Origin of the sequence: Flagellimonas aequoris, from assembly GCF_003584165.1 — a bacterium.
GTDB lineage: Bacteria > Bacteroidota > Bacteroidia > Flavobacteriales > Flavobacteriaceae > Flagellimonas > Flagellimonas aequoris.
Window position 1 is genome coordinate 57672 of sequence record NZ_QXFJ01000019.1, and the last position, 54008, is coordinate 111679.

Below are 54008 nucleotides of genomic sequence, written 5' to 3' on the forward strand. Positions count from 1 at the left end.
ATGGATTACCCACGGTTACCATAAATGTTGCTACCGATACCCCATATTATGTTGGGCAGCCTACCCGTTTAAACGGATTGATCTATACACACGTTAAGGAAGCCCTTTTCTCAAGGCCCGCGGAATTGATCATCAATGCCAAGAACCAAGGAAAGGACATTTTCCCGGAGATTGTTTTCACAGCTGCAGAAGGGAACTTCTTGCAAGCTGAGGCCATTGTAAAAGGTTTGGCGGCTGGTGACGCACAGACGTTATACCAAAACGGTATTAGGCAGGCCATGAAGATTTGGGGTGTGGATGATGCCGCCATTGAAACGTTCTTGACCACTGAGGATATGGCCCTTTTAGATGGTTCAGCAGAGGAAAACCTGGAAAAGATAAGCATCCAAAGGTGGATTGCGGCTTATACGGATGGTTCAGAAGCATGGGCTATCGTGAGGGATAGTGGATATCCATCAGAGTTGTCTGCCGGGGTATCCGACTATGATCTGTACAGTGCCGGTACGTTAAATGGTGCGTATCCGCAAAGAATGCGTTACGGTACCGCTGCTTATAATACCAATGGTACAAATACCGAGGCTGCAAACTCTGCACAAGGAGCTGATATGCAGGGGACTGTCCTATGGTTTGCCCAATAAACCAGCGGTAATATGGAACAATCATGTGATCTTTTCATATATTGAGTTAGTTTAATTAGAGTTAAGCAAGTAAAGGGAGATTTATTCTTCCTTTACTTTTTTTATATTGTTTCCATACTAAAACAAATCCCAAAGGATATGCACCGATATTTCCAATTGTTTTTTGCCTTTTTGATTTTGGCTGGAACAGCTTGTAAGGATAAGGGCAAAGTACCCCCTCCTCAGCCATTGGGTCCGTTACCTACCAGTGATCAATTGGCATGGCATCAGATGGAACTCAATGCGTTTGTACATTTTTCCATAAACACCTTCACGGACAGGGAATGGGGTTATGGGGATGAATCCCCGGACCTTTTTGATCCATCTGGATTTAATGCAGACCAATGGATGGCCACTTTAAAGGAAGCGGGTTTTAAGGGCATCATATTAACGGCCAAACATCATGATGGTTTTGCACTTTGGCCAACCGCTTATACCGATCATTCAGTTGCCAACAGTCCATTTAACAAAGGAAATGGTGATGTGGTCAAGGAAGTTTCCGAAGCTGCCGCAAGATATGGGCTTAAGTTTGGGGTCTATCTCTCCCCATGGGACCGTAATGGATCAGATTATGGGCAAGCTTCCTATGTACAGTATTATCGGAACCAGTTAAAAGAGTTGTTTACGGGCTATGGACCCATTTTTGAAATGTGGTTTGATGGGGCCAATGGGGGAGACGGTTTTTACGGTGGCGCGCGTGAAAAACGAGCCATTGACGGAGAACACTATTACGATTGGCCAAACACATTGAAAATAGTGGATTCCATGCAACCCAATGTTCTTTTCTTTAGTGATGCCGGGCCCGATATCAGATGGGTTGGCAATGAACGGGGCATTGCAGGAGAAACCAATTGGAACACCATTACGCCCGACACGCTCTATGCAGGTAAAGCTGGAATAGAAGACCTTTTGCAGCAGGGTACAAAGGGTGGAAGCCACTGGATTCCGGCCGAAGTGGATGTTTCCATTAGACCGGGCTGGTTTTATCATCAGGCACAGGATTCTTTGGTGAGAAGTGCTGAAAACCTTTTTCAACTCTATTTGACGTCGGTAGGTAGAGGTTCCAATCTCTTGTTGAACGTTCCACCGGACAGGAGAGGGTTGTTCCATGAAAAGGATGTTGCTTCCCTTCAAGGATTCAAAAGGATTTTGGACAGTGTTTTCAATAAAAATATTGCAACCGACTCCCGTGTTACGGCTAGTTCATTTCGCGGTAATGATGAAACATATGCACCGACCCGAATGATTGATAACGACGAAGACACCTACTGGTCCACCGATAATGGGGTTACCCAAGCTTCCTTTGAACTTGATTTTGGGTCTCCAAAAGTGTTGAACTATCTTCTACTTCAAGAGTATATCCAATTGGGGCAGAGGGTAGCAGCTTTTGATGTATTTGCATGGGAGCAAGGTTCATGGAATAAGATTGCAAGTGAAACCACCATCGGATATAAAAGAATCTTACCCATGGGGAAAAAGTGGACATCAAGGTTAAAAGTGGTCATTACAGAGTCCCTTGGCTGCCCTGTCCTTTCCAATGTTGAAGTTTATTGACCTAAAATTAGGTATCAAAACCTTATCCCAGTACCCTTTTCTGTGAAGGTAGTCCCCAAATCGGTTGAAAGTTTGGTTCAATGCTTTTATGGATTCTTGGAAAAAGAGCGCATCTTGCAACCTTGCCAGTCGGTTCTGGGAACCATACCTTTACGGTAAAATAAGACTCTTATGTTCAGATTGATATACCTATGCATTTTAGGGGCTATCTTTTTAAACTCATGTTCCCCAGATAGGGACTCAATTACTACAACAGATTTGAGGGTTGAGCATGTGGACGCTCCCTTGGGATTGGATACTCCAGAGCCCAGGTTTTCGTGGAGGGTTGATTCAAGAAAATCTGTTCGGGAACAAAGAGGATACCACATTTCTGTGGATACCGATTCAATGGCGGTTGCCAAAGGAAAGGGGATCTATTGGAATGAGCAAAGGGAATCGGACACTACATTGCTGGTATATGATGGTAAACCACTACAACCTTTTACTAAATATTATTGGGGGGTTCAGGTTTCATCCGATGACGATAGCGTGAGTGGTGTGAGTGTCTCATCCTTTGAGACCGGGACGATGGATGTTACCAATTGGGAAGGAAGTTGGATTACCGATGTGGAAGATGTGGACCTAAAACCTGCCCCTTATTTCCGAAGGGAATTTATTCCCAAAAAAAGGGTGGTAAAGGCAAGGGCTTATGTTACAGCGGCTGGATTGTATGAGCTATATATGAACGGACAAAAGGTAGGCAACCACTGGTTGGAACCCATTTACACCAGATTTGACAGGCGAAATCTTTATGTGACCCATGATGTAACTGCCTTTTTTAAAGAGGATAAGGTTGCTATTGGAGTGCTTTTGGGAAATGGTTGGTATAACCACCAGTCTACCGCAGTATGGAACTTTCATCAAGCAGGATGGCGTAACCGCCCACGTTTTTTGATGAACATTCGGATATGGTATGCAGATGGTACCAACGAGGTATTCGGGACCGATGGATCATGGAAGACCAAATTGTCCCCAGTGGTGTTCAACAGCATCTACACCGCTGAGCACTATGATGCCCGTCTTGAAATTGAAGGATGGAACCAAAGCGGTTATGATGCTGCTGGTTGGAATTCGGCCCTGGAAGTAAAAGCACCTTCGGGAAAGATTACGGCAGAGGTAATGCCCCCCATCACCGGAGAGAAAATGGAATTTGTAAAAATGGAAAAGCGAAGCAATCGGCACTATATTTTTGATCTGGGCAGAAATATTGCCGGGGTTACGGAACTCAGGATAAAAGGCGAAAAAGGAACCCGGATCAAGGTCACTCACGCAGAACAATTGGATAGTTTGGGAAATCTGGACCTATCCAACATCATTGTTCATTATAGGCCGAAGGACACACTGGATCCATTTCAAACGGATATTTATACTCTTAAAGGCGGTGAAGAGGAAATTTTCAGACCGCGGTTTAATTACAAAGGATTTCAATATGTGGCTGTGAAAAGTGATAGGCCCATCAACATGGAATTGGAGAATATTGCAGCTTATTTTATGCACAGTGATGTTGAACCCATTGGGAAGATCCATACCTCCAACGAGACCATCAACAAAATTTGGGAGGCCACTAATGCCAGTTACCTATCCAATCTTTTTGGGTATCCCACGGATTGTCCGCAGAGGGAAAAGAACGGCTGGACGGGTGATGCGCATATCAATATCGAAACAGGACTGTATAACTATGATGCCATTTCAGTGTACGAAAAATGGATGGATGATCATAGAGATGAGCAGCAGGCCAATGGGGTGCTCCCCTCCATAATCCCCACTTGGGGTGGATGGGGGTATGATTGGGGCAATGGCCCTGATTGGACCAGTACCATTGCCATTATTCCTTGGGAGCTGTACCAATTTTATGGAGATGACCACGCCTTGGAAAAAATGTACGACCCACTCAAGAAATATGTGGACCACATCACATCCATCAGCTATGATGGAGGTCTTACCGATTGGGGACTAGGGGATTGGGTCCCTGTAAAATCGGTTACCCCCAAGGAATTCACTTCGTCCATCTATTATTATGTGGATGCGACCATCTTGGCTAAAGCTGCCCAACATTTTGGAAAAGAAAAGGATCATGAAACTTATACCCAGTTGGCCAAAAACATAAAAAATGCCATCAATACAAAGTATTTGAACACAGAAACTGGTTTATATGGTGATGGTTTTCAAACAGAATTGAGCGCTCCCCTGTATTGGGGCATCGTACCCGATTCGCTCATACAAAAGGTAGCGGACAATTTGGCCAAAGAAGTCCAAAAGACAAACCATATCGATGTTGGCCTCCTCGGCACCAAAACCATTCTGGGAGCACTTAGCCAAAACGGCTACGCAGATTTGGCCTTTTTGGTAGCATCCCAAGAAACCTATCCTTCATGGGGATGGTGGATTCAGAATGGGGCCACTACCTTGTATGAAAACTGGGACATAGACGCTTCTTCGGATTTGTCACGGAACCATATTATGTTTGGTGCCATTAGTGCGTGGTTCTATAAAGGTATCGGGGGCATTTTACCAGACGAGAGTTCTCCAGGGTTCAAAAAAATTATACTCAAACCTAATTTCGTGAATGGACTGACCCATTTTGAAGCTGAATTTAGGAGCAGGTACGGTTTGATTGTTTCGAAATGGGAAAAAGTGGGTAACCTTGTGACCTATCATTGCGAAGTTCCTTCCAATAGTAGTGCCAAGCTGTATCTTCAAGGGGATAAAATACAATTGAACAGCAAAGAGATTTCAACTATGGAAGTCAAAACGAATGGAATAGACCTTACAGCCGGTTCCTATACCTTTTCCATTGAAAAATATTGATCAAAGTACTTTGTATGTGTCTTGTTATAAGAATTTTTCTTGTATACATGTAAAGATAAGTGTTCAATTGATGCTGTTGACTCCTTAAATAAAACACCCCCTAGGAAAGGGGGCGCTTTACTGTCACAGATTAAGCTGGTCCATAACATTGCTTAGAAATAGTTTCTTGGAATTATAGGGATGCTTTGCATGTAGCAACCCTAAAATGAGATTGACTTATTGTCCGGCTCTTTCTTGTTTTTGCTTGTTTACCATGGCTTCAACATCGCTCAATAGTTTTTTGGCATCATAAATAATACCATCTTTTATGGTGTACTCAATACCGCCAACCCTTTCTACTTTAGCCGTTTCGTCATTCAGTCTAACAGCTCCGGTTCCATAAAGTACCTTCAGGTTCTGTAACGGGTTTTCGTCAACAATGATCATGTCGGCCAAAAGACCGGGTCTTATCACTCCATATTCGATAGGTTTCTTTAAAGGTTTGAAAATTTCCTCGGCACTGTGCATGGTGGCTGCCCTGATGACCTCAAGTGGGTGAAAACCGGCTTCCTGGAACATTTCAAGTTCCAAAATGGTTCCGAAACCATATAATTGGTAGATGAAGCCAGAATCGGACCCTAGGGTGACTTTTCCTCCCATGTTCTTGTATTCGTTCAGGAACTGCATCCAAACCTGATAATATTTTTTCCACGCCACTTCATCCTCCGTGGTCCAATCGAACCAATACGCACCATGGCTTGTTCGGCTTGGGGAAAAGAAGTCCATCAATGATGGCAGCGTATATTTTTCATGCCAATCTGCGTTCCTTGCCCGCATTACATCCCTACCTGCAGAATAAATGGTCATGGTCGGGTTGATATAGAAATCCAACTTCAAAAACTCCTCAAGCAAGGCATTCCATTTTTCACCACCAGGTTTTACCAAGTTCCACTGACGGGCCACTTGACCAAAACGATGTTGCTCATCCCCATAGTTGATGTCCACGGGCCAAGGTTGCACATCATTGTTTTCATACATGGACTCAAATAGGCCATAAAAATGGGTCATACTGGTCAGTCCCAATCTGGCGGCATCTACGGCATTCATTTGTGCAACCCCGCTTTGTGCAAGGTGGGCCGTACTTCCCATGCCAAGGGCATTTGCCTCATCCAATACGGCTTTCATGATTTCAGGACGATGTGATCCCAATTTTAGGCCATCCACTCCTTTTTTATGGGCATATCGAACCCATTCCTTGGCTTCCTCTGGGGTTAAAATCTTCCTGCCCTTCCATTCTTTTCCAGTTCCAATTCTGTGGAAGGAAATCATTCTTGGTGCCACAATTTCATTTTTGGCACTCCTTTCTTTTTCATTCAACGACCACTCTAGGTCACCAAAAGGTACACCTCTAATGGTAGTGATACCATTGGCCATCCAAAGCTTATAGACATATTCTGCCTCTGGGGCCTTTGGTGCCCCCCCGGTATGCACGTGAAGATCGATCAGTCCGGGCATTACATATTTTCCCGTTGCATCGATCTCTTTGGTCTTTCCTTTTCCCAAAGTTGGGCGTTTTGATTCATCAATGGCCACCTTGGGTACGCCTACCCTTGCAATATCAACGATTGTGTTGTTTTCCACTACGATATCCACAGGACCCGAAGCAGGCCCCCCTGTTCCATCTATCAATATTGCCCCACGAATAATAAGCCTGTCGAACGGCCCTTCACCTTCGCCTGGTTTTCTGTCTGGCGCACCAATGGTTTGGGCACTTAACAGCATGGGAAGTACAAAAAATACGGTCAGTAAAAAATGTTTCATAAAGTTTAGGTTTAAAATGTTGGTTATTTAAAAAAATTGGTCCTACGTTATTTGTAATGTTGATTGGTTCCTTCAATGGCTGCTGTTTTTATCCTCTTGAGGTACCATAAATTGAGAAGGGATTTGGATGATCCCTTAGTATAGTGTTGGAAAAAAGTACAATAGGGGTGACAAAAGATTATTTTTTATTGTATAGCATAGGTTCTCCAATTGATAAGATAATAGGAGCCTCGGGTAATATTCAGCTTCTAGCTGAAGAAGTAAATGTATGTTTGGTCAATGAGGATGGTAGGTCAAATAAAATCCTCCTTTTTGTGAGACCTTAGGAAGGCATATGCCCGTTTCATTTGGGTTTTAACGGTATTCTTGGAGACGCCTTTGGATTCGGCAATTTCGGAATAGCTTTTTCCGTCCACCACAAAAGATATGAAGATTTCCTTTCGCTTATCGGGCATCTGATTCAAAAGGTCATATAACTTATTGTTCTTGGATGATTTTTCTGAAGCGGGTTGTGTACTGAAGTTGTCCGAATCCAAATCGTTACGGACCCTTTTTTCCTTTTTTTCTTTTTCAAGATAGAGCAGGCTCAAATTTTTCACCGACTTCCTTGCATAGGATGCAAAAGATGTTGTAATGGATATGGATTCCCTCTTGTTCCAGAACGAAACAAAAAAATCCTGGACAATATCCTTAGCAACATCCCTATCCTTTACGATAGCGAAAGAGACAAGACATAAGAAAGTATAGTTATCCTTAAATAACTTCTCCACCCTACTTGTCATAATTTTCCTGGTTTGGGGGTTATTAGGAAACTTAAAGTTAATGAAATAATAAAATAATTTTTACCAAATTACATTTTATGCCTTAAAAATTAGGGATTTAAAAAAAAATAAAAAATTGTCACCCTGAATGAAAAAAAAAACAACTATAGATTAGAAAACCATTTTCATGTCCAGTAAGGAACAAATACAGTCATACTTAAAATTGATAAAGAAATCGGGGAACCTGAGTGGGATTCCCGAAAGCGAGCTATCTGTGGAAGACAGGGAACTGTTGGAGCAATTGTGGTCCCAAGGCTTGGTTGATGAATCCCTTGACGTGCTAGAGGGCATGGATGTCGACGAAGATTGGTCCAAGCTACAAACACGTCTCCATGGTAGCAAGGTGAGGAGATTGACAATGCCACGTATCATGAAATACGCCGCCATATTTATTGGGGTAGTGTGTCTGTCCTTGTTCTTCAAATATATGATCGATTCACCCAAGGATATTGGGCTGCCTGCAGGGAATGTGATTACCTTGAATACAGGTAAGGACATAAGGGCTATTCTCGCAAATAAGAAGCAGACCATTTCATTGCCCTCGGGCGAGGTGGTAGCGGTACAGGAAGATAACCTTCTTAGATACATTGGAGAATCTACATCAGAGGACTTGGTATATAATGAACTACAAATTCCTTATGGAAAAACGTTCACCTTGTTGCTTTCTGATGGGACACGGGTGGAACTAAACTCGGGTACCAAGATCAAGTTTCCCGCAAAGTTTCCAAAAGCAGGCAAGCGTGAGGTGTTCATGGAAGGCGAGGCCTATTTTAAGGTCTCAAAGGACAGGGAGCATCCTTTTATTGTAAACTCCGATGATGTGGCCGTTGAGGTATTGGGAACGGAGTTCAATGTATCCGCCTATGCGGAGCAGAACGATATCAGTACCGTTTTGGTGGAGGGCTCGGTAAGCCTCAGCCATTCTGCCAACCCCGGTGATACTTTATTGCTGAAACCGGGTAACAAGGGTACATGGAGCAAATCCAAAGCGGAAATGGAAATTTCACAGGTGAACACTTCGCTGTATACCAGTTGGTTGACCGGTGAAATCGTGTTCAGGGACACCCCTTTTAGTGACCTCCTGTTGAAGCTCGAAAGAACATATAATGTATCGATTGTCAACCATAACCAGGATTTAGCGGAACTCACATTCAATGCCCGTTATAATAGAAATGTTGAAACGATTGCTGATGTTTTGGAGGCCTTAAAGGTCATAGTTCCCTTTGAATACAACATGAAAGAGGGGGATACGGGAACACACCAACTTATTGTAATTAATTGAACCTGAATATGAACAACTAAAAGCTTTGCCTATGATATAAGTATTTTTTTAAAAAATACACAAAAGAAAAGGGAATGTTGGCCCATTCCCTCTCAAACTGTGTAATAAAATTCGATTCAAACTAATTTAAATCACTCAAAATTATGAAAAAAAAACCATCCAGATTTCTTTTTATAAAGAGATTCTTGAAGAATGGTTTACCAACCAAACTGACCATTTTTCTAATAATCGCTTCAATCATCCAGATTCAAGCAGGGCCTGGTTCCCAAGGGGACAAGCTATCTCTTGAACTGGAAGGGGTTACCCTTGAAAAGGCATTGGGGGAGATAGAGTCCCGCTCCGAGTACCGTTTTATGTACGAGTACAGCCAAATCCCCTTGCAAAAAAAGGTGACCTTAAAGGCCAGCAATCAAAATTTGGACGACGTTCTTGCCCAATTGTTCAAGAACATGCCCATAGTGTATAAGGTTAGGGGGCGCCAGATCATATTGATGAAGTCCACTAAAATTATGTCCACACAAGGGGCTTCCGCTTTGGAACCCAACAAGGCTCCTGTGCCCCAGGCCACTGTTACAGGTACGGTGGTTGATTTTAATGGAATGCCTTTGCTCGGTGCCAATATCTTGGTTAAAGGGACTACAAATGGAGCCCAAACTGACTTTGATGGAAATTTTTCCATTGTGGCCGAGGTAGGGGACATATTGGTCGTTTCCTATATCGGTTTTAGGACTACCGAGGTTGAGGTTACAAGTAGCGCCCCAATGACCATAGAACTACAGGAAGATTCTGCCCAATTGGATGAAGTGGTGGTAACGGCCCTAGGAATTTCTAGGGAGAAAAAGTCTTTGGGATATGCCACCCAAGAAATAGACGGTGAGGACGTGAACCGAACCCCAACAGATAACGTGACCAACGCACTTTCAGGTAAGATCGCAGGGGTCCAGATCAAAAGGAATACCAACCTTGGTGGGTCCACCAACGTGGTTATAAGGGGTAGCACATCCTTGACCGGTAACAACCAGGCACTTTTTGTTGTGGACGGGGTACCGGTGAGCAACTCCAACTTTAATAGCTCGGACCAGCAGAGTGGTTCAGGTGGTTTCGATTACGGGAACATGGCTTCGGACATTAACCCGAACGACATCAAATCCATCAATGTACTGAAAGGTGCAGCCGCAACCGCGCTTTATGGATCTAGGGCCACCAATGGAGCGGTCATTATTACCACAAAATCAGGAGCCGGGGCCAAACAAAAACCAACGGTGACCATTAACTCCAGTGTTACCACTGGATGGATTGACAAATCCACCTGGCCCGATTTTCAATATGAATACGGTACCGGTTACGGTGCAGTATATGGAAGTGGCGGGGACAGTTTTTTTGTGGATACGGATGCCAACGGCGATGGTACCGTTGATTTGGTAACCCCTGCAACAGCCTATGGTTCCTATGGTGCTCCGTTCGATTCCAATCTAATGGTATACCAATGGGATTCCTTTTATGAAGGATCTCCTTATTACTTGCAGCCCACTCCTTGGGTAGCACCAAAAGACAAGCTGATTACGTTCTTTGATACACCTGTGACCACTACCAATAGTGTGGCCGTTGCCGGTGCGGGAACAGGATCTCAATATCGTATAGCCTATACTAGGTTTGAACAATCTGGTATTATGCCCAACAGTAACCTTACTAGGCACAATGTGTCCATAAACACTTCTTTTGATATTACTGAAAAGCTTTCTGTGTCCGGTAGCGCAAACTACATTCTTACAGATGCCTTGGGAAGAAACAGAACAGGTAACGAAACGGGTGCCAACGCCCAGAACGTTATTTCATCCATGAGAAAATACTGGGCCATGAACGTAGGGGTCCAAGAACTGAAGGATGCCTATTTCAACACGGGCACCAATGTGGATCCTTTTATGGGAGGTACCATCGACAACCCTTATTGGGTGGTTTATGAAAACTACCAGAATGATTCGCGTAGCAGGGTATTCGGTAATGTTTCCGTAAAATATAAGTTTACGGATTGGTTGAACATTGAGGGAAGGGTTTCTTTAGATACCTATTCCTTTATCCAAGAAGAAAGGAACAATGAAGGCACTGCAGGAGCTGTGGGAAGATATTCCAGAAGGAACATCAACTACAGTGAGGAGAACTATGACCTTATGTTGAACTTCAACAAATATGTTACGGATAAGCTGAACATCAGTGGAGTACTTGGTACCAATATTAGAAGGACCGATTTAAGTTCCATATATGCAGAGACCAATGGTGGTTTGGTACTTGCGGGATTGTACTCGCTATCAAACTCATTGAATTTACCTGCCGCACCCATAGAGAGTGTTCAAAAAGTGGGTGTTGATGGATTCTATGGCCTTGCATCATTTGGGTATGACAACCTCATTTATGTTGATTTGACAGGAAGGTTCGACCACTCTTCGACCTTGCCTTCTGAAAACAGTACTTATTTCTATCCATCCATTTCATCCAGTTTTGTGTTCTCCAATTTAATGGACAAATCTTGGTTGAGCTTTGGCAAGTTCCGTTTGAACTATGCCGAGGTAGGTAGTTCGGCACCGGCCAATAGCTTGGTGGATGTCCTCAACAAGCCCACCCCGTTCGGTTCGGTTCCATTGTATGGTACAAACTCAACAAAAAACAACGAAAATCTTCTACCGGAAAAAACAGTAAGTGTGGAAGCTGGTCTTGAAATGAGGTTTTTGAACAGCCGGATCGGAATGGATCTTTCCCTGTATAAGACCAACTCCAAGGATCAGATCATTCCCGTGGCCATTTCTACGGCCACAGGATATTCTTCCAAATACGTAAATGCTGGGGAAATAGAGAACAAGGGTATTGAAGTGGCACTTAACGGGTCTATCATTCCTACGGGAGATTTCCAATGGAGGGCCAATGTAAACTGGTCCAAGAACCAAAGTAAGGTATTGTCCCTGTTTGAAGGAGGTAGTAACCTACAATTGGGTAGTGTTTCCGGGGTAAGCATAAATGCGACCGTAGGAGAACCTTACGGAACTATTCAAGGTACGGATTACATCTATGTGGATGGCAAGCCTGTGGTAAACCAGACAACTGGAGCCTATGAGCGCACTACTACTTCCAACAACGTGATAGGAAACATTACACCAGACTGGAACGCGGGTATCACTAACTCGTTCAAGTATAAGAATTTTGATCTGAGCTTTTTGATCGATATCCAAAAAGGAGGGGATGTTTATTCCAATGATATTGCTACAGGTAATAGATCAGGTTTGTACAAATGGTCTGTGGGATTGAACGATTTGGGTAACCCGATCCGAAACTCCCTTGCAGATGGTGGAGGTATCATTCTTGACGGGGTTGCACCAGATGGTTCGCCCAACACCGTGAGGACAGCCATGGACAATTATAGGAATGCAACCGGAAGCGTTATGGCTCCAAGGGCATATTTCATCTACGACGCCTCTTATGTGAAACTAAGGGAAGTGGCTTTTAACTATAGTTTTCCAAAAATGAGTTTTATGGAAAAGCTAAAGATACAATCCCTTAAATTGGGAGTTGTAGGCTCTAACCTATGGATTATCCATAAAAATCTTCCTTTTGCAGATCCGGAGGCCGGCCTAAGTTCGGGTAACCTTCAGGGATCTCAAAATGGTGTGCTTCCTACAACCAAAAACATTGGTGTCAACCTTCAAGTTCAATTCTAAACCAGAAAAAAAACAACAATGAAAAACTATTTTATCATATTTCTAATAGCCCTGTTTTTTTCGTGCTCTGGAGATTTGGAGGATATGAACGTGGACATAAAAAATGCCACTGAAGCTCCAGCGGAGACCTTCTTCAACAATGCCGTTAAAAACATGTCGGACCTTATGAGCGGTATTACCTATGGTGCCAATGGTAACCCATGGAACACCACAAGGTTGCTCGTACAGCAAATATCTTCGGTAACTTATAACGAAGGTACCACCTATTATTCCAACTTTACTTGGGATGCTGTCTATATGGGAGTACTTATAAATTTGGAACAGAGCGCCAAGGTAATAGAGGAGAACCCTCCTGCCAATGCAACGGTTGCTTCCAATCAATTGGCGATCATTGAGATCATGCAGGTGTTTACCTTTGCCAAGCTTGTGGAATCTTTTGGGGATATCCCTTATTCACAAGCATTGGATTATGACAACATTTCACCAGGATATGATGAGGATAATACCATTTATCCAGATCTCATTTCCCGTTTGACGGCTGCCATCAGTACCTTGGATGAATCCCAGGGTTCCTGGGGGCAGGACATCCTATATGGAGGTGATGTTGCAGGTTGGAAAAAGTTTGGAGGTTCCCTTTTGCTACAGATGGGAATGCGCGTGATCGATGCTGATGCAACTTTGGGCACACAGGCCATAACCGCCGCCCTGCCCAACATTTTTACATCCAATGATGATTTGGCTCAGGTAGAACATTTGGAATCTCAGCCCAACACCGCGGAACTTTGGACCGACCTTGCCGTGGGTAACAGACGTGATTTTGTGGGCTGTGAACCCTTTGTGGATTATATGAACTCATTGAATGACCCAAGGATAGCAGTGTTCTTTCAAGAAGTTGATGGTATGGATGGGGTCTATCTTGGTTCTCCATCTGGTTTGGTTGTAGCCTATGCAGACTACTCCAAATTTGGCACTTTGTTCTATCAACCAGCCACCCCGGTGATATTCATGGATTATTCGACTGTGGAGTTTTTATTGGCAGAGGCTGCTGAGCGAAGCATAGCAGGTGTGACCGATGCGGCTGGACATTACACGGAGGCTATTCGTGCCTCTTTCGAATACTACGGTCTTGGTGATAGTGCAGATGCTTATTTGGCAGATCCCAATGTGGATTATGCCACTGCAACCGGAACTTGGCAAGAGAAAATAGGAATGCAGAAATGGGTTGCTTTGTTCAACCAAGGTTTGGAAGCTTGGACCGAATATAGAAGATTGGATTACCCGCAGCTTGCAGCTCCAGACCAATCCTTTGTACCAACGGTGCCCGTTAGGCTTACCTATCCAATCTCTGAACAGACTTTGAACAGGGCCAATTATGAAAGTGCGGCATCTTCGGTTGGAGGTGACCTGTTGACCACAAAACTTTTTTGGGATGTGAATTGATGAAAAATTGGCCGGGATCTAGGTCTTGGCCAATCCAACATATCTACCCTCCGTTTGATTAGCTATGAAAGGGCAGAACATCTCATATTCTCTACTGTTGCTCAAAAATGAGACTCTGCCCTTTTTTCTAACGGATGCTGTGGTAAGTACTGAAAAGTGCACATGCGTTTTTGAAGATCATGCCCAAAAACATTAATAACAAAAAGATGAGTAGAAAATTAAGCGTCCTGATTTTAGGATTGTTCTTGGTGGGGCTATCGGTATCGGCCCAACAATTGAATACCCAAATGGATTCCACCGTTACCACCTTTGGTGAGGTAACCATAAAGGGGAAATCTGTAAAATATAAAGCCCTTGCCGGTAAACAACCGGTATGGGACAAAAAAGGAAATATCATAGCGGGACTCTATTTTACCTATTACGAACGCACGGATATAAAGGACCGCAGCAAGAGACCATTGTTCATTTCCTTTAATGGTGGTCCGGGGGCCGCTTCGGTTTGGATGCATTTGGGGTATACTGGACCATACAGGGTCATTGTTGACGATGAGGGTTATCCGGTACAACCTTATGGGGTGGAGGAAAACCATTATTCCATCCTAGATGTAGCAGATATCGTTTATGTAGAACCCGTGAATACAGGTTTTTCAAGACCCGTGAATACCATGGAAGATAGTGAAGTGGCAAAGCGGTTTTTTGGGGTGAACCAGGATATAGCATACCTGGCAACTTGGATCAATACATTTGTGACCCGTCAAAACCGTTGGGATTCCCCTAAATATCTTATCGGGGAAAGTTATGGGACACCCCGTGTTTCCGGACTTTCCTTGGAATTACAAAACTCCCATTGGATGTACTTGAACGGGGTAATCTTGGTATCGCCTACGGATTTAGGTATAGAAAGAGGAACTGCGGTTGGGGCTGCCAATCAACTTCCCTACTATGCGGCTGCTGCTTGGTTCCACAAAAAATTGCCAGCCGATTTACAGTCCAAGGATTTGACCGATATGCTTCCCGAGGTTGAACGATACACGGTAGATGAACTGATTCCCATTATGGCAAAAGGAGGTTCCATCTCAGGTGCGGAAAGAAAGGAAGCGGCAAAACGCATTGCAAGGTATTCGGGTTTGTCGGAAAAAGTGGTCTTGGAGCATAACTTGAGAATCCCAGAGAGCTTTTTCTGGAAAGAATTGCTACGCGACGAAGGCTATACCATCGGAAGATTGGATTCCAGATATCTGGGATTGGATAAAAACGATTCCGGTGAGCGTCCGGATTATGCCGCTGAGATCAGGTCATGGCAACATTCTTTCACGCCTGCCATCAATTATTATTTCAAAAATTATTTGAATTACAATACAGATTTGGATTATTACATTGGAGGTCATACGCGGCCTTGGGATAGGAGTGGCAACACAACAGGGGATGATCTGCGCCAGGCCATGTCCCAAAACCCATACCTTCATGTAATGGTTCAGTCCGGTTATTATGATGGGGCCACGGACTATTTCAATGCCAAATACAATCTATGGCAAATGGATGTTGGCGGAAACCTACAGGATAGGATGAGTTGGAAGGGGTATCGCAGTGGTCATATGATGTACCTACGGACAGAGGACCTTGAATCGGCCACGGACCATATTCGGGAATTTATAAAGCAGTCAACCCCCAAAGAAGGCCAACCTGCCCAATATCTAAGAAAAACCAAAGGATAAATATTATGAAAATGAACAGATTTTTTGCAATCGCCATGGTATGCTTTGTCTTTGCCCTGCCATTGCATGCACAACAATTGAACACCGATATGGACTCCACCGTGACCACTACAGGGCAAGTGACCATAAAGGGAGTTCCGGTCAAGTATAGGGCCACCACGGGTAAGCAACCTGTTTGGGACGAGAAAGGAAAAATTATAGCGGGACTTTTCTTTACATACTATGAAAGGACCGGTATCAGTGATAGGTCTAAAAGACCATTGGTCATTTCATTTAACGGAGGACCTGGTTCGGCTTCGGTATGGATGCATATCGCCTACACGGGTCCCAAGATTCTTTCCATTGATGATGAAGGCTATCCTGTTCAACCTTATGGTATTAAGGATAACCCGTACTCCATTTTGGACGTGGCGGACATTGTCTATGTCAACCCGGTCAATACAGCTTATTCTAGGGCAGTGGACACCATGGATGATAAGGAAGTGGCCAAGCGCTTTTTTGGAGTAAATCCAGATATTGAGTATTTGGCCACCTGGATCAATACATTTGTGACCCGTCAAAACCGTTGGGAGTCCCCTAAATATCTTATTGGGGAAAGTTATGGGACACCCCGTGTTTCTGGGCTTTCCTTGGAATTACAGAACTCCCATTGGATGTACCTGAACGGAGTGATCTTGGTATCGCCCACTGGCTTGGGCATAGAAAGGGGAACAGCAGTGGGGGACGCCAACTTCTTACCCTATTATGCAGCAGCGGCTTGGTATCATAAAAAACTGCCAGTGGACCTTCAGAACAAGGATCTGACGGACATGTTGCCAGAAGTTGAACAATATACGGTGAATGAACTCATTCCCATTATGGCCAAGGGAGGTTCCATCTCGGATGCTGAAAGGAAAGAAGCTGCCAAGCGCATTGCTCGATATTCCGGATTGTCTGAAAAGGTGGTTATGGAACACAATCTGAGGATTCCGAAGAACTTTTTTTGGAAAGAATTGCTCAGGGACGAAGGCTATACCATTGGCAGGTTAGACTCCAGATATTTGGGATTGGACAAGAACAATTCCGGGGAACGTCCGGATTATGCACCGGAACTTACCACTTGGCTACACTCATTTACCCCTGCCATCAATTATTACATAAAGAATGTTTTAAAGTACGATACGGATTTGCATTACAATATGTTCGGTCCGGTTCGTCCTTGGGATAGAAGTGGGAATACCACAGGGGACGACCTAAGACAGGCCATGTCCCAGAATCCATACCTGCATGTCATGGTGCAATCGGGCTATTATGATGGCGGTACGGATTATTTCAATGCCAAGTACAACCTATGGCAAATGGATTTGAGCGGAAGACTTAAAGATAGAATGAGTTGGAGAGGATACCGAAGCGGGCATATGATGTACCTGAGAAAGGAAGATCTGCAAAATGCCAACGAACATATTCGGGAATTCATAAAACAGACCACTCCCAAGGAAGGACAGCCAGCGCAATACAAAAGATAAACCAACCCAACTTGAGCCAATGGGCACACATGCAGATGCCCATTGGCTTTTAAAGCAAGAAAAATGAAGGTATCAATAAGAAGTAAAAAGAAAGCTTTAAAGCAAATCCTCCTGTTGAGTATTTGCCTTATAGTTGCACAAAATAGTTTTGGGCAGATTGCAAAAGCTCCTGAAAGAGCAGAGGGAGAAGGCCCATGGAACCAGCTGATCATTAGGGGAGCCACCATGATCAATGGTACTCTTGCACCTCCCCAAGGACCGGTGGACATTGTTGTGGAAAACAATGTGATAACCGATGTGCGGGTAGTGGGCTACCCAGGTGTTCCCATTGACCCAAAAAGACGTCCTGTGTTAAAACCAGGAGGGAAGGAACTGGATGCTGAGGGAATGTACATTTTACCAGGATTTGTGGACACCCATGCGCATATAGGGGGCAATTCCCAGGGCACCACTGCCGAGTATGTGTTCAAATTGTGGATGGGACATGGGGTTACCACTATAGCAGATCCTGGCTGTGGCAATGGGCTGGATTGGGTATTGGATGAAAAGAAAAAAAGTGCGGCCAACAAGATTACCGCCCCACGGATCAGGGCTTTTACCCGTTTTGGAGCCAATTCCAGTACGACCATTGCAACTCCTGAGCAAGCGAGGGAATGGGTGAGACAGAACGCCAAGAATGGAGCGGATGGAATCAAATTTTTTGGATCTCCGCCAGAGATTATGCAGGCTGCATTAGAAGAGAACAAAAAGTTGGGATTGCGCTCCAAAATGCACCATTCCCAAACCTATGTGGGAGGATGGAATGTGTTGAACAGTGCCAGGGCAGGACTTACCTCCATGGAGCACTGGTATGGTCTTCCAGAGGCCTTGTTCGATGACAGGACCGTACAAAACTATTCCTTGGACTATAACTACCAGAATGAGCAAGACCGATTTGGGGAAGCAGGGCTTTTATGGGAACAGGCAGCAAAACCATATTCAAAAAAGTGGAACGAGGTAATGGACGAATTACTTTCCCTGGATTTTTCTCTTTCCCCTACCATGGTCATATACGAGGCCAACAGGGATTTGGATAGGGCCAGAAGGGCCGAATGGCATGAGGAATATACATTGCCTACCCTTTGGGAGTTCTACTCGCCAAGTAGGCAATCCCATGGCTCTTATTGGCATTATTGGGGTACAGAACAGGAGATCAATTGGAAAAAGAACTATGAGCTTTGGATGACCTTCCTCAATGAATATAAGAACCGTGGCGGTAGGGTCACTGTGGGGACCGATGCAGGTTTTATATATGAACTCTACGGATTTGCCTACCCCCGTGAAATGGAACTGTTGCGCGAGGCAGGGTTCCACCCACTTGAAGTCATCAAGGCGGCCACTTTGAATGGTGCAGAATCATTGGGTATGGAGGACAAGATTGGAACCATTAACGTTGGAAAATTGGCCGATTTTGTGATTCTTGAAGAGAATCCATTGGAAAACTTCAAGACGCTCTACGGCACTGGGGCCATCAAACTTCAGGAAGACAATACCGTAACCCGTGTGGGCGGGGTAAAATATACCATCAAGGATGGGATAATTTATGACGCCAAAAAATTGTTGGAAGATGTAAGGGAAATGGTGAAAAAGGAGAAAGAAAAAACGAATTACAAATTTTTGCAACCAGGAATAAAGGGCTAATTAGATAGTTGTTTACAAGCAGTTGTTTTTATTATAGGTTAGTGTGCCCTTTTATGTGCCGCGGCGAAGTCATTTGCCGCGGTACTTTATTCATGGTAGTATCAACCCTTGATTTTGCTTGGTTATCAATAGGCGTTTTCAAGGTTTTTTCAAAAATAAATGACCATGTCAAAAACCATAGATTTTAATAATACCCAAATAGCCTTCCAATCCAAGACAACGGAACAATTGGGCAAGGCGAAGTTTTTGTTCAGCTTGTTGGGATACGGTTGGCTGACCCGAGTAGGCAAAGTATTGATGCAAATTGCCTTTAAAATAAGATTGCCCATAGAACCTATTATGAAAAAGACCATATTTTTTCAATTCTGTGGAGGCGAAACCTTGGAGGAATGCAAGTCGAATATCGATGTGCTGTATGCCGAAGGGGGAGTAATGTCCATTTTGGACTATTCGGTCGAAGGAGCTGATAACGAAGCAAATTTTGACCGTACACTTGCTGCCTTGTTGGACATATGTAACTTCTCGGAGCTTCAAGAGCAAATACCATTTTTGGTCTTTAAACCAACCGGCTTGGGAAGATTGGAATTGTTTCAAAAAGTCTCTGAAGACCTGCCTTTGGAACTTTCTGAGATGGAAGAATGGGCCAAGGTTAAGAAGAGATTTGAAAGTATTTGCATGGCTGTTGCCGAAACCGCTGACCTGAAGCTCATGGTCGATGCCGAGGAATCATGGAGCCATAAGGCAATAGATCAATTGACCGAAGAAATGATGGTAAGGTTCAATACAAAAAGAACGGTGGTATATACGACCGTACAATTGTACCTATGGAACAAGATGAGATATTTGGAACAGTCGAAGGAGCTTGCCAAAAAGCACCACATTAGGGTAGGTGTAAAACTGGTTAGGGGCGCCTACATGGAAAAGGAGCGGGACAGGGCCTTGGCCAAAGGCTATGAGAGTCCTGTTTGTGTAGATAAGTCAACAACGGATAAGAACTTTAACCACGGAATGAGTTTTGTTCTGGAGAATTTGGAAGTTTTCGATCTTTTTTTGGGAACACACAATGAGGTAAGTTGTATGCAATTGGTTCAAAAAATGGAAGAAAAAAAATTACTCAATGACGATGCCAGGATATGGTTTGGACAATTGTTCGGAATGAGTGACAACATCAGTTTCAATTTGGCCGAAAACGGTTACAATGTGGTCAAGTATGTGCCATTTGGGCCTATTCGCGATGTAATGCCCTATTTGATCAGAAGGGCCGAAGAAAATTCATCTGTGGGTTCACAATCCTCAAGGGAGCTGCAATTGCTAAAGAAAGAGCTAAAAAGGAGAAAGGAAGTACAGGGGGATATTGATTAAGAATTCTTTTTAAATTAGGAGATTCTATATCCGAAATGACCATACCATGAATCGTAACATCCTAAGTATTTTTCTTTTTTTTACCTGTACCTTACTGCTTATCCACCCTTTGAATGCCCAAAGCCTTGTGGAGCAAACCCAGGTAATTCCGGGAGAACTTCCGGACCCTTCCATCATTGAAGTTGATGGTGTTTATTATGCTACTGGGACTTCCGGGGATTGGGCCCCCATTTATCCCATCTATACATCCATCGATTTAAAAAATTGGGAGCTTTTGGGGCATGTGTTTCAAGAGACGCCGGATTGGGCCATGTCCAGTTTTTGGGCTCCAGAGCTTTTTTATAAGGACGGTACATTCTACTGCTATTATACGGCAAGGGCAAAGGATGGTATTTCAAAAATAGGTGTCGCCACAACCAAGGATATTTCAAAAGGGTTTGAGGATAAAGGGGTCATAATAGAATGGGGTAATGAAGCTATTGATGCTTTTGTTTATGAAGATAGGGGCACACCTTATATTACATGGAAAGCGTATGGCTTGGAGCCCAGTAAACCAGTTACCCTGTTGGGTTCAAAGTTATCGGACGATGGTTTATCCCTCATGGGTGAGGAATTTGTCACCATCACTGCAGATGATTCCGCATTTGAAGAGAATATGATCGAAGGGCAGTGTATTGTAAAAAGGAATGGCTATCTATATATGATATACTCGGGTAACGGATGTTGTGGTCCGCAATGCAACTATCAAGTTGGAGTTGCACGGGCTAAAAGTATGGAAGGCCCTTGGGAAAAAGCTCCCAATAATCCACTGATCATAGGAAACAGTTCGTGGAAATGTCCTGGGCATGGTACGGTAATCCATACAAAAGACAAGTGGTACTACCTTTATCATGCATACAATACCAAAGGTTTTCCCACACTTGGAAGGGCAGCTGTATTCAGTGAAATGTATTGGGATGAAAATAGTGGATGGCCCTATTTTAAAGTGGAAGAAGAAACCTCTGATAAGGATAGGCTTCTAAAAAATTTTACCGATAACTTTGAACATGCTCTACTGAACAAATCTTGGCGTAAAAATTTACGGGCCACCGATTTTGATATTGAACTAGCCAACGGCGAATTAAAATTGATCGAGACACATCCCGATCCCAATAATAAAACGGGAGCCGTTTTATGTGTGATTCCCGATGACTCTGATTTTGAGTTTTCTGTAAAAGTTAAAAATACCAACCATGCGCTCAAGGGCCTTGTGTTCTATACTACAAAGGATAAAAGTTTAGGACTAGGTGTAAAGGGGGAAAAGCTACTATTGTGGAAGATAGCCGATGGAACCTACGAAGAAATGGCCAGTGTAACATTGAAAAATGCAAGGAATGTTTGGCTTAAGGCCAAAGTAACCGATTCCAAAAAAATTGATTTCAGTTATCAAACTGCCAATGAAAAATGGAAATCATTGAATGCATTGGAGGGGGATAACCTCGTATGGTGGTCTTCCGGTATGAAAGTGGGAATACAGATTAAAAAAGACAGCATTTCTGGGGATGCAGAAGCCAAGTTCGATGATTTTAGTATAAAATATTAGAAAAGACAAACGGCCCCATCAAAGATTGGTAAACTCTGTCTTTGGATTTCTATTGACTCGGAATGGTCTATCCTCACGACCACTTCTGCCGATTTGCTTCAAAAAGTGTTTGCAATTCAACCGATTTGTTATTTTCTATTTATTTCAAGGATAAATTGCAGAAAAGCAAAATTGACTGGTTGATAAATAGAAATTCGATAAAGGTTTCTTTACATTTAAGAATCAGAAAATAATGATGAAGATGGAAAACCAATTTGATGCCATTGTAATTGGATCGGGTATATCGGGAGGTTGGGCAGCCAAAGAACTTTGCGAAAAAGGATTGAAAACCTTGGTGTTGGAAAGGGGAAGGGATGTCAGGCACATAAAGGATTACCCGACCATGACCATGAACCCTTGGGATTTTGAACACAGGGGAAGGATGACCAAAGCATTTTACCAAGAAAACCCCTTGATTACAAAGGCCTCTGGCTATGGAGAGGACACGACACATTTTTTTATAAAGGATGCCGACCATCCCTATGTCCAGGAAAAACCGTTCGATTGGATTCGGGGCTATCAAGTGGGCGGAAAGTCCTTGATCTGGGGTAGGGCCTGCCAGCGTTGGAGCGATTACGAGTTCAAGGCACCAAAAAAATATGGTTATGGCATAGAATGGCCCATTGGTTATGATGATGTTGCCTCTTGGTATTCCCATGTAGAAAAATTCATCGGTGTTTGTGGCAATGATGATGGCATTGAAGCTATGCCCGACGGTGAATTTTTACCCCCTTTTGAATTGAATTGTGTTGAGGAACATATGCAAGCCACACTCAAAGAACATTTTCCAGGTAGACATTTGGTACAAGGAAGATGGGCCCATTTGAGTGAACCCGAACAAGTCCATTTAGATCAGGGTAGGGGAAAGTGTCAATGTAGGAACTTGTGCATGCGTGGTTGCCCGTTTGGTGGATATTTTAGTTCCAATTCATCTACATTGCCTTGGGCAGAAAAAACAGGAAACCTCACCATAAGACCATTTTCAGTGGTCCATTCCATCGTATATGATGAAGCGTCAGGGAAAGCATCCGGGGTAAAGGTAATTGATACGAATACAAAAGAAGAGATAGTCTATAATGCCCGGATCATATTCGTAAATGCATCGGCACTAAACTCAAACCTGATTCTACTCAATTCAAAATCGGAACGCTTTCCGAATGGTTTGGGCAATGACCATGACGTATTGGGGAGGTATGTCAGTTTTCATAACTATAGGGCAGGGGCCGGTGGAGCGATTAAAGGCTTTGAGGACCACTATTATTATGGTTCACGACCTTCGGAATGCATCATAGCCAACTATCGTAATTTAAAAGAACAGGACACTGATTTTGTGGGAGGGTATACCATTTTTACCGGAGCTTATCGCAATAGAGCAGAGGAAGTTCCTGAAGATGCCCCTCAACTTGGGGCGGACTTCAAGCACAGGCTCAGCAAGCCGGGCGACTGGCGAATCTATATGTACATGCAAGGAGAAACCATTCCGAAACCTTCGAATAGGGTATATCTAAGCGAAGACAAAACCGATGATTGGGGTATTCCTTTGTTGGTGACCGATGTGGGGTACGATGAAAATGATGAAAAAATGGTCGTCGATTTTCTGGAGGAAAGCCAGAAAATGCTTGAACAAATGGGCTGTACCGACCTGTATTCCTATGACAGCAAACAGGCACCTGGTCTGGACATCCACGAAATGGGCGGTGTACGAATGGGCAAAGACCCCAAAACTTCATTGTTGAACGAGTTCAACCAAATGCACCAGTGCAAGAATGTGTTTGTAACCGATGGAGCCTGCATGACCAGTACGGGCAATCAAAGTCCTTCCATTCTCTACATGGCACTCACGGCACGTGCGGCCAACTATGCAGCGGAACAGTTCAAAAATAACGTATTGTAATAAAGAAAACATCTGAATATGGACAAGAAAGTGGGCGTTGGATTAATCGGTTCACAATTTATTTCTAGTATACATGCCGATGCATTGAGTAGGGTGGCCGATGCGGAAATCCTTGCTGTGATGTCACCTACAAAAGGGCATGCCAAAAGTTTTGCGGAAAGGTTCCATATCCCCAATCATTTTACGGATCTGGATGATATGCTAGCCATGCCCGGTATTGATATGGTCGTGGTCGGCGCTCCCAATTACCTACATTGCGAGATAACACTGAAGATAGCCAAGGCAGGTAAACATGTGGTCGTAGAAAAACCGTTGTGCATGAATTTGGAAGAGGCGGATTTAATGATCGAAGCCTGCAAACAGGCCAACGTAAAGCTCATGTATGCCGAGGAGTTGTGCTTCGCCCCAAAATATGTTCGCATGAAGGCCCTGCTGGATGAGGGGGCTTTGGGAAAACCAACGCTCTTCAAACAATCGGAAAAACATGATGGTCCCCATGCCGATCACTTTTGGGATGTTGAACGATCAGGTGGCGGAGTGACCATGGATATGGGATGCCACGCCATTCAATTTTTTAGATGGTTGCATCCGGGAAGGGCCATCAAATCGGTGTATGCACAAATGATGACCAGTGTACATACCGATAAAACCATAGGAGAGGATAATTCCATTGTGATCATGGAATTTGATGACGGTGTTGTGGGGATAATGGAAGAAAGTTGGACCAAGCTGGGAGGTATGGACGACAAGGCCGAAATTCATGGAACGGGGGGCGTGGCTTATGCCGATCTATTACAAGGCAATTCCATACAAACCTATAGCACAAAGGGCGTTGGATATGCCGTAGAGAAAGCCGGGAATACTATCGGGTGGAGCTATACCATGTACGAGGAAAGCTGGAATTATGGTTTTCCCCAAGAGTTTGAACATTTTGTGGATTGTGTCAAAAATGACAAACAACCTTTGGTGACGGGCGAGGACGGAAAGGCAGTTCTGGAGGTGATTTATGCAGCCTATGAATCGGCAGGTACTGGAAGAAAAGTAATGTTACCTTTCAAACCCAATGTGGATAAACCCTATAAATTATGGAAGAAGTAAAAAAGGCCATCATAAGTTAAACGAATCAAAAATGGAAAGAAGAGAAGCGTTAAAACTAACAGCCACTGTCTTGGGAGGCAGTATCATAGGATCCCAATTATTTTTATCGGGCTGTGCCGCCCCGCCCAAGAAAAGATCGGAATTGATCGTTGATACCGATGTGCCCTTACTTGATGAAATTGGTGAGACCATTCTACCCGATACCGATATATCGCCCGGGGCAAAGGCCGCCCATATTGGAAATTTCATGCAAACCATGGTCAATGACTGTTATGACCAAGAAGAGGCTACTCTCTTTATTAATGGATTGGAAACCATAGAAGAGCAGTCCATCGAAGCATACGGTCATGGGTTTGTTGACCTTTCAAAGGAACAAAGACTGGAACTTTTGACCAAGTTTGATCAAGAGGCACAACAACATAAACTATTGGAAAAACCGCATTTCTTCGGGATGATGAAAGAGTTGACCATTTGGGGCTATTTCACTTCTAAACCGGGAGCCACTCAGGCTCTTCGGTATAATCCCGTTCCTGGCCGATATGAGGGCTGCATTCCCTATAACGGTGAAAAAGCTTGGGCATAATGGATATACAGATTTTTGGGGACTATGAACAAATGAGTGCCTTTGCGGCCGATATTGTTCTTGGGGAACTGGAAAAGAAGGGAACCCTTACAATCTGTGCCGCTACCGGTAATTCACCTACAGGAATGTATGGACTATTGGCTCAAGCCTACAAAGACCGACCTGAAATTTTCAATGGTCTACACATTCTAAAACTGGATGAATGGGGTGGACTTGCGGCAGATCGTCCCGGTTCTTGTGAGTACTATCTACGTCAACATCTTCTTGAACCCCTTAAAATCCCGAATGGGAGATATACGGGATTCACGCCCAATCCCAAAAATCCCGAGAATGAATGTGAAAGAATTCAGCATATCATGGAAAGCGGGGAGCCTATCGATTTATGTGTTTTGGGTTTGGGTAAAAATGGACATATTGGATTCAACGAACCTGCCGAAATGCTTCAACCCTTTTGCCATGTGGCCCAACTTTCCGAAGCATCCAAAGGGCATGGTATGGTGGAAAATATGGACCAAAAACCGGAGTATGGTATGACCCTGGGGATGCAAAATATCCTCACTGCCAAACGGATTCTTTTATTGATTTGTGGTGCTGGAAAGGATGATGCCATTGCAATGCTGAAGAAAAAAATGATCACGCCACAATTCCCAGTTACTTTTCTGTGGCTTCATCCCCATGTTGATTGTTTATTGGTGGAGAATGTCCGTTGAATTATTGATCATTCACAGATTGTAATGGGGCTGCTTGTCAATGTAACTTTTGAACTACTTCGACGGATTTGAGTCAATAAATTTTAAATAGGGAAGTGCCAATTATCTGCAATAGGTGCTGATATACTGGTCTGTGAAAATATAGGACTTATTGTAATCCACGAGAAACCTTCCTGTCTTGAACTGGCAATCAAAACTGAGCACATCGCCTTCCTTGATCTGGTTAAAATCCAAATTTGGCGTCTCGGTAGGGTTACAGGTAATGGGTTTCGAAAAATCTTCCAGTAAGTTTTTGGCAATGGTATTGGTCTCGCTTTTCAGTTCGTTCAAAAAATCCGATGATATGGATTGCTTTTCAAGAATCTCCCGGGAAACAAATTCAATATCACGACCAATGGCCTTTCCGGAACGGTAGATCAATCCATCCTCTATATTGAACTCCGTTTTAAAAAAGGTATGCACGTAGGCAATTTTCACAAAGTTCGGATCATCTTCAAAATTGGACTCCATATAAGAGGCACTTAATTTTGGCTCGGCACCTTTGGTCAAAAACGAATCAATGGGAACTTCACGCTTATCATACCAGATTTCGTGCTTCTGGTACTCGTACCCCTCGAACGATTCGCCGCGATCATCACGTTCGTCCATGCAACGAGCATACATGACCACTTCTTTTGCAACATAGTGAAAGCCATTTCGTTCCCTAAAAAAAGGTATTTTGTACTCATCTTTCAAAATCCACTTGCCTTGGTATTTGTAGCAGGGGTAGTAGCAGTCTTCGGGTAGTTCCTTTAGCTTGACATAAGGTTTTATATAATTGTTCTCAAAGCCCCAACGAAGCATTTCATAGCGCGTTTGTTCTGAAAGATCATCATCAGTTTCAACCTCATCGGTTTGTTTGGTGAATAGATATAGGGTTATCGCCAGACTGACCAATAAAACCCCGGATATCCACATAAACACCCGCTTGTCAAAAATGGAATTACCAGTACCGCTTGCTTGCTTCGATACTTTGCGACGAAGTTCATGAACATCCAAAAGCCTTTGCACATTTCGTAATGCCCGGGTCAGTTCACCTTCAGATGCCGTATTGTTGATCAATCTGGAAAATTGCGAATCACTATAGAATAAATCCCGTGCAATTTTGGAATTGCTCGTGGATTCAAAACTATTGTTCTCGGCATTGTAGCGTCCATAATGATGTTCAAGCTTTGAGATAAATTCTGCATGAATTTTATTTATCTCCTCTTCTTTACTCATTCAAGTCGGTTGAAAATTGGTAAAAATCGATAAAAATTATTGAAATATCAATAATATGATTGATTATTTATATAATTGTTAATCAAGCAAGCATAATAATATCAAAACAACAATCCTTGTTTTTTTGGTAGTTTTTACTCTAACTAATCAAACTTAAAACATTTAAAATGAAAATTAGACTTAAGCATGCATTTTTGCTACTTGCAGTCCTTTCCATTCAGTTTGCAATTTCTCAGAAAACAGTATCAGGAACCGTGACCGACGAAAATGGTATGCCATTGGTGGGGGTTTCCATTATTGAGAAAGGAACGACCAATGGAATTTCTACGGATTTTGATGGCAAGTATTCCATTACCGTTAAAGATGGGTCTTCTGAACTTATGTTCAGTTATATTGGTTTTACTCCAGTGACCAAGCTGGTGGGGACGGCAAGTACGTTGGACATTACTATGGTAGAGAGCGCAGAGGCGTTGGATGAGGTGGTCATTACTTCCCTAGGCTTTAAGGAGCGTAAGGATGACCTTGGGTATGCCAGTTCCACCGTTGGGGGAAACAAGATCAGTGAGGCCGGGGAGACCAATGTCCTGAACAGTCTTTCTGGAAAATCCTCCGGAGTACGCATCAGCAGAAATTCAAGTGATCCTGGTGCGGGTTCCTATATTCAAATTAGGGGATTGTCTTCCATAACAAGGAACAGCCAGCCCCTAATCATTGTGGATGGCGTTCCCATCAGTAATGATGTACGTGGAAACAGCGATAGTGGTGGCGTGAACCAAGAATCGAGGCTTAATGACATCAACCCCAATGACATTGAATCGATCACCATTCTTAAAGGTGCTTCGGCCGCAGCTTTGTGGGGTACACAGGCCTTGGGAGGGGTGATCAACATTACCACCAAAAGTGGCAAGTTCAACAGTAAACTTTCCGTAAGTTTAAAAAGTACGTATTCATATGATGAAATAAACAGAAAATACCCGTTGCAAGATAAATTTGGGCAAGGCGATAATGGCGTTTATGACCAAAGGGCCCGGGATTCTTGGGGAGATAAACTAGCTGACAGGTCAGGAGGATTGGACGAATTGGATACTTCCGGGGAGTTTTATATCGACCAGGCTGGCAATGTGTACTATCCGATTCTGACCAAAAATTCTAGGGAGACTTTCCATGATTCCAATTTTGATAAAATATTCAGCAATGGACATTTTTTTGAAAATAACCTTAGTTTGAGTGGAGGGAACCAAAAGAGTTCCATGTTCTTCAGTTTGGGGGATTTGAACCAACAGGGAATCATTAGGAACAATTCCGATTACAGAAGGACCACGGTACGGTTCAATGCAAGACAAAATTTTACCGATGCCATAAGTTTGAAGATCAGTTCTTCCTACTCCCGGACCAAATCCAATAGAATTGAAAAAGGGGCTAATAGTTCAGGACTCTACTTGGGCTTGTTGAGAAACCCGGTCGATTTTGATATCACAGGATATCGGGGGGATTATTTTGCCAACAATGATGCCACTCCCGTTTCCAATCGGCACCGATCGTATCGGGAGCCTTTGGGTGCAGATGGAACCGCTACGTATAACAATCCACTTTGGACCATCAATGAGCAGGAGAATTTGGCCAAGGTGGACCGTTTTATCACCAACGTGGAATTGACGGCGACCCCGAGCTCTTGGCTGACCTTGATTGCTAGAGTAGGGTTGGATCACTACAGCGAAAAAAGAAATGAATTTTTCACCCCTGGTTCTGCTTCGGGAGCGTTCAGCACGGGATACATCAGTCAAGAATTGGCAACCAATTCTATCTTCAACATGGATTATATTGCCAAGACCGCATTCAATTTCACTGATGACCTAAATGGGGATTTTCTTTTAGGTTTCAATTTTAATGATAAGTCAAGGGCCGTAAACGGTTACACAGGAACCAACTTTATACAGTTTTTGGATGTGGACAGTGGTATTCGTGATGTGGACAACATTTTGCCAGAGAACATTATTACCACCAGTACCCAAGGACATGAGCGGACAGTGGGCGTTTATTCATCTGCCTCCTTTTCCCTTTATGATATGCTCTTTTTGAATGCTACGGTTCGGGCGGAAACAGCCTCCACTTTTGGGGACGAGAACAACAAAGCCTTTATTTTTCCATCAACCTCCATAGCTTGGCAGTTTTCCCAACTGGAACCGTTTAAGGACAATAATACCTTTTCCTTTGGAAAATTAAGGGTCTCCTATGGTGAAGTAGGGGTACAGCCCGCGAGATACAATACCTCCAATGTATATGTTTCCCCCACCTTTGGGGATGCCTACGGAGGTGGACTCAATCTTGGATTGTTCGGAAATGGGGCCTTTGTGCCAAGTTCCAGTCGAGGGAATACCAATTTAAAACCGGAACGAAAAAAGGAAATCGAGTTGGGTGCGGACCTCCGTTTTTTCAGGGATAGATTGTCCTTGAGCGGCACCTACTTTTCCAACGTTACGGAAGATGTGTTGTTGGAATTCCCCCAAGCCAATTCCACTGGGTATACTTCCGTGTATACCAATGGGGCCGAAATAGAGAATAAGGGGTATGAATTGGATTTGGGATACCGCATCATCCAAACCAAGGATTTTACATGGTCTTTGGATGCCAACTTTACCCAGGTCAGGAACAAGGTAACAGATTTGGCAGGGATAGAATCCTTGAATCTGGGAGGGTTATCGGCCGTAAGCTCAAGAGCGGTGGAAGGGCAACCTTTGGGTGTGCTTTGGGGATCAAGAACACTCCGAAACGAAGATGGGTCCATTGTGTATGATGAATATGGTTTTCCGGAGCAGGACCAGCTAGAAGGTGTGATCGGCGACCCCAACCCAGATTGGCAGGGTTCCATTTCATCCACTTTTTCATATAAAAAGCTACGCTTGTCCGTATTGTTCGAAACCTATCAAGGAGCCGATATCTACGCAGGAACAAAATCGGTCATGCGTGACTTGGGAACATGGTCAGACACGGCGAACGAGATAACGGCTACCCGAAATTATTTTACTTGGGATGGGAACATCATCAACATTGGCGATACGTTCCGTGGAAATGTGGCCGATTTCGGAGCTGGCCCGGTAGCCCTCACGGAAGCATGGTATAATGGGGATGGAGGATTTTTCAGCAATGGAAATGATGAATTGTACATTGAAGATGGTTCTTGGACCCGTTTAAGGGAGCTGAGCCTCTCCTATCTTTTGGACAATCCCTGGTTGAAGAATTCCATTGGGCTTCAATCGGCGGAGTTCTCACTTACAGGGCGTAACCTTTTTCTTTGGACAAAATTTGAGGGCAACGATCCCGATACCAACCTTTCCGGTATCAGTGCGGCTAGGGGGATTGAGTATTTCAACAACCCCAGTACCAAATCCTATTTGTTTAGCCTAACCCTAAACTTCTAATCAAAAAAATAAGACAATGAAAAGCTATATCTCCATTTTTATACTCTTTGCCTTATTGGCATCTTGTAGCAAATTGGTCGATGACCTTAATAATGACCCGAACAATCTCACAGAAAGTTCCTATGGAACTGTTTTAACGGGAACTGAAGTGGGCAACATTCTATTGCAAACCGGCGAAACGGCCCGAAGGGCGTCCATTTTTGCTGGTCAGTATACCGGAATCGATAGACAACACCTCGGGTTTTCCCAATACTCGGTGACCACCAGTGATTTTGATGCCCTTTGGAACGATGCCTACGTAAATGCCTTTAGAAATGCACTAATCGCCGAAGAAACGGCATTGAACGATGACATTGGCCCTGTAGCACAGGGGATATCCTTGGTGCTCCAGGCACAGATAGCTGGGACGATTGCTTCGCTTTATGGGGATATGCCCTTTGACGAAGCGGGGAATGTGGCCATAACCGATCCTATTTTTGAAGGACAGAAAACAGTCTACGGAAAAATCCAAAACACGTTGGATACTGCTATAACATTATTGGCGGAGGGTACCGGAAAACCAAGTGCTGGTTCAGATATTTATTTGGATGGCGATGCCAATGCGTGGATTGAGGTGGCCTATACCTTGAAGGCACGTTTTTATCTGCACACCAAAAATTATCAAAGTGCACTTGCCGCGGCCTCCAATGGCATCAGTTCCATGGACAACAGTTTGTATGGTCCTCATGGGACTGCTGCTGAAAACTCCAATTTAAACTATCAGTTTTTTGCTATCGAAGTACGTCAGGCAGATGTTGTGGTTTCAGATTTCATGGCCAGTCTGGTAGACCCGAATGTGGGGAATCCGATTCCATCCAATTACAGGGGAAATGCGAAAACGGATGAAACTGGCCGATATAACTTTTTGTTCACTACGAACAGTACGGGCATTCAGCCTAATATTTCCAATGGCTTTGCGGCACAGGACGCGCCTGCACCTCTGGTGACCTATGAAGAGAACCTGCTCATATTGGCAGAGGCAGGATTCAGGGTCAATGGGTTTGATACTGGTCTTTCCTATCTGAATGATTTTAGGGCATTCATGAACACAGGGGGATATCTTAGAAATATAGATCCGGCGCAAGTGCTTTATGAGCCCTATGTTTCCGCTGATTTTGAAACCGGTGGAATGGAAAATCCGGATAATATCAGTCAGAACAATGCCTTATTACGCGAAATTTTGGAAGAGCGCTATGTGACTCTTTTTGGACTGATTGAACCTTTCAACGACACCCGTAGAACATTGGGGGAAACAGTGGTAAGGGTTCCGATAACCCCAAATACCGGCAGCCAGTTGCCACAGCGATTTCTGTATCCGCAATCCGAAATAGATAGGAACACCAATGTTCCCGATCCCATTCCCAACTTTTTTGATAAAACCCCTGTTAACCAATAGTTACTACTTAGAACATGAAAATAAAACACATTAAAAGCATCTGTTTTTGGTTACTGGCATTGACTGTATTGGTGCCGACCAACCTCAATGCGCAAGAAGAAAAAGCCCCCGTTAAAATATTGTTTGTGGGGAACAGCTTCACCTATTTTTGGAACATGCCCCAGTTGGTAAGCGCCATGGCGGAAACACAAGGGGTCTCTATCCAAACATACCAATCAACTGTTGGGGGGAGCAATCTGGAACAACATTGGAAAGGGGAGAAGGGGACAAAGACCCGTGAATTACTTGAAAATAAAAAGTGGGACTATGTGGTTTTTGGAGACCATAGTTTGAGTACCATTGAAGCCCCGGAACGTTTTAAGGAGTATGGGACCAAGTTTGCGGAATTGGTCCGTTCCCAAGGAGCGGAGCCCATCTTTTATATGACATGGGCCTATAAATCCAATCCCTTGATGCAGGAAACCATTACCAAAGGTTATATGGACCTTGCTACAGAGCTCAACGCCAAAGTACTTCCGGTCGGCCCTGTATATATGAAAGCAAGAACTTTAAGGCCTGATTTAGAGTTCTATTTTGATGACAAACACCCATCGCCGGACGGGTCCTATTTAATAGCCCTTACCATAACAAAATTGCTTACCGGCAAATCTGTGGGTACTATCCCAGATCGTTTGACCACGGTAGACGGGAACGGTGAAAATCTGTACCTGTGCTTTGTATTGCCACCCACGGGGGATTTTTTGAGACAATTGGTAGAGGAAATGAATTTTGAATCCTTTAAAACCCAAAAATGAACTTTTTAAAAAAGCATATCTTTTTAGTGGCGGGACCCTTGGCTTTTCTGATACTGCAAGGCTTTAATCCCCCGACCGGGATGTCCGACAGTGCTTTCAGTATGTTGGGCATTACCTTATGGATGGCCATCTGGTGGGTTACCGAGGCCATTCCAATTGGGGTTACGGCCCTTTTACCGATCATATTGTTTCCGCTGACCGGGGCCGTCGAACTTTCGGAAACCACTGCCTCCTACGGGCATAAGTATATTTTTCTATACATGGGAGGATTTCTATTGGCTATTGCCATCGAGAAATGGAACCTACACAAGCGGATTGCCCTACATGTGATCCGGCTTATCGGAACCAACGTATCAAAGATTATTTTGGGCTTTATGGTAGCCACTGCTTTTCTGTCTATGTGGATATCCAATACGGCTACCTCGGTAATGATGCTACCCATAGGAATGTCCATTGTGGCACAATTGAAGGATAACCCTGCTACCATAGAGGATGAGAACTTGATTTTTGGTAAGGCATTGATGCTCGGTATTGCCTATAGTGCATCTATCGGAGGTATTGCCACCTTGATAGGAACCCCGCCAAATCTGGTTTTCGCTGGTTATGTGGAAGAGGTTTATGGCATAGAGATCACATTTTGGCAATGGGCCAAATGGGGACTTCCCATCGCCATTCCACTTTTGTTGATGGCTTGGATCTACCTTACCCGTTTCGCTTTCAAATTCAAGCAGAAAGAATTTCCTGGGGGAAGGGAGGAAATCAATCAATTGGTGAGGCAATTGGGACCTATGAAGAAAGAAGAAAAAATAGTTTTGGGCATCTTCATCCTTACTGCTTTTGCATGGATCGGCCGCTCGTTCATCCTACAACCATTGTTGCCAGCCATAGATGACACCATAATAGCCATGTGTGCGGGTATTTTGCTGTTCACCATTCAGGGAAGTGATAAAGAAGAACCCTTGATTACATGGGATGATGCAGTGAAATTACCATGGGGTATCATCCTATTGTTTGGTGGGGGTATGGCCCTGGCCTCAGGTTTTGAAACCACTGGCTTGGCGGCATGGCTGGGAAGCCAAATGAATCTTTTACAGGGACTGGCACTCATTGTGCTGGTTGTGGTCATCATTACCTCGGTGAATTTTATAACCGAAGTGACCTCCAATTTGGCAACCACAGCAATGTTGCTCCCCATTTTGGCACCTATTGCAGTAGGTTTGAACATCAACCCTTATATACTTATGGTAGCCACTACGGTTGCGGCATCCTGTGCCTTTATGCTACCAGTGGCAACTCCGCCCAATGCAGTGGTGTTCGGGTCGGGGTACCTAAAAATATCGGATATGGCCAAGAGCGGTATTTGGATGAACATTTTTTCCATAGTGTTCCTCACCCTCATGGTGTACTATTTGCTGCCCCTTATCTGGGATTTTCACCCAAGGGAGTTCAGCGCCTTTATCGTGAATAAAATTACCAAATGACAAACTAAAAATTAACGAACATGAAAAATCGTAAGAACCCAATATGGAACATAGCCGTTTTACTGTTGGTCCTATTTATTGGATGTAATGACGATGACGAAGGTAACGTACTGGATGATGGTACCTTGGTAATCCTTACGACCAATATCACCGAAACAAATTTTGAAACAACTGTGGAGGATGTTCCTGTGGATACTTCCATTGAGATTATTTTTTCACACAGTCTGGACACGGATGCCATTACATCTGCTTTGGATTTTGCATCGGGTTCCACAACTGTTGATTATGAGATAGGGTTTTCCAATACCAATTCAACCGTTACCTTGGTGCCAAGCATGTTGGATTATCAAACCAGTTACACCTTGTCATTGCCTGAAGGCATATATGGGGCCAATGGAGAGACATTGCAAAGTCCTTTTTCCATAAGTTTTACCACGGCAGCATTTGTACCACCTACTTTGACATTGTCCAGCGATGTTTCTGAATTGGAAGAAGATGGCCAAACAGCGACCATTATGGCAACTTTGAGCAAAGTGGCCAATAGCGATGTGACCGCCACCTTTGTTTTTGATGGAACGGCCACCAAAGATGATGACTATAGTATTTCGGGTGAAGAAAGCATCACCATCCCTCAAGGTAGTCTATCGGCTTCCATTTCCGTCACCACCATTTTGGATGGGGAAAATGAGGGTAATGAAATCATAGATGTTTCTTTGGATAATGTAACCAATGCTAGCGCCGGTTCCGAAGGCATATCCATAGCCATCATAGAACAATTACCAGCCCTTTCCTTAAAAGGGATTCTCGCACTCACCTGGGATGGTTCCGGAACCAATGATGGTAAGGCCATCCACTTAGTAGCCAATCAAGATATTGCAGATTTGAGCTTGTATGGCCTGGGGACTGCCAATAATGGTGGAGGAACCGATGGTAACGAGTTTGTATTGCCCGCCATTTCCGTCTCTGCTGGGGACGACATCCTTGTAGCTAGGGAAATAGAATTGATTTCTACATACTTTGGTGGATGCATCGGTGAGTTCGAACATGTGCTTCAGGCCGAATCGGCCATCAACCAAAACGGGGATGATGCCATTGAGCTTTTCCAAGGAGATGTTGTGATAGAAACCTATGGGGATATTGATGTGGATGGTACCGGACAGTCCTGGGAATATACAGGTTCATGGGCCTATAAGATTGATGGGGTCTGGACCACGGGAGGACTCGATTGTTCCATTGGCTCTAGCACATTGGACACTTCTGGTTGTCCATACCCCATTTGTTCCGAGGCACTCACCTTGCAAGGGGTGTTGGCATTGACATGGGATGGCAGTGGAACCAACGGGGGCAAGGCCCTTCATTTGAAAGCGAACAAGAATATCCCCGATTTGAGTATTTATGGTATTGGGGTGGCCAATAATGGCGGAGGTACCGATGGCATTGAGTTTACCTTTCCGGCCATTGCCGTTGAGGAAGGGGACGATAACCTACTTGCCCGGGAGCAAGCTACCATTGCGGCTTATTTTGGAGGCTGTATGGATTCTTTCGAACACATCATAGAAACCGAATCCATGAACCAAAATGGGGATGATGCCATTGAACTGTTCAATGGCGATACCGTGGTGGAGACCTATGGAGATGCCAATGTGGATGGAACAGGAGTAAGCTGGGAATACACGGGCAGTTGGGCCTATAAACTAGGTGGAACTTGGGTCGTGGGTGGATTGGATTGCGCTGCCGGCTCAACCACCACACAAGGATCAGCCTGCGTGTATCCGGTCTGTAATTAATGATGTTTAATAGATTATTCTCTAAAAGATGAACAAAAAGAATTTAATAAAGAGCATTCAACTGTTGCTTTTGAGCAGTATCGTCCTATGGTTTACCGCATGCACCAATGATGATGATGCTTCTGGGAACTTAAGTGTGATTTCCGTAAAACTGAACGATGCCCCTTTTGTGGATGATATGCAGGATGTTCCCGTGAACAGCACTTTTGAGATGGTTTTTTCCGCTATTTTGGACCCGGACAAATTTGAAAATGTATTTTTCATAACAGCAGGCTCGGAGAATGTACCCTATACATTGGAGTATCTGAATCAATCCACCAAGGTTTTGATCCATCTTGAGGATATGGCTGCCGCTACAGAACATATGATCGGTGTGGACTCTGGAAGCATTGGCATGGATGGGAAGGCATTGGTAAACAGTGTGACCTATTCTTTTACTACTGAAGATGGGAATACCAGTTCCAAAACCCCGTGTTTGAGTGCATCCGAAGATTGCATTCAGCAGCTAAGCTTTTTGGACAACGCGAGCGAACCATTATCCTTTGAGGTGTATGCCAATTATGATTTTGTGGACGACCCTGAATTTGTATATGACTTCATTGATAAAGTGGTGGTAGTGGTCCATGGTGCAGAGCGCAATGCCGATGAGTACTATGGTTACATGCTCAATTCCTTGAAAAGTATGGACAAGGAAAAGACCACACTGGTCATCGCACCTCATTTTCAGGATAATCTGACTGCTCCTACCGATGGTTTGGTCTGGAACGATTCTGGATGGAGAGAAGGAGCGGATGCCAGCAACACCAATTCATCCATCAGTTCTTTCACAGTTTTGGATACTTTGGTGAACCGTTTTTCCAATCTGGACAAGTTTCCAAACCTTAAGACCGTCCTTATCGCAGGTCACTCCTCGGGAGCTGCCTTTTCACAGCACTATGCCGTGGCGAATAAGGTTGAAGGTTCGCATCCGACCATTGATTTTCAACATGTAGTGGCCAATAACCAATATTTCTACTATCCGGATGGCCAACGGTATGATGAGGGTACGGGAACTTTTTATGAACCAACGGATTGTGTAGGATATACCTATTGGCCCTACGGAAGTGAATTTGCGGTTTCCTATCTCGATGGGGTGGATACCACTACTTTAACGGAGCAGCAGGTGTCCAGAAATACCATTTATTTTTTGGGGAGCGATGATACCTCCACCACAGGAACATTGAACACCACGGATTGTCAGGCAACCTTGTTGGGGTCCAATCGATTCAATAGGGGAGAGAACATGTTCCATTATATGGAAACCTTTTATTCCGGAAGCCATAACCATAGGAAAATTATCGTACCTAATGTGGCACATGATGCCAATGGCATTTTCAATTCACAAGAGTTTAAACAATTCATCATGGAATTTGATTAGGCATAACAAGCTTTCATAAAGCAATTCATTGGTTTGAGTTAGTTTAATTCAAAAAAGGCGCAACATTACCCAGTTGCGCCTTTTTACATTTCACCATAATGGGTTTCGGATAAGGCTTCCATATGTACATTAAGACAAACCAAAGATTATTTTGCCACCAGAGGTCAACAACCGCAGCAAAACGTAACGGTTAACCTTAAGTTAATTCTCTTTTTGCATTTTGATGACATTGTGATCTAGGGGTAATTCTACCTTTTCACCCTCCTATGTATAAAAGACATACTATGGATATATCCAAGGAGGATATCAAATGTGCTCGAAAGCTTTCTGGAGAGATGAACACGGATCAAGAGAGGTCGATGTTCGAGGTAAACTTACTGCTGGATGATGGTCTACGGGACCGCTTTCATGATTATAAGTTATTGTGGGAGTGCTATCCTAAACCCGATCTACCACTGAAAAAAAAACAATCCGGAAATCGGATAAGAGAAGCCATTTCCCCAAAACCATCGGGAAAAAGAATGTTTCTCCAAGACAGGATGAAAGTCATCTTGGCAGCAGCAGCGGTAGTCCTGATCGGTTTTTCCCTATACCTGTTTTCAATGGGTGATGCTTCCCGGTACACCAATCATATCATAGCCCAACAAGGGGAACGGAAACAGATCATATTGCCTGATGGCTCATCGATAACGATCAATTCCGGGTCTGAACTAAAATTTCCTGAAGTCTTTTCCAAGAACAGCAGGGAAGTTTGGTTGGAAGGGGAAGCGTATTTTGATATTTCCAAGGATGTTGACAGGCCCTTTCATGTAAACACCGATGGATTGACGGTCCAAGTTTTGGGAACAAAGTTCAATGTCAATACCAAAGGGAAAACAAAAACCGTGTCCTTGGAAAGCGGCAAGGTACAGGTCACTTTGAAGGATTCCGGCGATGAAATACGGTTGAGCCCCAATGAGGAACTGCAGCTGAATACAGAAACAGGTGAAGTGGTAAAACGCAATTTTGATGTATCCAAGACCACGGCCTGGAAAGACAATATTCTTCTGTTGGATGATATGCCCTTGGGCGATGCATTGATTCCCATCAATCAATTTTATGGAGTAGAGTTTACCATCTCGGATGATTTGGTCGCCAGCAAAAAAATCAGTGCCGCGTTCGAAGACCAAGACCTTGATCAGTTTATACAAACATTGGAGTTCATTGCCGATGTGAAGATTACCGCAATATCCCCAAAAAAATTTTCAATAGCCCCCCGCGATGAGAACTAAACATTCCCCAGAGTTGATGGATTTTAACAACATGACAGATGTAGAGCTGTTCCGCTTGATTCAGGAAAGGAACAAGGAGGCTTTGGAGACAGTTTTCAACAGGTACTATGAAAGCCTTTGTCGGTTTGGGCTTACCTACGAGTCAAAACTGGACATTGTTGAGGAGAAGGTGGCCGATGTTTTCATTCAATTATGGAACGGTTATGAGCGCATCCATGAGATTAGAAATCCCAAGCCATACCTCTATGTGGTGGCAAAGAACAAGTTGTTGGAGCCCGTGGCATACTCCCATCTTAAACAACCCTTGGAGTTTGGCCAGGAAAACCAACAAGCTTCAAGCCCGAGTATAGAACAGGAAATCATAGATCAGGAGCAAAGGGAATTCTATATAAAACGGATCAAGGATGTGCTGGACCAAATACCCAAAAAATCCCGGCAAATCTTTGAAATGAGCCGATTGGATGAGCTCAAATACAAGGAAATCTCAGAGATCTTGGGAGTTTCCATCAAGACGGTCGAAAACCATATGGCCATAGCCCTCAAGACCATTAGAAAGATGGTCATCAAGAACAAACAATATTAACCTCACAGCAAAATCTATGAAAAACTGAACAACAAACTTAGTAGAACCTTAAAAAATATCGAGAACCAATAATTAAACTACTCTTTAAGAAATGAAAAAATTAAACTTGTTAGCATTGCTACTGTGTCTTCCATTATTGGGTAGGGGAAGTAATGTCCCCATATCCGTATCCAATGTGGTGAATACACAAAACTTCGACATGATCAATCTTAACCTTAAAAGTGTTGCTCTGGAAAAGGTGTTCGACCTTATAGAGAAGCAAACCGGCCAAAGATTCATCTACGCTGCGGATGCCCAATCCTTGGATCAACGCATCAGTATAGACGTGAACAAAGGGAACCTGGAAAGTGTCCTGGAAGTCCTTAAAAACAAAGCCAACGTGGATTTCCGGGTTACGGAGCAAGGTGTTTTGGTGAAGTTCATCCAAGAAAAGCGAAAAATTTCAGGATCTGTAATCGATGAAGCGGGCAGTCCCATTCCAGGGGCCAACGTATTTGTTGAAGGAACCGATTACGGTACAGTGTCCGATTTTGATGGAAAGTTCACGATGGAAATCCCTTCCAATTTCAAGACACTTTCCATAACCTATATCGGATACAGAAGGCAGGACGTGAACATTGAAAATATGGACAACGTAACGGTCACCCTCATTGAAAGTGCGTCACAACTGGATGAAATCGTGGTGGTAGGGTATGGCACCGAGGCCAGAAGGAACATTACGGGTGCCATTGCTTCGGTTTCCCCCGAGGAAATCAATACCCAGCCTAAGGCCAATGTGGTGGAAATGTTGGATGGTCGTTTGCCCGGTGTACAGATCATGAGCGACAATTCTCCTGGTGGAGGAACCTCCATTCGTGTTAGGGGCTTTAGTACCATCAACAGTAACGACCCTTTGGTGATCGTGGATGGAATCCCTGCATCCAACGGTCTTAATGGGATCAATCCTTCAGATATTGAAACCATACAGGTCTTGAAGGATGCTGCCTCAGCTTCCATCTATGGGTCCCGTGCTGCCAATGGTGTTGTGATCATTACTACCAAAAAGGGATCGGACACCGGTGGGGAATATGTAGTGTCCTTTGACAGTTATGCAGGTCTTCAATCTTCCTACAATCTCCCAAGAATGCTCAATGCCCAGCAATATGGGGATCTATTGTGGCAAGCGACGATCAATGATGGGGGAACTCCTTCCCACGATATTTATGGGGACAATCCCGCACAGGCCACAATTCCACAATGGCTCAATGACGAACAGACCATCCCTAGCGCTGATGTAGATTGGGTAAAACAGATTTTGCAAACTGCTACTGTTCAATCTTATAACGTATCATTGGCAAAAGGGGATTCCAAAGGTCAGCACATGTTTTCGTTGGGGTATTACAATCAGGAAGGTTTGATCAAATACACAGGCTTTGAAAGGTATTCGGCAAGGTTCAATTCTTCCTATAACATTGGCGATTTCTTGACCATTGGTGAAAACTTTACGGCCAATTATAAGGAGCAGGTTTCCATAGGTACCAATAGTGCTTTGGGGAGTATTGTCTTGAGTGCCATGCAGTTTCCATCCATTGTCCCAGTGAAGGACATCAATGGGGAATATGCCGGTAACCCACTCAACGATACCCAAAACCCCATGGGCCAGTTGTATCGTAACAAGGACAACAAGCAGAAACGGGTTCAGGCTTTGGGGAATGTATATGCCAATCTTTACATCAAGGATTTCACGTTTAAGACTTCTTTTGGTTTGGATTACCAGAATTATAACATCAGGAGTTTTTCACCTACGTTTAATGAAATTCTTTCCACCAACAACACCAACTCGTTATCCACTTCCAATAGCTTCAACTACCAATTCTCCTTTACCAATACACTAAACTATAAAAAACAGTTTGGAGCCCACAATGTGGATGTGTTAGTAGGACAAGAGGCCATCGAATACAATTATGAAGGTTTTGGTGCTTCGGTAAGCGAATTCCTGTACGAGGATGAAAACTTTAGGTACTTGAGTTTTGGAACCGAGAACATGCTCAATTCCGGTAACGCATCCGGATGGTCACTTAACTCTTACTTCGGAAGGTTGAACTACAACTATGATGAAAAGTATCTTTTTACGGCAACCGTTAGACGTGATGGTAGCTCAAGGTTCAATGAAGATAACCGTTGGGGAACATTCCCTGCATTCTCTTTGGGATGGAGGTTGGACCGCGAGGACTTTTTTAATCCAGATGGAATTGTCTCTTCTCTGCTTTTGAGAGGAAGCTGGGGGCAAACGGGTAACCAGGATATTTCCAATTATGCCACTGTGGATAGTTACCGGAACAACAATGCGAATTCCAACTACGCCATCGATGGTGCCCAAGAGTCTGTCTACATTGGACTTACCCAATCCAGGATTCCAAATCCCGATTTGAAATGGGAGACCACGACCCAGACCTCCATTGGGGTGGATATGGGACTTTTAAAAGATCACCTGAACATTACTGCTGACTACTACATCAAGAAAACCGATGACATCTTGGTGTACAACACTGTTCCATTGACCTATGGGGGTACCAATGACGGGCAGTGGGTGAACGATGGAAAAATGAAGAACAACGGATTTGAATTGAACGTCAACTATAATGACAAAGTGGGTGATTTGGGATATCAGATCGGTCTTAACCTTACCGGATCCAAAAACGAGTTGACGGAGTTGAACACTTCCGATTATTTGGGCATTCCAAGTTCATCCTTGCACAGTGTAAACTTTGACCAGGAAATATCAAGGAGTGCGGTAGGCCAGCCTATTGCCTCGTTCTATGGCTATGTGGCCGAAGGATTGTTCCAAAGTCAGGCTGAGGTGGATAGTTATGGACTGCAGCCCAATGCCCAACCCGGTGATATCAAGTTCAAGGATGTGGATGGCGATGGTGATGTGGATGCCGACGACAGGACGTTTATTGGTTCCCCTCACCCCGATGTCATGTTGGGTCTTAATCTACAGTTCAACTATAAGAATTTTGATTTAGGCCTTTTCTTTAATGGAAGCTTTGGCAATGACACCTATAATTTTACCAAGTACAAGAACCATTTCTTCAACCAAGCAGCTTACAACAAGGAGAATGTTTTATTGGATGCTTGGTCCGAAAACAACACCGATTCCAGCATTCCACGTCTATCCCTGGACGACCCTAACAACAACATTAGACCTTCCAGCTATTATGTGGAGAATGGATCATATGTTCGGTTGACCAATGCGCAATTGGGATACAACGTTAGCCCAGAATTGCTTGGTGGCCTCAAATTGAGAATATATGCCCAAGCAAGCAACTTGTTCACCATAACCGATTATAGTGGGATGAACCCCCAAGTGGGCCTTCAAAACTACTCGGGTAGCAATAGAAACCTCGACATTGGAATCGATCGTGGATTGTATCCTCCGAGCAGGACTTTTGTGATCGGATGTAACCTTAAACTCTAAAAAAAGCCATGAAAAACATGTTGAAAATAAAATCAAAATATATGATGGTAGGTGCTACCGTGGCACTTACGCTCTTGGGATCTTGTTCCAAGGATTATTTGGAGGAGGTCACCTTTGGTGAAGTTTCCCCTTCGGAAATGACCAAAGCCGAAAACGTTGAAAAAGCCATTATTTCGGCCTATAGCGTACTTAATGGACAAATCGATGGGGCCAGCAATGCCTACAATTCCCCAGCTTCCAATTGGAGCTTCGGCGATGTGGTTTCGGATGATTGTTACAAAGGTGGAGGCGGAACCGGGGACCAAAACCAGATTCATCAAATGGAACTTTACAACACTTCCCCGACCACCTATGATGTGCAACGAAAGTGGATGGCCTTGTACGAAGGAGTGAAAAGGACCAATGAGGCTATGAAACTGTTGAATGCCTCCGAGGACTTTGATGCATCCCTAAAGACCCAAAGAACTGCGGAACTTAGATTTTTACGAGGTCATTATTACTTTGAACTCAAGAAGATCTACAACCAGATTCCGTACATCGATGAGACGGCCGAAACGGTTTCCGATTATGCCCGTTCCAACACCGAGTTCACTTCGGAACAACTATGGGGCAAGATAGAGGATGACTTCCAAGCGGCCTATGACGTGTTGCCCAATACCCAAGAAGAAGTGGGAAGACCTACCAAATTGGCCGCCATGGCGTATTTAGCAAAGACGTATCTGTTCCAGGATAAATGGCAACAGGCCTATGATGCCACCACCTTGGTAATGGGAGGAAGTTATGGACTTATGGATGATTTCCAATCGGTGTTTTTGCCTGAAAATGATAACGGACAAGAAGTGATCTTTGCGGTACAATACTCTGTAAATGATGGACAATCCAGTAATTATAATGGAAGTATAGGTGACCGATTGACAGCTCCCGGGGGACCGTTTTACTCCCAATATGGTTTTCACCGTCCCTCCCAAAATTTGGTAAATGCGTTCAAGACCGATGCCAGTGGATTGCCAATGGAAGACAATGTTGATGTTACCGACACCGATTCTGTAGATCCAAGATTGGATATCACTGTGGGCCGACCAGGCATTCCCTACAAGGATTTGGATATTCTTTACGAGGATACTTGGGCCCGTGATTTGGCCACTTACGGACCATTTGGTCCTAAAAAGCGAATTCTGTCTGCAAATTCCCCTTACCATGTAACGGTTTGGCCTTATGTGGATGCGTTGAACTACTATATCATACGATATGCTGAAGTGTTGTTATGGAGGGCCGAGGCAGCTGTGGAACTGGGTAGTCTGGAGGAAGCACGTGGCTTGGTGAACCAAATCCGTGAACGTGCTGCCAATTCCCAATACGTTCAAACCTTGGACGGTGCCACAGATGCGGCCAATTACAATATCGGCACCTATGATACTACTTGGACCGATCCTGCCGATGCCAGGGACAAAGTACGTATGGAAACCCGTCTGGAACTGGCCATGGAAGGACACCGCTTCTTCAATTTGGTACGTTGGGGGATTGCCAAGGATGTGATCGATGATTACCTCTCGGTTGAAAAAACAAGGAGGAGCCATTTGACCAATGCCGCTTTCACCGCTGGCAAAAATGAGTACTGGCCCATTCCACAGGAATATATTGACAGTGTGGATGATGGTTTGGTGACCCAGAACAACGGTTATTAATCAGGAAATTAAATACAGGGCAACTCCAACACATACCGGAGTTGCCCTTTTTTATTCAAGATGATGAAAAAACTTCTCCTCTTTTCATTGGTTTTTGGCCTTTCAATAATTTCAATGGCCCAGACCAAGCAGCAAGACCAAAAATATCCGAACAAGACCTTGAAAGGATTGCAGGATAAGAACTTCTATTTGTTTTCCGCTATCATGGATGACCAAAAAGTCAGTCAGCTTTTACGGGAAGATAAAATTTTAAAAGATTTTGCCCTGGGAAGACAAACCACTGTACAGGATGTACCTCCAAAAAGTGTTACCGAGGTTGTTACACCTTTTTTATGGAGCGAACAAAAAATCCAAACCGTTGGGAAACGACTGGTGGAAGTGTCCAAGGACAATGCAGCATTTTCAAGTTTTATTCAGAAGCTAAGAAAGTCCCATAGCTATGCCCATTTTGAAGATTATCCCGATGATAAATTTCTTTACAAAGCTTGGGAGTTGTGCGCCAAAGGACTGGATACGGTTCTAGAAGTTTATGGAACCGGTAAAAAGCCTTTTTACAAGAATATTGATTCTGTATCCTTTGATGTAAGATCCAAGCAATATGTTTATGCCGTTTCCATTTTGGGACAACAGGCAGAGCAAGATGCAAGAGAAACAAACTTGTTTTTCCAACCTAGCTTGAATCTTTCCCTTTCACTATTGTATGCCAACCACAAGGATGAAGCCGTACGCTATGACCCCTTGGACCAAAAAGAAAATGCCAAGGCCATACAAGCTATCAAAACAATCGATTTTGGGGCTTATGACTATGCTTCCATTGTTGTTTTAGGCGGTGGGCCTGAAAACTATAGGGACAAACTCTCCATTGCAGGGAAAATCAATCTTCAATTGGCCATAAAGGAATACCGAGAAAATAAGGCCCCGTTCATTATAGTATCCGGTGGTCATGTTCATCCCTATATGACCCCTTATTGTGAGGCGGTGGAAATGAAGAGGGAATTGATGGAGGAATATGCGGTGCCAGAAGAACGCATCATTATTGAACCCTATGCCAGGCATACCACCACCAATATGCGGAATGCCACACGGTTGATGATTGAATACGGTATTCCTATCGATAAAAAGAGTCTGATGGTAACCAATCCCGCACATAGTGCCTATGTTGAAGGAGATTATTTCAAGGAACGATGCGAAAAAGAACTGGGATACCAACCTGTGGAGCTACACTCTAGATTGTCTCCATCCACCTTGGAATTTACGGGAAACAAAGTTTCCACACATCAAAATCCCTATCAACCTTTAGACCCTTGATGGGATTTGGAAATAGAGCATTTTAGTTGGAATGAATCAAAGTTGAGTGAGTTTGTTTGTTTAATTGGAAAGGGCGCAGTGATTTTTTGATACTGCGCCTTTTATGTGGTCGGAAATTATGATGCCAGAATATTGTGTCTTCCCAAACATCCTTTGATCGCTTATAAATTGACATTTGTCAAGTTCATCAAAATTACCGCACTGCCGGAAGTGGTTAATCACTTCAAAATGCTATTTTTGGGAAACGCTTTACTCCTCGTCAGAAATTTCATTTAAAGCATGATTGCCAAACCAAACCCCGAAAAAAACCTTTTCGTCCTTTTTTATCTCAATTCCATTTATCCACTCGGACCTGGTATAAAATCATATCTGTCCGGCAAAATCAAGAGCTGTTCTTTTGGTAAGAATGAGATGATCAGCAAAAAAGGGGAAGTATGTGATAAATTGTACTTTATCAAAACCGGTATGGTGAGGGGATATTTTAAAAGCGACTCCACAGAGATCACCACATGGATCGATAGCGAGAATGAAGTTTTTACCTCCATAACCGGTTTTTTCAGGAACGTGCCTACCAAAGAATACATTCAAAGCCTTGAGGAAACCCACTGTGATTACTTGGAGTATGAGGACTACAAATATTGCCTCAATAATTTCTCCGAAATGCGGCAAATCTACAGAATACTACTCGAAGAATATTATATATTGGCGGAACATAGGGTGTACTTGGCCAGAATTCCCAATGCCAAGAAACGCTTGAACTTTTTTATAGAAAATCTCAATCCGCACATCATCAATAGGATACCTAAGAAATACTTGGCTTCTTACTTGGCAATGAGACCGGAAACCCTATCCCGGTTACTGGCGGAAAAGAAAATTACTTCTTAGTTTTTCTTTTATATCAAAGGCAGTTTTGCCCTAAATGTCTTACCCAAAAGAAAGACCATACTGTACTGATTGACATAGATTTATTGGTTGAATTACTTTCTTTTTTGTAAGAAAATGACCTAAAATTGATTTTTGTCAATTCCCCGAAAGATTTCTTGAAATAAGACGAATACACCTCCGTTTCTTAGACAAAGGATAGGAAAAATGCTACATTTTTTTATTTAAAAAGTAGGAGAAAAATTATCCAAGTAAAACGAAACTATTAAAAAGGTCCCCTTGTCATGAAAGAAATTTACTAAACACTCCTGAGTAAACTATCACAGGCTTATTGATCGGATTCCCAGTCAGAAATGAGATTTAGGGCATCCATGAAAATGGCTACCCCATGGGTGGCCTGACCTTCCCATGCCTTTTTTCGGCGGAAGTTGAATACGAAAAGAATCACTTACAAACAATAAATCAAAATCAACAAAACAATGAAAAATCAAGTTAACCGGAAATCTTCCTCCTTCTTTTTGATGCTGATCATCCTTTTTGTTACGAGATCCATGGCACAATCCAATGAATTGGTTGTCATCGATTCCAACTATTTCCAAAAACAGCAAGTGCTCGATCATTTGGGATCGGGCATACCTGTTGTTGAAGTTGATGCATCCAAAAATCCTTGGGAATCCATCCGCCAGTATCTGGAGCAGAACAGGTCTGCACAGGTGGTCCATCTGTTTGCCAACGCTAGCTACAACGCCATGGAGCTTGGGGGCAAAACCTATGATGCCAACGGGGTAGACCAGGAATTTGAGCTTTCCATGCTGGAGGGGCTTTATCAAGGAACCAACCTACAGCTCCTTATTTACGATTGCAATCTAGGTTCCAGTCCAGAAGGACTGGCCTTACTGAGAAAAATTAGTGACAAGGCTTATTTCAACATTGCAGTTCCTACAAATTGCAGCTCCATTTTTGGGGCCGATTTGGAGTTTGATCATACCACAATGAACCAACCAGTCAATAATTCAATATTTAAATAGAGCTACCAGCCATGAAACAAACCATAACGAATACCTTATCATTCTTTTTGTTATTTCTTCTGTTTGGAGCCGTGAAGGCACAAACCGTGGATATGACCGTAAAACAGGGGCCCAATGTGGATGTCATGGTAACTGTTGGTTCGGCCAATGTGGACCTCTCCACGTTTGAGGCCGATCTTGAACAGGCCATGCACCTTAAGGGAATCCCTCTGGGAAAACTCCGTGTGGAAGCTTTTCAAAGAAGTTCCATTTCTTCCGATCAAGCAGATGCCAGCGATATTTTCAATAGCTGGAACATTATGGATTTTAATGGAGCCGAACCCCCTAATGCACATAACTATTTAAGTAGTGCTGGAGGTGGTGCCTATTCGGGTCCTTACTTTTCCTTTGACTCGGGAACAAACCAGATCCTGGCAGATCCAGTGGCCCGAAATTCGGGTAATTATGGTGTGGCCATGTATGACCCTACGGGAGATGTTTCCGATGGGACCATTTCTGCTACCTTCGGACTTTCTGGGGCACCCTACACACATGCTGAAGTTGGTTTCATTTTCAAGAAAGAGGATAACAACAATTTTTACGCTTATATCATCGATAACCATACCGCGTGTGGTAACCTGATGAATTATGCGCCAGGCGATGGTTATCCTGCCGAGGCGATTCTTAAACGTGAAAATGGGGTGACCACCATTTTGGCCGTGAACACCAACAGTGGTACAACAGGTACGGCAACCTATGGCTGGAATCCCAGTAGAACTGATATGTTTTCTGCATTCTATAATGGCCAAGAGATTGAATTTAAAATTGAAATGTCTGGGGATGACATCAAAATTTCTCGAAGAGGTGGCGGAGGTAATGCAGGCACCGATTGGGTTGAAGCCTTTGATATTACCGACTCAACCTTTTCTTCAGGTAGCTATGGGTTTTATGTGCATGAGCAACAGAATGCCTACTTCAAGGACATCAACATTGAAAAATTGGAATTGCGTGCCTTTAAAGATGTACTTAGGGAGCCTCAATGGCGAAACAGTGCCTTGCGTTTCAACGTAAACCTGGATGATATAGAAGTTGCCGATTTTGATGTGGACACTGATCTTTCCGAAATCTTGATGCGTACCATCAATGAGGATATCCATTACATCGGTTGGGGAACCAATGCCAATGAGGCACAGTTTGAACGGTTTATTACCCAAAACAACAATCAAGGAACCTTTATCAATAGGGATGCTGGAAGTTGGTCCACTTGGATCGATGATATGGCCCAATACATTTATGAACAATATCAATTTGGCACCGTAAGTGCCGGTGAGTTCTTTATTGCAGGTACTTCGGTAGAAATCGATGTAGATCCGGCACAGCTGAAAAACAATACCGCCAATGCCAGTTACCCAAGTGGGCGTTGGAAAATTACCCATGATGAGACCTATTTTGAAAACAACACGGGGCGTGTTTCTTGGAGTGGACTGTACTTGGAAGATGTACCTGAGTATTATGAAAAACCCGGTAAGTATACCTTCACGTTTGAAGAAATGCCTACGGCGCCGACTACCTTGTATTTCCATCGTAGACCCGTGGCGAGTTTTACCTATAGCAATGATACTGGGTTCATCAACAATACCTCCTACGATTTGGATGGTGGTTCCAATAATGGAATTAACCAATCCGAATGGAAATGGAAAGCTGTTGACGCTGCTTCCACCAACGATTGGGTGGATGGCCAATTTGATAAGAACGCTGTTTCCGATGGTCAATATTTGGTAATGCTACGGGTCCAAGATCATCAAGGTACCTGGAGTAGTCCTACCAGTATCTATGTGGAAAAGACATCAGGTTCTGGGGGCAGTACAGATCTGCCCATTGCCCAGTTCAACATCCAACCGGATTTGATCAATACCTATACCGGGAACATGACCATTGCCATTGAGGACAACTCGGTTGATCCTTATGGCAGGACGTTGTCAACCCAAGAATGGATTGTGACCCAACGGACCTATGATGGTAACGGGGATCCAACCGACACCCAGATTTATAATGCTTCTACTCCATTGACTGATTTTTCGGCCTATAACAACCTTTCTGCCGACTACATCATCAGTTTGCGAACCCAAACGGATACCGGGGTATGGTCAGAACCGTTCTATCGAACGCTTACCATTGTGGACGATAATACCTTGCCGACCATTACGGCAAATCCATCCAGTGGAAGCTTGGATACCAATACCGATATCCAACTGGTTTTTCAGGATGAGAATGGAGGTAGTGGTTTTGATGTACAGCGTTTTGCAAAAGTACAAAGTGCCACGCCACCGGCAACGGACAATGCGGCTTGGACCTCATGGAGCAACAGCCAATCCAAAACAACCTCATTCAATTCTGGAGGTTCAGGATGGTATATCCATGCTGAGGTAATGGACAATGCAGGCAATGTGGGGACGGCCACTTTTGGGCCTTATGATATTACCTTGGTGGTAAGCGCCGATGACGACTTGGCCATTTTGGATGAAGATACCGTATCGGACCCCATTGACGTGTTGTACAACGACGTATACGATACCGGTGTTACCCCAACGGTGACCATCACGGTACAAGGAACAAAGGGTACTGCCGTGGTCAATGGAAGCAATCAAGTAGTGTATACTCCCGATGCCAACAAAAATGGCACCGATACCGTTACCTATGAATTGGACGATCAAGGCCAAAAGGTGACGGCCAATATCACGCTTTCCATTCTTCCTGCTGATGATGAACCTGTGGCAAATGCGGATAGCTTCAATTTGGATGAAAATGCAACATTGAACGAGGATGTTTCCACCAATGATGTGGAGATCGACGGGGATGATTTGGTATATCACATCATCACTAATCCGTCCCATGCGGCATCGTTTACATTCAATGCGGATGGTACTTTTTCCTATGAGCATGATGGTGACGAATCAGGAACAGATAGTTTCACATACAACTTTGAAGACGCTGTTTCTTTCTCTGAAACAGTAACCGTTTCCTTTAGCATCAACAATGTGAACGATACCCCCGAAGGAGGGAATATCACAGTGGATGTAATTCAGGATTTGGGATATGCGTTTGTTGCAAGCGATTTCACTTTTGCTGATGATGATCCGAGTGATGCATTCAACGGCATTCAGGTAGTATCTCTTCCCTCAAAAGGAACATTGACGTATAACGGCAACCCCGTATCCATCAATGATATGATTGATGATGTGACCTTGTTGGTATACACCACGGAGAGCGGTGAATTTGGAGAAAGCTACGCTTCCTTTTCATTTAAAGTGAAGGATGGGGATGATGCATTGAGTAGTACTACCTATAATGCAAATATTACAGCGGCCCAAGATACCGATGGCGATGGAATCCCTGACGATTCTGACGACGACGATGATAATGACGGTACTTTGGACATCAATGACGATTTCCCAAAAGATCCTACCGAGGACACCGATACCGATGGTGATGGAACCGGGGACAATGCCGATGATGACGATGATGGTGACGGTACCTTGGACATCAACGACGCTTTTCCAAAAGATCCAACGGAGGACACCGATACCGATGGTGACGGGACAGGGGACAATGCCGACGATGACGATGACGGCGACGGCACCCTTGACATCAACGACGCCTTCCCGAAAGACCCAACGGAGGATACCGATACCGATGGTGATGGAACCGGGGACAATGCCGATGACGACGATGACGGTGATGGCACTTTGGACATCAATGACGATTTTCCAAAAGACCCTACCGAGGATACCGATACCGATGGTGACGGGACAGGTGACAATGCCGATGACGACGATGACGGTGACGGAACCTTGGACATCAACGATGCTTTCCCAAAAGATCCTATGGAGGACACCGATACGGATGGTGACGGAACGGGCGACAATGCCGATGATGACGATGACGGCGACGGAACCTTGGATATCAACGACGCCTTTCCAAAAGATCCTACGGAGGACACCGATACCGATGGTGATGGAACAGGGGACAATGCCGATGATGACGATGATGGTGACGGTACCTTGGACATCAATGATGCTTTCCCGAAAGATCCTACTGAGGACACCGATACCGATGGCGATGGAACTGGCGATAATGCCGATGATGACGATGACAACGATGGTACTCTGGATATCAACGATGCTTTCCCAAAAGACCCAACAGAGGACACCGATACCGACGGTGACGGGACAGGGGACAATGCCGATGATGACGATGACGGCGACGGGACCCTTGACATCAACGATGCTTTCCCGAAAGACCCAACGGAGGATACCGATACCGATGGTGACGGAACAGGTGACAACGCTGATAATGATGCGGATAACGATGGTGTACCCGATGATGAGGATGCCTTCCCAACAGATCCGAATGAAAGTTCAGATGTTGATGGTGACGGAATTGGCGACAATGCCGATAATGATGATGACAATGACGGAGTGGAAGACGTGGACAACGATGGTGACGGTCTTGGTGATAATGTGGACAATGATGACGATAATGATGGCATACCTGATAATGAAGATGCCTTCCCAACAGACGCCAATGAGGATACCGACACGGATGGCGATGGTATTGGAGATAATGCCGATACCGATGATGATGGGGACGGATATTCCGATGAAGTCGAGTTGAACGAGGGTACTGACCCAACAGATGCTTCGAGTACTCCTTTGGATACGGACGGTGATGGTATTCCTGATAGTCTGGACGATGACGATGACAATGACGGTGTTGCGGATTGGGATGATGCCTTCCCGACCAGTGAGGAGCCCACTTTGGTACCTGCCCAGGCCTTCACACCCAATGGTGACGGCAACAACGATACTTGGATCATTCCAGGAATCGACAATTATCCCAACAATGTGGTGAAGGTGTACAACCGATGGGGACACGAGGTGTTCGCCGCAAGATCCTATCGTAACGATTGGGGAGGTTTCTACAAGAGCAGGAACGAAAAACTCCCTGCGGGATCCTATCTGTACATTCTTGATCTTGGCAATGGCAGTGCTCCGTTACAGGGCTGGATCTTTATCAACTATTAAAAATCAACAAAACAAAAAACACAGCTTAAAATCATGAATACAACAAATAGAATAGCAATACTGATCATGGCCTTGGTCCTTTCGGTGGCCGTAAAGGCCCAACAGGACCCGAACTATACCTTTTACCGGTACAATATGAACATCTATAACCCCGCTTTTGCGGGAAGTTCGGAGTCGGCAGAACTCTCGTTGGGCATCAGGAGCCAATGGGCGGGCATCCAAGGGGCACCGGAGAGCCAAAGTGCGATCTTCGGGATGCCGATGGGCAGGAACCTTGGCCTCGGGGTCTCCATCCTGAACGACAAGACCTTTATAGAGCACCAGACCTGGGTGGCCATCGATGTGTCCTATCACATACAGTTGGATGGGGACCATACATTGTACTTTGGTATCAAGGGGAGCGCGAATTCCTACGATGCCAATACCGATGGATTGATCACCTACGGAGTGGGGCAGGACGGGGCACTTGTGGGCTACGAGAGCCGTTTCACGCCCAATGTGGGCGCCGGGGTGTTCTTGAAGCACGACAGGTATTTTGTTTCGGTGTCGGCACCGAAGCTGTTGACCCCTGACCGTCTCCAGGAGCGTGATGGCAATGCCTACCTGGGTGTGGACCGTATGCACGCCTATCTGAGCGGGGGGTACACCTTTCTCCTCGGCAAGACCCTGGATCTGAAGACCATGGGGATGTTCCGTTACGCGGATGCCTCGCCCATGTCCCTGGAACTTACGGGGATCTTGGATTTCGGGGAGCGTTTTGAATTCGGTGCCTCCTACCGTTTCGATGAGAGTGTCAGTGGCCTGGTGCTGTTCAATATCAGCAACGGGCTGAACATAGG

General features: G+C 44.1%; 33 protein-coding genes (1 of these 33 only partly in view). 30 read left to right on the forward strand and 3 right to left on the reverse strand.

What is annotated here, in order from left to right; genetic code table 11:
• From D2U88_RS08555 to D2U88_RS08565, 3 genes are all read left to right on the forward strand, one after another.
• A protein-coding gene (locus D2U88_RS08555; protein WP_119639972.1) for a SusD/RagB family nutrient-binding outer membrane lipoprotein crosses the window boundary here: on the forward strand, positions 1-638 show its final stretch. The gene continues 1072 nt to the left of window position 1, outside the view; only the last 638 of its 1710 coding nucleotides appear in the window; its start codon lies beyond the left edge, outside the window; the stop codon is at positions 636-638.
• A 138-nt stretch (positions 639-776) separates the two neighbouring features.
• On the forward strand, positions 777-2231 hold the full coding sequence (locus D2U88_RS08560; protein ID WP_119639946.1) for an alpha-L-fucosidase: 1455 nt from the start codon (positions 777-779) through the stop codon (positions 2229-2231).
• Between the two features lie 171 nt (positions 2232-2402).
• Complete coding sequence (locus D2U88_RS08565) at positions 2403-5078, forward strand: alpha-L-rhamnosidase (RefSeq protein ID WP_119639947.1); 2676 nt, start codon at positions 2403-2405, stop codon at positions 5076-5078.
• 216 nt (positions 5079-5294) lie between these two features.
• Here the strand turns inward: D2U88_RS08565 and D2U88_RS08570 are convergent, their stop codons facing one another.
• Both D2U88_RS08570 and D2U88_RS08575 read right to left on the reverse strand, forming a co-directional pair.
• A complete protein-coding gene (locus D2U88_RS08570) occupies positions 5295-6878 on the reverse strand; it encodes an amidohydrolase family protein (RefSeq protein ID WP_119639948.1) in 1584 nt (527 codons plus the stop codon).
• A 293-nt stretch (positions 6879-7171) separates the two neighbouring features.
• On the reverse strand, positions 7172-7660 hold the full coding sequence (locus D2U88_RS08575) for a sigma-70 family RNA polymerase sigma factor (RefSeq protein WP_119639949.1): 489 nt from the start codon (positions 7658-7660) through the stop codon (positions 7172-7174).
• A 166-nt stretch (positions 7661-7826) separates the two neighbouring features.
• Between D2U88_RS08575 and D2U88_RS08580 the strand changes: the two genes are divergently transcribed.
• The 12 genes from D2U88_RS08580 (at position 7827) to D2U88_RS08635 (ending at position 26296) form a co-directional block, all read left to right on the forward strand.
• A complete protein-coding gene (locus D2U88_RS08580; protein ID WP_119639950.1) occupies positions 7827-8981 on the forward strand; it encodes a FecR family protein in 1155 nt (384 codons plus the stop codon).
• 143 nt (positions 8982-9124) lie between these two features.
• Positions 9125-12688 carry a SusC/RagA family TonB-linked outer membrane protein gene (locus tag D2U88_RS08585; RefSeq protein ID WP_119639951.1) on the forward strand — a complete coding sequence of 1188 codons (3564 nt, stop codon included), beginning with the start codon at positions 9125-9127 and terminating at the stop codon, positions 12686-12688.
• A gap of 18 nt (positions 12689-12706) precedes the next feature.
• Complete coding sequence (locus tag D2U88_RS08590; RefSeq protein WP_119639952.1) at positions 12707-14128, forward strand: SusD/RagB family nutrient-binding outer membrane lipoprotein; 1422 nt, start codon at positions 12707-12709, stop codon at positions 14126-14128.
• Positions 14129-14334: 206 nt separating this feature from the next.
• The gene (locus D2U88_RS08595; protein WP_119639973.1) at positions 14335-15843 is read left to right on the forward strand and encodes a S10 family peptidase; all 1509 of its coding nucleotides are present in this window, start codon (positions 14335-14337) and stop codon (positions 15841-15843) included.
• An 11-nt stretch (positions 15844-15854) separates the two neighbouring features.
• Entirely contained in the window at positions 15855-17348 is a 1494-nt protein-coding gene (locus D2U88_RS08600; RefSeq protein ID WP_119639953.1) for a S10 family peptidase, read from the forward strand.
• A gap of 63 nt (positions 17349-17411) precedes the next feature.
• Positions 17412-19028: an amidohydrolase family protein gene (locus D2U88_RS08605; protein WP_119639954.1), complete on the forward strand. Its 1617-nt coding sequence runs from the start codon at positions 17412-17414 to the stop codon at positions 19026-19028.
• A 165-nt stretch (positions 19029-19193) separates the two neighbouring features.
• Positions 19194-20390, forward strand: coding sequence for a proline dehydrogenase family protein (locus D2U88_RS08610; RefSeq protein ID WP_119639974.1), 1197 nt, complete (start codon positions 19194-19196; stop codon positions 20388-20390).
• Positions 20391-20436: 46 nt separating this feature from the next.
• Positions 20437-21972 carry a glycoside hydrolase family 43 protein gene (locus D2U88_RS08615; RefSeq protein ID WP_119639955.1) on the forward strand — a complete coding sequence of 512 codons (1536 nt, stop codon included), beginning with the start codon at positions 20437-20439 and terminating at the stop codon, positions 21970-21972.
• 241 nt (positions 21973-22213) lie between these two features.
• Positions 22214-23905 (forward strand): GMC oxidoreductase, encoded by a 1692-nt coding sequence (locus tag D2U88_RS08620; protein ID WP_119639975.1) that lies wholly within the window; start codon positions 22214-22216, stop codon positions 23903-23905.
• Between the two features lie 18 nt (positions 23906-23923).
• Positions 23924-25003, forward strand: coding sequence for a Gfo/Idh/MocA family protein (locus D2U88_RS08625; protein WP_119639956.1), 1080 nt, complete (start codon positions 23924-23926; stop codon positions 25001-25003).
• A gap of 31 nt (positions 25004-25034) precedes the next feature.
• On the forward strand, positions 25035-25586 hold the full coding sequence (locus tag D2U88_RS08630; protein WP_119639976.1) for a gluconate 2-dehydrogenase subunit 3 family protein: 552 nt from the start codon (positions 25035-25037) through the stop codon (positions 25584-25586).
• Entirely contained in the window at positions 25586-26296 is a 711-nt protein-coding gene (locus D2U88_RS08635; protein ID WP_119639957.1) for a galactosamine-6-phosphate isomerase, read from the forward strand. The genes D2U88_RS08630 and D2U88_RS08635 overlap by 1 nt, the downstream gene beginning before the upstream one ends.
• Positions 26297-26398: 102 nt before the next feature.
• Here D2U88_RS08635 and D2U88_RS08640 read toward each other — a convergent pair whose 3' ends face one another.
• Positions 26399-27556, reverse strand: a complete 1158-nt coding sequence (locus D2U88_RS08640) for a hypothetical protein (protein WP_182859147.1) — start codon at positions 27554-27556, stop codon at positions 26399-26401.
• Positions 27557-27723: 167 nt separating this feature from the next.
• Between D2U88_RS08640 and D2U88_RS08645 the strand changes: the two genes are divergently transcribed.
• The 15 genes from D2U88_RS08645 to D2U88_RS08715 all read left to right on the forward strand — a co-directional run.
• On the forward strand, positions 27724-30975 hold the full coding sequence (locus D2U88_RS08645) for a SusC/RagA family TonB-linked outer membrane protein (protein ID WP_119639958.1): 3252 nt from the start codon (positions 27724-27726) through the stop codon (positions 30973-30975).
• Between the two features lie 16 nt (positions 30976-30991).
• Positions 30992-32410 carry a SusD/RagB family nutrient-binding outer membrane lipoprotein gene (locus tag D2U88_RS08650; protein ID WP_119639959.1) on the forward strand — a complete coding sequence of 473 codons (1419 nt, stop codon included), beginning with the start codon at positions 30992-30994 and terminating at the stop codon, positions 32408-32410.
• Between the two features lie 14 nt (positions 32411-32424).
• The gene (locus tag D2U88_RS08655) at positions 32425-33204 is read left to right on the forward strand and encodes an SGNH/GDSL hydrolase family protein (protein ID WP_119639960.1); all 780 of its coding nucleotides are present in this window, start codon (positions 32425-32427) and stop codon (positions 33202-33204) included.
• Positions 33201-34685, forward strand: coding sequence for an SLC13 family permease (locus D2U88_RS08660; protein WP_119639961.1), 1485 nt, complete (start codon positions 33201-33203; stop codon positions 34683-34685). Before D2U88_RS08655 ends, D2U88_RS08660 begins: the two co-directional genes overlap by 4 nt.
• Positions 34686-34705: 20 nt before the next feature.
• Positions 34706-36472: an Ig-like domain-containing protein gene (locus D2U88_RS08665; protein ID WP_119639962.1), complete on the forward strand. Its 1767-nt coding sequence runs from the start codon at positions 34706-34708 to the stop codon at positions 36470-36472.
• Between the two features lie 28 nt (positions 36473-36500).
• Positions 36501-37889 carry a hypothetical protein gene (locus D2U88_RS08670; RefSeq protein ID WP_119639963.1) on the forward strand — a complete coding sequence of 463 codons (1389 nt, stop codon included), beginning with the start codon at positions 36501-36503 and terminating at the stop codon, positions 37887-37889.
• Between the two features lie 284 nt (positions 37890-38173).
• Positions 38174-39160 (forward strand): FecR family protein, encoded by a 987-nt coding sequence (locus tag D2U88_RS08675; protein WP_182859149.1) that lies wholly within the window; start codon positions 38174-38176, stop codon positions 39158-39160.
• The gene (locus tag D2U88_RS08680; RefSeq protein ID WP_119639965.1) at positions 39150-39743 is read left to right on the forward strand and encodes an RNA polymerase sigma factor; all 594 of its coding nucleotides are present in this window, start codon (positions 39150-39152) and stop codon (positions 39741-39743) included. The genes D2U88_RS08675 and D2U88_RS08680 overlap by 11 nt, the downstream gene beginning before the upstream one ends.
• 91 nt (positions 39744-39834) lie before the next feature.
• Positions 39835-43203, forward strand: a complete 3369-nt coding sequence (locus tag D2U88_RS08685) for a SusC/RagA family TonB-linked outer membrane protein (protein WP_119639966.1) — start codon at positions 39835-39837, stop codon at positions 43201-43203.
• 8 nt (positions 43204-43211) lie between these two features.
• Positions 43212-44888, forward strand: coding sequence for a RagB/SusD family nutrient uptake outer membrane protein (locus D2U88_RS08690; protein ID WP_119639967.1), 1677 nt, complete (start codon positions 43212-43214; stop codon positions 44886-44888).
• 63 nt (positions 44889-44951) lie between these two features.
• The gene (locus D2U88_RS08695; protein WP_182859151.1) at positions 44952-46196 is read left to right on the forward strand and encodes a YdcF family protein; all 1245 of its coding nucleotides are present in this window, start codon (positions 44952-44954) and stop codon (positions 46194-46196) included.
• Between the two features lie 279 nt (positions 46197-46475).
• Positions 46476-47081 carry a Crp/Fnr family transcriptional regulator gene (locus tag D2U88_RS08700; RefSeq protein WP_119639969.1) on the forward strand — a complete coding sequence of 202 codons (606 nt, stop codon included), beginning with the start codon at positions 46476-46478 and terminating at the stop codon, positions 47079-47081.
• Positions 47082-47557: 476 nt separating this feature from the next.
• On the forward strand, positions 47558-48106 hold the full coding sequence (locus D2U88_RS08705; protein ID WP_119639970.1) for a DUF4347 domain-containing protein: 549 nt from the start codon (positions 47558-47560) through the stop codon (positions 48104-48106).
• Between the two features lie 11 nt (positions 48107-48117).
• Positions 48118-53169, forward strand: a complete 5052-nt coding sequence (locus tag D2U88_RS19515; protein ID WP_182859153.1) for a T9SS type B sorting domain-containing protein — start codon at positions 48118-48120, stop codon at positions 53167-53169.
• A gap of 33 nt (positions 53170-53202) precedes the next feature.
• Positions 53203-54008, forward strand: an 806-nt coding sequence (locus D2U88_RS08715) for a PorP/SprF family type IX secretion system membrane protein (protein ID WP_147378568.1), incomplete at its 3' end; no start/stop codon positions are given.

Coding starts and splice junctions, on each gene's coding strand:
- D2U88_RS08560 (WP_119639946.1), top strand. CDS start 777: ATGCACCGATATTTCCAATTGTTTTTTGCCTTTTTGATTTTGGCTGGA.
- D2U88_RS08565 (WP_119639947.1), top strand. CDS start 2,403: ATGTTCAGATTGATATACCTATGCATTTTAGGGGCTATCTTTTTAAAC.
- D2U88_RS08570 (WP_119639948.1), bottom strand. CDS start 6,878: ATGAAACATTTTTTACTGACCGTATTTTTTGTACTTCCCATGCTGTTA.
- D2U88_RS08575 (WP_119639949.1), bottom strand. CDS start 7,660: ATGACAAGTAGGGTGGAGAAGTTATTTAAGGATAACTATACTTTCTTA.
- D2U88_RS08580 (WP_119639950.1), top strand. CDS start 7,827: ATGTCCAGTAAGGAACAAATACAGTCATACTTAAAATTGATAAAGAAA.
- D2U88_RS08585 (WP_119639951.1), top strand. CDS start 9,125: ATGAAAAAAAAACCATCCAGATTTCTTTTTATAAAGAGATTCTTGAAG.
- D2U88_RS08590 (WP_119639952.1), top strand. CDS start 12,707: ATGAAAAACTATTTTATCATATTTCTAATAGCCCTGTTTTTTTCGTGC.
- D2U88_RS08595 (WP_119639973.1), top strand. CDS start 14,335: ATGAGTAGAAAATTAAGCGTCCTGATTTTAGGATTGTTCTTGGTGGGG.
- D2U88_RS08600 (WP_119639953.1), top strand. CDS start 15,855: ATGAACAGATTTTTTGCAATCGCCATGGTATGCTTTGTCTTTGCCCTG.
- D2U88_RS08605 (WP_119639954.1), top strand. CDS start 17,412: ATGAAGGTATCAATAAGAAGTAAAAAGAAAGCTTTAAAGCAAATCCTC.
- D2U88_RS08610 (WP_119639974.1), top strand. CDS start 19,194: ATGTCAAAAACCATAGATTTTAATAATACCCAAATAGCCTTCCAATCC.
- D2U88_RS08615 (WP_119639955.1), top strand. CDS start 20,437: ATGAATCGTAACATCCTAAGTATTTTTCTTTTTTTTACCTGTACCTTA.
- D2U88_RS08620 (WP_119639975.1), top strand. CDS start 22,214: ATGGAAAACCAATTTGATGCCATTGTAATTGGATCGGGTATATCGGGA.
- D2U88_RS08625 (WP_119639956.1), top strand. CDS start 23,924: ATGGACAAGAAAGTGGGCGTTGGATTAATCGGTTCACAATTTATTTCT.
- D2U88_RS08630 (WP_119639976.1), top strand. CDS start 25,035: ATGGAAAGAAGAGAAGCGTTAAAACTAACAGCCACTGTCTTGGGAGGC.
- D2U88_RS08635 (WP_119639957.1), top strand. CDS start 25,586: ATGGATATACAGATTTTTGGGGACTATGAACAAATGAGTGCCTTTGCG.
- D2U88_RS08640 (WP_182859147.1), bottom strand. CDS start 27,556: ATGAGTAAAGAAGAGGAGATAAATAAAATTCATGCAGAATTTATCTCA.
- D2U88_RS08645 (WP_119639958.1), top strand. CDS start 27,724: ATGAAAATTAGACTTAAGCATGCATTTTTGCTACTTGCAGTCCTTTCC.
- D2U88_RS08650 (WP_119639959.1), top strand. CDS start 30,992: ATGAAAAGCTATATCTCCATTTTTATACTCTTTGCCTTATTGGCATCT.
- D2U88_RS08655 (WP_119639960.1), top strand. CDS start 32,425: ATGAAAATAAAACACATTAAAAGCATCTGTTTTTGGTTACTGGCATTG.
- D2U88_RS08660 (WP_119639961.1), top strand. CDS start 33,201: ATGAACTTTTTAAAAAAGCATATCTTTTTAGTGGCGGGACCCTTGGCT.
- D2U88_RS08665 (WP_119639962.1), top strand. CDS start 34,706: ATGAAAAATCGTAAGAACCCAATATGGAACATAGCCGTTTTACTGTTG.
- D2U88_RS08670 (WP_119639963.1), top strand. CDS start 36,501: ATGAACAAAAAGAATTTAATAAAGAGCATTCAACTGTTGCTTTTGAGC.
- D2U88_RS08675 (WP_182859149.1), top strand. CDS start 38,174: ATGGATATATCCAAGGAGGATATCAAATGTGCTCGAAAGCTTTCTGGA.
- D2U88_RS08680 (WP_119639965.1), top strand. CDS start 39,150: ATGAGAACTAAACATTCCCCAGAGTTGATGGATTTTAACAACATGACA.
- D2U88_RS08685 (WP_119639966.1), top strand. CDS start 39,835: ATGAAAAAATTAAACTTGTTAGCATTGCTACTGTGTCTTCCATTATTG.
- D2U88_RS08690 (WP_119639967.1), top strand. CDS start 43,212: ATGAAAAACATGTTGAAAATAAAATCAAAATATATGATGGTAGGTGCT.
- D2U88_RS08695 (WP_182859151.1), top strand. CDS start 44,952: ATGAAAAAACTTCTCCTCTTTTCATTGGTTTTTGGCCTTTCAATAATT.
- D2U88_RS08700 (WP_119639969.1), top strand. CDS start 46,476: ATGATTGCCAAACCAAACCCCGAAAAAAACCTTTTCGTCCTTTTTTAT.
- D2U88_RS08705 (WP_119639970.1), top strand. CDS start 47,558: ATGAAAAATCAAGTTAACCGGAAATCTTCCTCCTTCTTTTTGATGCTG.
- D2U88_RS19515 (WP_182859153.1), top strand. CDS start 48,118: ATGAAACAAACCATAACGAATACCTTATCATTCTTTTTGTTATTTCTT.